The following is a 56376-nucleotide window of genomic DNA, read 5'->3' on the forward strand; positions in this document are numbered from 1 at the left end:
GCCCGAAACCGCACTTGGATTCGAACCCACGGTTCATACAGAGCGGGTTCGATATCGGAGCCGGCGCCAGCCGGCGGAGATGCCGTCCCGCAGGGGCGGCCCATCCCACCCCCTCCGCCACTCCAGAGCCGAATCAGCGGATGGATGAGACGACCGCTCGGGCGGCCCATCCAACCTCTTTTGAAAGAAACGATAACTTTTTCTCATCGCTGCTCGCAGACGGCGGCTGCTAGACTTCTGCAGGCGTGCTACGAGTCGAAAGCGACTGGAATGTCGGGCCCGTAACAGCGACCTTTCTCTATGGCCTGCTCATTATCAAAGGGAGCCCCTCATGTCCATGAGCAAGAGAGCCTTCGTAACCGCCGTCGTGGCTGTGCTGGCGTTTGGCGCCGGTTGCACGACGACCACCGGCAACGGCGCTGATCCGGCCGCCCGGCGGGCGGCCATCGATACCGGCGTCGACGGCGCGCTCGAGTCCCTGTTCCGGCAGGTGGAAGGCTCCCGGGACCTGGTATCCCAGGCCCGCGGGGTGCTGGTGTTTCCGGACGTGATCGAGGCCGGTTTCGTGATCGCCGCATCCCGCGGGGTCGGCGCCCTACGCGTGGACGGGAAGACGGTCGCCTACCATGCCACCACGAGCGGCTCCTGGGGCTTCCAGGCCGGCGCGCAGTCGACCGCGGTCTTCATGCTGTTCATGACCGACGAGGCCCTGGCCCGGTTCCAGAACAGCAGCGGCTGGACGGTAGGCGCAGATGCGTCGGTGACGATGATCTCGGTCGGTGCGAATGCGCAGGTCTCCACGGCCACCGCCCAGCAGCCCGTGATCGGCTTCGTGCTGTCGAACCGCGGCCTGATGGCCGGTATCTCGCTCAACGGGGCGCGCATTACCCGACTGGACCTGTAAGACACCGTACCTCGGCGGAGGTGTTGGCGGCAGCTCGGTAAGGCCGCCCGCCTCCGGCGCGACCGGTTCGAGCCGTTTCCGAACCTGCCGGCGTGACAAAGTCACCGACGGACCGGCCGTTCCTGTGCCAAGCTCTGGTTGCATCCACCCATCGCAGGAGAGGAATATGCAACGCAATGAAGGCACCATCGATCGCGCGCTGCGCATCATCGCCGGCCTCGGCATCCTGTCACTGGTCTTCGTCGGCCCGCAGACCGCGTGGGGCTGGATCGGCCTCGTGCCGCTGGTCACCGGGCTGGTCGGCGTCTGCCCCGTGTACTCTATTTTCGGCATCCGGACCTGTCCCACGCCCAGGAGCTGAGGCGGCCGGCACAGGATTATCGCCACGGCGCCGCGTCCTCGGGGGCGCGGCGCGGTGAACGGAACGCGGCAGACGATCCCGGCGGGAACGGTCCTGTTCAGGCCGGGCGATCCCTGCCCCGGCTTCGTCGTGCTGCACGAGGGGTCACTGCGGGTGACCTTGGCGGCGGCCAACGGCCGCGAGGTGGTGCTGTACCGCGTCAGCCCCGGCGATGTCTGCCTGCAGACGTTCGCCTGCCTGGTCGAGGGCCGAAAGTATTCCGCCCTGGGTGTCGCCGAATCGGAACTCTTGGCGGATATCCTCGAACCGGCGGAATTCCACGCCGTCATGGCCCGGGACGAGGCCTTCCGCCAGCGCGTGTTCGCCGCGGTGGCGCGGCGCTTCGCCGACTTCGAGCAACTGGTGGAAGACGTCGCGCTGACCGGCTTCGAGGCGCGCCTGGCCCGCGCCTTGCTGCGCCTCGCCGGGCCCGGCGCCGTCGTGCGGGCCACCCATGAACAGCTGGCGACCGAGACGGGTTCGGGGCGCGCCGTGGTGAGCCGGCAGCTGGCCGCCTTCGCCGCCGCCGGCCACGTGGCCCTGCAGCGGGGGCTGGTCACGCTGACGGACCGGGCGGCGCTGGCCCGCATCGCGGGCGAGCGCCAGCGCGTTGCCGGCAACCCGGACCGTCCGGCCGAACGCCGGCCATAGCCCCCTTCGGCGGGCGCCGGCCACTTCAGGATCAGGACCCGCTCGCCGTCCTCGCCCGCGAATGTCGCCCACAGCGCCCCAGCGGCGAGGTGGCCGCCGAGGGAGGTGCTGTAAGCCGCCGTCGAAGCGCAGGGACTGGCCGGCCAGCTCGAGCTTGCCGACGAGCTGGTTGCAGCCGGTGTCGCCGTGCGCGAGGTGTTCGACTGGCTGTTCGCCGGACGCCCGGAACGGCCCGTCATTCATCCTGTCAGGGGCGAACTGGTACCTGCGGCGCCGGACTCGCCACCCGGCATGAATAAGAGACCCTCTCGCTACAGGTAAACCCCGATGCCTGAATGCCCGGCGATGGCGCATAGTCACGCTGGAGGCTTATGCAGGTGACAACCCAGACCCCGGAACCAGCGCGCATGGCAGCTTCGCACCATGGTGATATCCGGACCCGGGCCGTTGTCCCGTTCGTACTGCTGACTTTCGGCATCACCTGGGGCCTCATGGCCCTGATGATCTTCCAGGGCGACCTGATGGAGTCGCTGTTCGGGGCGCTCGGCGTCACTCACCCGGCTTACATACTCGCCGTCTGGTCCCCCGCCGTGGTCGCTTTCACCCTGGTCCTGCTACACGCCGGCCCCGGCGGAGTGCGGCGTTTTCTCGGCCGGCTGTCGCCCCGCGGCGTGGCGCCGGCATGGTGGGCACTGGCCTTCCTCGCACTGCCGCTGGTGAAGATCTTCAGCGCCATCCTCAACGGCACGCCGTTCAGCCAGCTGCTCGTGCTCCAGCCCTTCGGCGAGGTACTCCTGGTCACCGCATTCATGCTGGTGCTGGGCCCGGTGGAGGAATTCGGCTGGCGCGGCCTGATGCTGCCCCTCGTGCAGCGGGTGATGGCGCCGGCCTGGGCCGGGCTCATCGTCGGTTTCGCCTGGGCGATCTGGCACATCCCCGCGTTCTACCTGGGCGGCACGCCGCATACCGCCTGGGCCCTGGCGCCGTTTGTCATCGGCGTCACGGCGGTAGGCGTGGTCATGGCGGTGGTCTACAACCGCACCCGCGGCAACCTGCTGCTGCCGATCGTGATCCACTGGCAGCTCAACGTGGCGTTCTGGCCGGAAGCACAGCCCTGGGAGAACTACCTCAACGTCGCGCTCGCCGTAGCGCTGGTCTGGGCGCACCGTGACGTCATGTTCAGCAGGCGGCGGGCGGAACACACTGTAGTCCCGGCGTGACCGGCGTGCGGGCGAGCGTGGTCAAGCAGTGTGGATGGCGCCGCCATGCAGCGCTGTTCATTCTCGGCATCCTGGCGGTGTTCGCCGCGCACGAGGCCGGTGCACGCCCGACGGTCGGCCTGGTGCTCAGCGGCGGCGGCGCGCGCGGCGGCGCGCATGTCGGCGTCATTCGCGTCCTGGAAGACCTGAACGTGCCGGTGGATTACATCGCCGGTACCAGCATGGGCGCCGTGGTGGGCGGACTCTATGCCGCCGGCCTCACTGCCGACGAACTCGAGGAAGTCGTCAGGACTTCCGACTGGAACCTGCTGCTCAGCGACCGCCCCCCACGTTCGCAACGGTCCTTCCGCCGCAAGTCCGACGACCTCAGCTTCCTGGTGGATTTCGACCTCGGGGTCGACAGCACGGGACTGTTGCTGCCCGGCGGGTTGGTGCAGGGCCAGAACATGGACCTTGCACTGCGCCGTCTCACCCTTCCGGTCATGGCCATCGAAGATTTCGATCAGCTCCCCATCCCCTTCCGGTCCGTGGCGACGGATATCGGCAACGGCGAGATGGTGGTGTTCGATTCCGGCGACCTGGTGACCGCGATGCACGCGAGCATGGCGGTCCCGGGCGTCTTCAAGCCCGAACGGGTCGATGGCCGGCTGCTGGTCGACGGCGGCATATCGAGCAACCTGCCGATCGAGATCATGCGCGACATGGGCGCCGACATCATCATTGCCGTGGACCTGGGTTTCCCTCTCCAGCCGCAAGAGAAACTCGGCTCCGCCCTGGCGATCACCAGCCAGATGCTCACCATACTCATCAACAGCCGGGCCCAGGACCAGCTTCGGTTCCTTGAAGAAGACGATATCCATATCGCACCGGATCTCGGCGCGCTCGGCAGCCAGGAGTTCGACCGGCTGGCGGAAGCCATGGAAATCGGTCGTCGCGATGCCGCCAGACATGCGCAGGCCCTGGCTCGTCTCTCCATCCCGGACGAGGCGTATCGCGCTTACCGCGAGGACATCTCGAGGCGCCGCGGGGCGCCGCCGGTCGTCGACGATGTCCGGGTGGTGAACGATTCCGGCCTGTCGCCCAAGGCCATCGAAGCGCGGTTGCAGCCGTTTACCGGCAAACCGCTGCAGCTCGACGCGCTGGAGCGCAACATCGCCGACATCTACGCACTGGACACCTTCGAGTCCGTGACCTACGACGTGCGCCAGGAAGACGGCCTCAACACGCTGGAGATCAAGAGCACGGCGAGACAGTGGGGACCCAACTACATCCGCTTCGGCATCAACCTCGAGGACGACTTCCAGGGCGGCAGCAACTACAACGTCGCGGCCCGCCTCACCATGACCGAAATCAACCCCCTCGGCGGGGAGTTCCGCACGGAACTGCAAATAGGCGAGTCGCCGCGCCTGTTCGGGGAACTCTTCCAGCCGCTGGACTACCGCTCGCGATGGTTCATCAACCCGAAGCTCGAGCTGCGCCGCACCAGCGAGGGGATTTTCGATGACGGCATCCAGCTGGCCCAGCTCAGCTCCAGCCAGGGCAGCGTGTCGCTGGAAGGTGGACGCCAGCTCGGGCACTGGGGTGAGTTCCGGGTTGGGCTGCTGCGCCTCCGCAGCGACCAGTCCCTCCTCATCGGGGAACCGGGGCTGGAGGGCGAAGAAGGCAATCTCGGGGCCTGGCTTGCGCAGTTGGCCTACGACACGATCGACCAGGTGGACATCCCGCTGCACGGTACGCTGGCAGCCGTGGCATGGAATGGCTCGCGCCGCAACATCGGCTCGGACGGCGACTTCGACGTCGGGAGTCTCTTTCTGCTGAAACCTATGACCTGGGGCCGTAACACGCTGCTGCACTGGTGGAACCTGGACGCCACGCTGCGTGACGACACGGCGGGGATACAGCCGTTCACGCTCGGGGGCCCCTTCAGCCTGTCCGGCTACGCGATCGGCGAACTGCGCGGCAAGCACCGCGGCATAGGCCGGCTGCTCTATTATCGCCGGCTCGGCCACGACCCCGTTTCAGGCCTCGATAACCAGTTCTACGTGGGGTTCTCGCTGGAAGCAGGTAATGCCTGGGAAAGTCGCGAGGCGATAACGCTCAGCAACACCCTCACCGCCGGCAGCCTGTTCGTCGTCCTGGACACGCTGGTCGGGCCCTTCTATCTCGGCTACGGCATAGGGGAGGACGACCGTCGTTCCGCTTTCCTGTACCTCGGGCAGACCTTCTGACGCCCGGTGCGGCGAGGGGTCATGGGCTGGCCTCGATGGCCAGGTCGGCCCGCGCATGATTCGCATGGCGCCCACTTTAGCGTCCGACGCTAGTGTCGAAATGATGCCCGACCCCGCAACGCGGGGCCGGGCACCAGGGGGACGCTGCCGGGGGAACAGCAGCGGTCAGGGGACTCAGGCCAGGTCGAAACGGTCCGCGTTCATGACCTTGGTCCAGGCCGCGACGAAGTCCTTGACGAACTTCTCCTGGTTGTCGTCCTGGGCGTAGACCTCGGCGTAAGCGCGCAGGATGGAGTTCGAGCCGAACACCAGGTCCACGCGGGTCGCCGTCCACTTCACCTCGCCGCTCTTGCGGTCGCGGATCTCGTAGAGGTTCTTGCCTGCCGGCTTCCACGTGTACGCCATGTCGGTGAGGTGGACGAAGAAGTCGTTCGTCAACGCGCCGACGCGGTCAGTGAACACGCCGTGCTTGCTGCCGCCGTGGTTGGCGCCCAGCACCCGCAGGCCGCCCAGCAGCACCGTCATCTCCGGGCCGGTCAGCCCCATCAGCTGCGTGCGGTCGAGCAGCAGCTCCTCGGGCGCCACGTCGTAGGCCGAGTCGAACCAGTTGCGGAAGCCGTCGGCGATCGGCTCGAGGACCCGGAAGGACTCCGCGTCGGTCGTCTCGTCGGTGGCGTCGCCGCGGCCGGGCGCGAAGGGCACGGCCACGTCGAAGCCGGCAGCCTTGATGGCCTGCTCGAGGCCCACGTTGCCGGCCAGCACGATCACGTCCGCGATGCTCGCCCCGGTCTCCGCCGCAATCGGCTCCAGCACGTCGAGCACCTTCTGCAGCCGCTCGGGCTCGTTGCCCTTCCAGTCCTTCTGCGGCGCGAGGCGGATGCGGGCACCGTTGGCCCCGCCGCGCATGTCCGAGCCGCGGTAGGTGCGGGCGCTGTCCCAGGCCGTCGCCACCAGTTCGGCGATCGAGAGCCCGCTGGCGGCGATCTTCGCCTTCACGGCGTCGATGTCGTAGTCGGTGCTCCCGGCGGGCACCGGGTCCTGCCACAGCAGGTCTTCCGCCGGCACCTCGGGGCCGATGTAGCGCGCCTTCGGGCCCATGTCCCGGTGGGTCAGCTTGAACCAGGCTCGCGCGAAGGTGTCCTTGAAATATTCCGGATCGTTGCGGAACCGCTCCATGATTTCGCGGTAAGCCGGATCCATCTTCATGGCCATGTCGGCGTCGGTCATGATCGGGTTATGGCGGACTGAAGGATCGCTGGCGTCGACCGGCTTGTCCTCTTCCTTGATGTCGACCGGCTCCCATTGCCAGTGCCCGGCGGGACTCTTCTTCAACTCCCACTCGTGGTCGAGCAGCATGTCGAAATAGCCCATGTCGAACTTCGTGGGCTCCTTGGTCCAGGCGCCCTCGATGCCGGAGGTGACGGCCTTGCTGGCGCGGCCGCCCATGTCCGGATTCATCCAGCCCAGGCCCTGGTTCTCCACCTCGGCCGCTTCGGGGGCGGGGCCGAGCTTGGCCTCGGAGCCGTTGCCGTGGGCCTTGCCGACGGTATGGCCGCCGGCGGTGAGCGCTGCGGTCTCCTCGTCGTTCATCGCCATGCGAGCGAATGTGACCCGCACGTCATGCGCCGACTTCAGCGGGTCCGGCTTGCCGTCGCGGCCTTCCGGGTTGACGTAGATCAGGCCCATGTGGACCGCGCCGAGCGGCTCTTCCAGGGACTCCGGGTCCTCTTCGTTGGCGTACCGGAGGACGCTCTCGGCCAGCCACTCTTTCTCCGAACCCCAGTAGACGTCCTGCTCGGGCTCCCAGATGTCCGCGCGGCCGAAGCCGAAGCCGAAGGTCTCGAGACCCATGGACTCGTAGGCCACGTTGCCGGCCAGGATCATCAGGTCCGCCCAGCTGAGCCTGTTGCCGTACTTCTTCTTGACCGGCCACAGCAGGCGGCGGGCCTTGTCGAGGTTGCCGTTGTCGGGCCAGGAGTTCAGCGGCGCGAAGCGCTGGTTGCCGGTGCCGCCGCCGCCGCGACCGTCGAACAGCCGGTAGGTGCCGGCGGCATGCCAGGCCATGCGGATCATCAGGCCGCCGTAGTGGCCCCAGTCGGCCGGCCACCAGTCCTGGCTGTCGGTCATCAGGGCCTCGAGGTCCTTCTTGACGGCGTCGAAGTCGAGCTTCTTGACCTCTTCGCGATAGTCGAAATCGGGCCCCATCGGGTTGGACTTGGTGTCGTGCTGGTGGAGGATGTCCAGGTTCAGCGCGTTGGGCCACCATTCCGTGTTGGATGTTCCGGCGGTGGTGTTGGCGCCGTGCATTACCGGGCACTTGGATTCGTTCGACATGGGGTTCCCCCTCCTTTGGACGGTTGGTGCACACCAGTCTAGGGATGGACAGGCCATTGGTCTAATGAATTAAAGCTATTGAGCCCATAGTTCCTGACTATCCCGCCGGGTTTCGCCTGCGAGCACCGTCTGAGGCAGACTACGCCCCTGGGCCCCGCCGGCCGGGGCGCCGTTTCCAGGGAGACTGATGCAGCTGCAGCAGGGGTTGATCCTCGCCATCCTCGTCGCCATGGTGACCCTGTTCCTGTGGGGCCGCTGGCGGCACGACATGGTGGCGCTGGGGGCCCTGCTGGCGTGCGTGCTGCTGGGCCTGGTGCCGGCCGCCGGGGCCTTCTCCGGTTTCGGCCATCCGGCGGTCATCACGGTCGCCTGCGTGCTGGTGCTGAGCCGGGCCCTGCAGGCTTCGGGGGCGGTGGACCTGGTGGTCGAGAAGTTCATGCCGTCGAATGCGGGCCCCCTGCTGACTATCGCCGCGCTGACCGGCATCGGCGCCCTGTTGTCGGGCTTCATGAACAACGTCGGCGCCCTGGCGCTGCTGATGCCGGTGGCGCTGCAGATCGCGGCCAGGCAGGAGCTAGCGCCCGGCCAGGTATTGATGCCGCTGGCCTTCGGCTCCATTCTCGGCGGCATGACGACCATGGTCGGCACTCCGCCCAACCTGATCGTCTCGGGCTTTCGCGCCGAAGCGACCGGCACCAGCTTCGCGATGTTCGATTTCACGCCGGTCGGCGCCGCGGTGGCGGCGGCCGGGGTCGTGCTGGTGATACTGCTGGGCCGGCTGCTGGTGCCCGTGCGGGAGCGCGGGGGCGTGGAGGAGTTCGAGACCGGCGCTTACATCACGGAAGCCAGGGTCAAGGAAGACAGCAAGGCAGCGGGGCAACGGCTCGCCGAGATCGAAGCCGCGCTCGAGGAGCACGGGGCCCAGGTGCTCAGCCTGGTGCGCAACGAGGTGCGGGTCAATGCGCCGCAAGGCAATCGTGTGGTCAAGGCCGATGACATCCTGGTGATCGAGGCAGACCCCGACGGGCTGGGCAGCGCCCTGTCGAGCCTGGGGCTCAAGCTGGAGGAAGACAAGCCGCGGCCCACGGGCGAACCGATCACGCCCGAGCAGGCCGCAGCAGCAGAGCAGGACGGGGACGGGGACGACGAGCCCCGCGACGAGGACAGCGTGCTGGTAGAAGTTGCGGTGCTGCCGGATTCGGCGCTGGTGGACCACTCGGCCAGCCGGCTGCGGCTGCGCACCCGCTACGGCATCAGCCTGCTGGCGGTATCGCGCCGCGGCCGTCGCTCGCTGGCGCGCCTGCGCACCATGAGCTTCAAGGCCGGCGACGTGCTGCTGCTGCATGGCCCCGAGGACGTCATCGTGGAGTTCGCCAACGAGACCGGCTGCGTGCCGCTCGCCGGTCGTTCGCTGCGGCTGCCGGACCGGCGCAAGATGCTGTTGTCGACCGGCATCCTGGTCCTGGCCGTGGGCGGGGCGGCGCTCGGGCTGCTGCCCGCGGCAATTTCTTTCGCCGCCGGGGTACTGGCGACCATGGCGCTGCGGACGCTGCCGCTGCGGCAGGTCTACGAATCCATCGACTGGCCGGTGATCGTGCTGCTCGGCGCGTTGATCCCGGTCGCGGCGGCGATGGAGACCACGGGCGCGGCGGACCTGGTGGCGCGGGGGCTGCTCGACGGGGTCGCCCAGGGGAACGCCGTGATCGCGCTCGTCGTCATGCTGGTCGTCAGCATGACGTTGTCCGACCTGATGAACAACGCGGCCACCGCCGCGATCATGTGCCCGATCGCCATCGGCGCGTCGGCGCAGCTCGGGGTCAACGCCGATCCTTTCCTGATGGCCGTGGCGGTCGGCGCCTCCTGCGCTTTCCTCACGCCGATCGGCCACCAGAACAACACGCTGATCCTCGGGCCCGGCGGCTTCCGCTTCGGCGACTACTGGCGCCTGGGCCTGCCGCTGGAGATCCTGGTGGTGCTGGTCGCGGTACCGATGCTGCTGTGGGTGTGGCCGCTGTGACGGAAGCGGCACGGTCATGAGGCTGGTCGCGATCCTGGTGCTCGCGCTGCTCCTGGGCACCTGCACCCAGCCGCTGAACCGGCTCGAGCAGGTCGAGCGCGAAGGCGTGCTGCGGGTCGTGACCCGCAATGCACCGACCACCTATTACATCGGCTCGGAGGGGCCGGTCGGCCCCGAGTACGACCTGGCGCGCGGCTTTGCCGAGTTCCTCGGCGTGGAGCTCGAGATCTACACCGTGGACAGCCTGTCGCAGGTGTTGCCCGAGGTGATCTCGGGCCGCGCCCACCTGGCCGCCGCGGGCCTCACCGTCACGCCGGCCCGCCAGCAGGAGGTGGCGTTCGGCCCGGTCTACCGGCGCGTCACCCAGCAGCTGGTCTACCGGCGCGGCAGCTGGCGCCCCCGCGAGCTGGACCAGGTGGTCGGGGGCCGGCTGGAAGTGGTCGCCGGCAGCAGCTATGTCGACACGCTCGAGGCGCTGCGGCTCACGCTGCCCGGGCTGACCTGGCTCGAGCATCCCACGGCCGAGACCCAGGAACTGCTGGCGCAGGTGGCCGACGGGGCCATCGACTACACCATCGCGGATTCGACCGCGGTGCTGGTGAACCGCTACTTTCACCCGGACATCCGCGTGGCGCTGGACCTCAGCGAGCCCCAGCCCATCGCCTGGGCCTTTCGCCGCGGCGACGACCGGAGCCTGATCGAGCGCGCCGAGGCGTTTTTCGCGGCGGCTTCCGCCGACGGGACGATCGCGGAGGTCATGGACCGTTACTATGGCCATACCGACCGTTTCGACTATGTCGGCACCCGCACCTTCCTGCGCCACGTCGAAGACCGGCTGCCCCGGTACCAGGCCTGGTTCCAGGAAGCTGCCGCCGAGCATGGTTTCGACTGGCGCCTGATCGCCGCGCTGGCCTACCAGGAATCGCACTGGAACCCGGCGGCGGTCTCTCCCACCGGCGTGCGGGGCCTGATGATGCTGACCCGTGACACCGCCGGGGCCATGGGCGTCGAGGACCGCAACGATCCCGAGCAGAGTATCCGCGGGGGCACAGCCTACCTGCGGCGGGTCATCGGCAAGATCCCGGAACGCATCCCGGAGCCGGACCGTACCTGGATGGCGCTCGCCGGCTACAACATCGGCTTCGGCCACCTCGAGGACGCCCGCCGCATCACCGAGGGCCGGGGGCTCGATCCCGACCGCTGGGCCCACGTGCGCGACAGCCTGCCGCTGCTGACCCAGGAGCGCTGGTACAAGGGCACCCGTTTCGGCTACGCGCGCGGCTGGGAGCCGGTGCGCTACGTCGACAATATCCGGCGCTATTACGAAATCCTGGGCTGGATCACCGCCGACCCCCGCGCCCCGCAGCTGGCCGGACGATCAGCGCCGGGCGCGGAAAAAACTACGGAGTAGGGCCGCGCTCGCGTCGGCGAGCACGCCGCCGGTCACCTCGACCTGGTGGTTCAGCCGGGGCGAGCGCAACAGGTCGAATACGCTGCCGGCTGCCCCGGCCCTGGGGTCGGCGGCGGCGTAGACCAGCCGCCTGACCCGCGCGTGCACCATGGCGCCGGCGCACATCGGGCAGGGCTCGAGGGTCACGTAGAGCGTGGTGCCGGGCAGCCGGTAATTGCCGATCACCTCGCCGGCGGCCCGCAGGGCGCGGATCTCGGCGTGGCCCGTGGGATCGCAGGTGGCGATGGGCCGGTTCCAGGCCTCGGCCAGCACCTCGCCGTCGGGCCCGACCAGCACGGCGCCGACCGGCACCTCGCCCTCCGCCTCGGCACAGGCGGCCAGCTCCAGCGCGCGGCGCATGCAGGTCTCGTCCAGGGCCGACGAGTCCGGGACGGGCGTCATTGCGGCCCGAGCACGCCGGCAAAGCGCACGCCCGAGAGCAGCGCCATGTCCCGTTGCCAGGTCGTCAGGTCGTCGCGGTCGAACTGGTTCAGGTGGTCATGACCGCAGGCGCGCGCCATCACCTGCATGAGTTCTACCGATGCCGTGAAGAAGTTGCACAACTGCTGCGCCGAGCGGTCGACGTCGATGCGCTTGCGCAGCTCCGGCTTCTGGGTGGCGACGCCGGAGGGGCAGTTGTTGGTGTGGCACATGCGCGCGGCCACGCAGCCCACTGCCTGGATGGCGGAGTTGGCCAGCGCGATGCCGTCGGCGCCGAGCGCCAGCGCCTTGACGAAATCCATCGGCACCCGCAGGCCGCCGGTGATGATCAGCGTCACCCGGCCGCTGGCCTTCTGCTTGTCCAGCAGCCGGCGCGCGCGCGCCAGCGCCGGGATGGTCGGCACGCTGATGTGGTCGCGGAACATCTCCGGGGCCGCGCCGGTGGCGCCGCCGCGGCCGTCGAGAATGATGTAGTCGGCGCCGACGTCGAGCGCGAACTGCACGTCGCGCTCGATGTGGTTGGCGCTGAGCTTGAAGCCGACCGGGATGCCGCCACTGATCTCCCGCACCCGGGCGGCAAACTTGCGGAAGTCCTTCTTCGAGGACAGGTCACGGAAGGTCGGCGGGGAGACGGCCGGGGTCCCGGGCTCGAGCCCGCGGACCTCGGCGATCTTGCCGATGTTCTTGCTCGCCGGCAGGTGGCCGCCCGTGCCCGTCTTGGCGCCCTGCCCGCCCTTGAAGTGGAAGGCCTGGACCTTTTCGAGCAGCTCCTCGCGATAGCCGAACATGGCGCTGGCCAGCTCGTAGAGGTAGCGCGAATTGGCCTGCTGCTCCTCCGGCAGCATGCCACCCTCGCCCGAGCAGATGCCGGTGCCGGCCAGCTCCGCGCCCTTGGCCAGCGCGAGCTTCGCTTCCTCCGACAGCGCGCCGAAGCTCATGTCCGAGACGAACAGCGGGATCTTCAGGTGCAGCGGCTTCTTCGCTTCCGGCCCGATCACCAGCTCGGTGCCGACCTCGACGTCCTCCTGCAACGGCTGCTCGGCCAGCTGGGCAACCAGGATCTGCAGGTCGTCCCAGTGGGGCAGCTCGTGCCGCGGCACGCCCATGGCGGTCATCGGCCCGTGGTGGCCGAAGGTCTTGAGACCGTCCCGCGCGAGCTCGTGGATGAATACCACCGTCGGCTCTTCCGGCGTCGGCTCCGCCCGCGGCGCGCTGTCGGTCGTCGCGCCCTCGGCGCCGGGGCCTTCCGCGCCGACGTCGTCGGCGGAGAACTTCTTATGCGTACCGTCGCAGAAAGGCTGGTTGCCCGTATGCTTGCAAACGCAGAGGTAGGCGTCGCCGGCTTCCTGGGCAACGAACTTCCTCGGCGTGAAGTCGGTGCCCCGGTGCGAACCGTCGCAGAAGGGCTGGTTATTCGAGCGGCCGCAGCGGCACCAGTAGTATTCCTTGCCTTTCTCGAGTGTGACCTTGGCCGGCTTGTTGTCGGCTACGACGGGTTTCGACATGGCAACACCTTGAGCTCCGTAACGCCCGGCCCTATTCCCACTCGATGGTCGCCGGCGGCTTGCCGGAGATGTCGTAGGTGACGCGGGAGATGCCGGGGATCTCGTTGATGATCCGCCGGCTGACGAGGTCCAGGAACTCGTAGGGCAGGTGGGCCCAGTGGGCAGTCATGAAGTCCACCGTCTCGACGGCGCGCAGCGCGACCACGTAGTCGTAGGTACGGCCGTCGCCCATCACGCCCACCGAGCGGACCGGCAGGAACACGGCGAAGGCCTGGCTGACCTTGTCGTACAGGTCGTGGTTGCGCAGCTCGGTGATGAAGATGTCGTCCGCCAGCCGCAGGAGGTCGGCGTATTCCTTCTTCACCTCGCCGAGGATGCGCACGCCGAGGCCGGGGCCGGGGAAGGGATGGCGGTACACCATGTCCCAGGGCAGGCCGAGCTCGAGGCCGATCTTGCGCACCTCGTCCTTGAACAGCTCGCGCAGCGGCTCGACCAGCTGCATGCGCATCCGCTCCGGCAGCCCGCCGACGTTGTGGTGCGACTTGATGACGTGGGCCTTGCCGGTCTTGGCGCCGGCCGACTCGATCACGTCGGGGTAGATCGTGCCCTGCGCCAGCCAGTCGATGTCCTTCAGCTGCTGGGCCTGTTCCTCGAACACCTCGATGAACAGCCGGCCGATGATCTTGCGCTTCTCCTCCGGGTCCTCGACCCCGGCGAGCGCGGCGAGGAACCGGTCCTCGGCGTCGACGCGGATGACGCGGATGCCCATGTGCCGGGCGAAGGTCGCCATCACCTGGTCGCCCTCGCCCTGGCGCAGCAGGCCGTGGTCCACGAACACGCAGGTCAGCTGGTCCCCGATCGCGCGGTGCAGTAGCGCGGCGACCACCGACGAGTCCACGCCACCCGACAGGCCGAGCAGCACCTTGGAGCCGCCGACCTGCGCGCGAACGCGGGCAATGGCGTCGTCCACGATGTTGCCGGCGTTCCAGTCGCTGGCGCAGCCGCAGATGTCATGCACGAAGCGCGACAGGATGCGGGCGCCCTGGCGGGTGTGCGTGACCTCGGGATGGAACTGCAGCCCGTAGAAACGGCGGCCGTCGTCGGCCATGCCCGCCAGCGGGGCGCTGTCGGTGCCGGCAATGGCGATGAAGCCGGGCGGCAGGGACTCGACCCGGTCGCCATGGCTCATCCAGACGTCGAGCAGCGGCGTGCCCTCGCTGTCCTCGTGGTCCTCGATGTCGTCCAGCAGGCTGGAGCCGCCCGTGACCTTGACGCGGGCGTAGCCGAACTCCCGGTGGGTGGAGCCCGCCACCTCGCCGCCGAGCTGGGCGGCCATGGTCTGCATCCCGTAACAGATGCCCAGCACCGGCACGCCCAGGTCGAACACCGTGTCGGAGGCGCGCGGCCCTTCGTCGATGGTCACCGACTCCGGGCCGCCGGAGAGGATGATGCCGGACGGGGCGAAGGCCCGGATGTCGTCGGCCGGGCAATCCCAGGCGCGGATCTCGCTGTAGACCCCGGCCTCGCGCACCCGGCGGGCGATCAGCTGCGTGTACTGCGAGCCGAAGTCGAGGATCAGGATCCGCTGGGCATGGATGTCGGTGGTCATGGCCGGGCTCGTCAGTCGACGCGATAGTTGGGAGATTCCTTGGTGATCGCCACGTCATGCACATGGCTCTCCCGCACGCCGGCATTGGTGATCCGCACGAACTTCGGCCGGCTGCGCATGTCTTCGATGGTCCGGCAGCCGGTGTAGCCCATGGCGGCGCGCAGGCCGCCGGCCAGCTGGTGCACGATCTGGATCAGGCTGCCCTTGTAGGGCACGCGGCCCTCGATGCCTTCCGGCACCAGCTTCTCCACCGAGTCGGTGGCGTCCTGGAAGTAACGGTCCTTGGAACCGTGGCGCTGCGACATGGCGCTGAGCGAGCCCATGCCGCGGTAGGCCTTGTAGGAGCGGCCCTGGTAGAGCTCGACCTCGCCGGGCGATTCCTCGGTGCCGGCGAACAGGCTGCCGACCATGATGCTGTGGGCGCCGGCCGCGATGGCCTTGGCGAAATCCCCGGAGTAGCGAATGCCGCCGTCGGCGATGAGCGGCACGCCCGTGCCCGCCAGCGCCGCCGCCACGTTCGCCACCGCGGTGACCTGGGGCACGCCGACGCCCGCCACGACGCGGGTGGTGCAGATGCTGCCGGGCCCGATCCCAACCTTCACGCCGTCGGCGCCGGCCTCCACCAGCGCCGTGGCGGCATCGGCCGTCACGATGTTGCCGCCGATCACCTGGATGTGCGGAAAGGCCTGCTTCACCAGGCGCACCCGGTCGATCACGCCGCGGGAGTGCCCGTGTGCCGTGTCCACCACGATGACGTCGACCCCGGCCGCGACCAGCGCCTCGATCCGCTCGTCGGTGTCGGCGCTGCCGCCCACCGCCGCGGCAACCCGCAGGGCCCCGCGCTCGTCCTTGCAGGCGTGCGGGAAATCGGTCGCCTTCTGGAAGTCCTTGGCGGTGATCATCCCGGTGAGGCGGTCGTCCTCGTCGACGATCAGCACTTTCTCGATGCGGTGCTTGTGCAGCAGCTGCAGGATCTCGTCCTTGGCCGAGCCGTCGCGCACCGTGACCAGCCGCTCGCGCGGCGTCATCACCTCGGACACCGGCAGGTCGAGCCGGGTCTCGAAGCGCAGGTCGCGGTTGGTGACGATACCGGCGATGCGGCCGCCGTCCACTACCGGCACGCCGGAAATGCCCTTGGCCCGCGTCAGTTCCATCACCTCGCGGATGGTCTTGTCGGGCGTGACGGTGATCGGGTCGTTGATGATGCCGCTCTCGTACTTCTTGACCCGGCGGACCTCACGCGCCTGCCCCTCGGCGGTCATGTTCTTGTGGATCACGCCGATGCCGCCTTCCTGGGCGAGCGCGATGGCCAGCCGGGCCTCGGTCACCGTATCCATGGCCGCCGACACGATCGGCAGCTGCAGCTGAATGTCACGGGTGAGGCGGGTCGCCAGGCTCACGTCCCGGGGCAGCACGTCCGAGTAGGCAGGCTCGAGCAGGACGTCGTCGAAGGTGAGGGCTTCCTGGATCAGGCGCATGATGGGTCCCTCGCGGCAGCAGGAGTGTAAACCCACCATTCTACGCGCCGACCCGACAGGGGTAAATCTCGGGGTATCATGCGCGCCATGAGCGGAGACCCTTTCGAACTGCCGGAACGCGACGTCTGGACAGTGTCGCGCCTCAACCGCGAGGTCCGGCTGCTGCTCGAGACCAGCCTGCCCGCGCTGTGGATCGAGGGCGAGGTGTCGAACCTGGCCCGCCCGGCCTCCGGCCACCTGTATTTCTCGCTCAAGGACGAGGCCGCGCAGGTGCGCTGCGTCATGTGGCGCTCGACCGCCCTCAAGCTCGCGGTCAGCCCGCGCAACGGCCTGCAACTCTTGCTGCGTGCCCGGCTGAGCGTCTACGAGCCCCGCGGCGAGTACCAGCTGGTCGTCGAGTACGCCGAGGAAGCCGGCGAAGGCGCCCTGCGCCGCCGCTTCGAGGCGCTCAAGGCCCGGCTGCGCGAGGAAGGCCTGTTCGACGAGGCCCAGAAGCGGCCGATCCCGCAACTCCCCCGCCGCATCGGGGTGGTGACCTCGCCCAGCGGCGCGGCGATCCGGGACATCCTGCACGTCCTCCAGCGCCGCTTCCCGGCCGTGCCGGTGATCGTCTACCCCACGCCGGTCCAGGGCGAGGGGTCGGCGGAGAAGATCGCGGCCGCCCTCGGGCGCGCCTCAAGCCGGGCCGAGTGCGACGTGCTGATCCTCGCCCGCGGCGGCGGCTCGCTGGAGGACCTCTGGAGCTTCAACGAGGAGGTCGTGGCCCGCGCCATCCGCGCCAGCGCCATCCCGGTCATCTCCGGCGTCGGCCACGAGGTGGATTTCACCATCGCCGATTTCGCCGCCGACCTGCGCGCCCCCACGCCCTCGGGCGCCGCCGAGCTCGCCGTGCCCGACTCGCTGGAGTGGCTGCGGCGGCTGAACAAGGACGCCGGCCGGCTGCGCAACGCGATGCAGCGCCGGCTCGACACCCTCGCCCAGCGGCTGGACTGGCAGCGTCGCCGGCTCGGGGTGTCGCATCCCGGCAACCGCCTGCGGCAGCACGCGCAGCGGCTCGCGGAGCTCGACACCCGCCTGCGCCGCGCAACCGCGGCGCTGGTGGACCACCGCCGCCGGCGCCTCGCCCATGCCCGCGCCGTGCTGGCGGCGCAATCGCCCGCGCGCCGGCTCGAGGCGGCCCGGGAGCGGACCGCGGGCCTGGAACGACGCCTGCGCTCAGCCGCCGGCTACCGCCTGCAGGCCCTGCGCGCCCGGCTGGACGCCGCCGGGCACGCGCTCCACACGGTCAGCCCGCTGGCGACCTTGGAGCGCGGCTATGCCATCGCCACCGACCCGCGCGACGGCAGCATCGTCCGCGACGCCGCTCAGCTGGGCCCCGGGGACCGGCTGGCACTCCGCCTGGCGCGTGGTCGACTCGAGGCGGAGGTCAAATCGACCCACGGGGACCCGGACTCAGGACCTGACTAGCAGCCCGACCGCTGCGCGCGGCGATGCAGGCCGGTTCGGAGACGCTGTGAATACATCCCTGTACGCTCGCTCGCACACGTCCCTGTGTGCGAGCGCCCCGAACCGGCCTGCATCACATCACGCAGCTTCGGTGGCAGCCGCCGAGCCGACCCGGCCCGGGCATCGACCGCAGCGGGAACGACTCGGAGTGGCGGCAGGGGCTCGCGCTGGTCCTCCGCGCGGCGCTCGCGCACAGGACGTGCGCGAGCGAGCCTACAGGGACGTATTTACGGCGTCCGCGCGGAGGACTGGCGCGAGTCCCTGCGGCCTGCATCGCAGCGCGCAGCGGTCGCCGGGGCACGGAGCGTCAGGCGCGGTCGAAGTACCGGGCGATCACCGGCCGGAAGCGGTCCATGTCCACCAGGAACGAGTCGTGGCCCTGCAGCGAGGGCAGCCCGACGAACTCGACCTCGCGGCCCGGCTGCTCCAGGCATTCTGCCAGCTGCTCCTGCTCGTGCAGCGGGAACAGGAAGTCGGTCTCGACGCCGACCACCAGCGCGCGCTCGATGCCGGGCTTGGAGAGCTCGGTGGCGATGCAGCCGCTGTGCTCCGCCACGTCGAACAGGTCCATCGCGCGCGAAAGATAGAGATAGCAGTTCGGGTCGAACTGGCCGATGAACTTGTTGGCGTGGTGCTCGAGGTAGGACTCGACCTCGAAATCGATGCCGAACTGGTCGCCCGACTCATGCTCGCCGGCGGCCCGCTCGCGGCCGAAGCGGTTGTCCCACTCCTCGGCCGAACGATAGGTGATCATGCCGAGCTTGCGCGCCAGGCGCATGCCCCGGAGCGGCGGCTGGTCGGGCGCGTAATCACCGCCGCGCCAGTCCGGGTCGGAGCGGATGATCTCGCGCTGCAGGGACCGCAGGGCAATGGCGAAGGCTGGCGCGCGCGCCGCCGAGGAGATCGCCACCAGCCCGCGGCTCAGCTCCGGGAACAGCACGCAGAAAGCCAGCGCCGTCATGCCGCCCAGCGACGGGCCGATCACCGTGTGCAGCTTGCTGATGCCGAGGTGGCGCACCACTTCCCTGCCCGCAGCGGCGATGTCCTCGACCGTCAGCACCGGGAAACTCAGCCGATAGGGCTCGCCCGTACGCGGGTCGATGGAGGCGGGGCCGGTGCTGCCGAAGCAGCTGCCCAGCGAGTTGACGCAGATCACGAAGTAGTGCCGCGTGTCGATCGGCCGGCCGAGGCCGACCATCTCTTCCCACCAGCCGGGCGAGGTGTCGGCCGGGGACGAGGCGGCGTGCGCCGAGGGCGAGAGGCCCGTGAACAGCAGCACGGCGTTCGAGGCGTCGGCGTTCAGCTCGCCCCAGGTCTCGTAGGCCACGTCCAGGCGCGGCAGCACGCCGCCCCGGTGCATCTGGAACGGCCGCTCGATGCGCACGAAGCGGCGCGCGCCGGTGGCCGAGCGCGCCTCGGTGGGCGTGAAGGCGGGGGGCTTGATGATCTTGCTGCCTGGTTCCATGCCGGACTCCTCAGCGGCCTTTCTTCACGTGGCGCAGCATGCGCTGGCGCTTGCGCTGCTGGCGCGGCGTCAGCGGGTTGCGGCGGCCGGCGTAGGGATTCTCGCCGGAGCGCAATTCGATCCGCACGGGCGTGCCCTGCAGGTGAAAAGCCTTGCGATAGACATTGGCAAGGTACCGCCGGTAGCTGTCCGGCAGCAACTCCGCCTGGCTGCCGTGGATCACGATCACCGGCGGGTTGCGGCCGCCCTGGTGGGCATAACGCAGCTTGATCCGGCGCCCGCGCGAGAGCGGCGGCTGGTGCGCCGTGATGGCGTCCTGCAGCACCCGCGTCAGCTCCGGCGTGGGCAGGTCGCGAATCGCGGCCGCGTAGCTCGAGTCCACCAGCGCGAACAGGTCGCCGACCCCGGTACCGTGCAGCGCAGAAATGAACTGAATCGGCGCGTAGTCGAGGAATGGCAGTTTCAGCTCCAGCTGGCGCCGCACGGTGTCGCGCTGGTCGGGCGACAGGCCGTCCCACTTGTTGACCGCGATGACCATCGCCCGGCCGCGCTCGGCCGCGAGGCCCAGCAGGCTGGCGTCCTGGTCGGTGACGCCCTCGCGCGCATCGAGCACGGCGATCACGACCGCCGCGGCGTCGATGGCGCCGAGGGTCTTGATGACGCTGAACTTCTCGACGGCCTCGGCGACCCGCGAACGGCGGCGCACGCCGGCCGTGTCGACCAGGAGATACCGGCGGCCGTCCCGCTCGAACGGGACCTCCACGGCATCGCGGGTAGTGCCGGGCTGGTCGAAAGCAACGAGCCGCTCCTGCCCGATCATCCGGTTGATCAGGGTCGACTTGCCGACATTGGGGCGGCCGATAACCGCCACCCGGACGCCTTCCTCGCGCGCGTCCGCCTCCTCCTCCGGCGGGAACGGCGCCAGGACTTCGTCCATCAGCGCCCGGACGTTGTCGCCGTGCGCTGAGGAGACGACCGCAGGCTCCCCCAGCCCGAGCCGATGGAACTCCGCGCCGATCACCTCGGGCGCCTGGCCCTCGGCCTTGTTCACCACCAGCGTGACGGCGCAGCCGCGGCGGCGCAGCAGGTCGGCGACCTGCTCGTCCGCCGCCGCCAGGCCTTCGCGGCCGTCCACCATGAACAGCACTACGTCGGCCTCGTCCAGCGCGCGCAGCGTCTGGCGGGCCATCAGGCCGTCGAGCTGGTCGGCGGCGCCGCTGAGGCCGCCGGTGTCGACGACGATGTAGGGCACCGGCCCGATGCGGCCGTAGCCGTACTGGCGGTCGCGGGTCAGCCCGGGCAGGTCGGCGACCAGCGCATCCCGGGTCCGGGTGAGGAAGTTGAACAGCGTGGACTTGCCGACGTTCGGCCTGCCCACCAGCGCGACGACGGGAAGCATGGGACCGGAGGCCTCAGCCCCGCGGCTCCGTGCGCAGCGCGTACACGCGGTCTTCTTCGTCCTGCGCGATCAGCAGCTCGCCGCCGCTGACCGGCGCAGTGATGAAGGACGCGTCCCCGGCGCGGTGGCGCGCCTGCAGGCGGCCGCTGATCGGGTCCAGCCAGTGCAGCCAGCCCTCGAAGTCGCCCACGACCACGCTCTGGCCGTGCGGCGTCGGCGCCGTGAGCCGGCGCAGCCGCAGCGCGTCCTGGCGCCACAGCTCCCCCCCGCTGGCGCGGCTCATGCCGACCACTTCGCTCTCGTCGGTCGTAACGTAGAGGCTGGTCCAGTCCACGCCCAGCCCCTTGTGGCTGGACATCTCGTTGGCCCACAGCAGCTGGCCGGTCTCCAGCGACAGGCTGACCACGCGGCCCTGGTAGCCGACGGCAAACACGTCCGGCGGGACGATCTGGGGCGTCGCGTCGACGTCCGCCAGCCGCTCGATTTCCGTGCGCCCGCGCCCGATCGCGATGGTCTGCTCCCAGCGCTGCTCGCCGTCGCGCAGGTCGTAAGCCGCGACGCGGCCGTTGTCGAAACCGCTGACGACCAGCCCGCCACCGGTGGCGGGTGCTCCCGTGCCGCGCAGGGTCAGGCGCGGCGGGCGCTGCTCGGCCGCCCAGATCTCCTCGCCGGTGTCCGGCGCCAGCGCCCGCAGGTACCCGTCCACGCTGCGCACGACGACCGCCTGCGCCGTCACCGCCGGGCTGGCCAGCACCTCGCCCGACAACTGCGCCTGCCAGCGGACCGAACCGTCGCCGGCGTCGAGCGCGATGACCATGCCGTCGCTGCCGCCGACCGCCACCAGCCCGAAACCGGCGGCCGGGCCGGCAGCCAGCGCGACGTCGGTCTCGGTCGTCCAGAGCCGGTCGCCGCTTTCGAGATCGAGGGCGTGCACGCGGCCGTCGCGCCCGGCGACGTACACCCGGCCGCCTTCCACGGCCGGCCGCAAGGCCAGGCCCAGGCGCTCGGCGCCCGACCCGGCGCGGAATTCCCACGCCTCGCGGACCTCCAGGGTCGCCTCGAACTCGACCAGCTCCGCCGGCGGCTCGATCGGCTCGTCGTCCCCGCCGAAGATGCCGCAGCCGCCCAAGGACAGCAGCGCGAGACAGCCCAGCGCAATGCCGGGACGCAGCGTCACGAAGTCTCGCTCCCCTCGGCCGCAGCGGGGCCGAGCGACTGCAGCTTGAGCTGCACCAGCGCCTCGTCGATCACGCCGGGATGTTCCGCCGCGTCGGCCAGGGCAGCCTCGTATGCTGCGCGCGCGCCCGCCGTGTCGCCCTGGCGGGCGAGCACGTCGCCCTCGATCTCGCGCAGGGCGGCGGCAAATACGCCGGGCTGCCCCCCGCGCGCCACCTCGAGCGCCCGCTCGAGTTCGCCGGCCGCCAGCAGCGCCCGCGCCATGCGCAGGCGCGCGACCAGCCGCAGCTGGGGGTCATCGGCTTCGTCCAGCACCTGCTGGAGCTGGTCGACGGCCGGACCGAACTCGCCGGCCCGGGCCAGCACGCCGGCCAGCGCCAGGCGCGCATGCTGCACGTAGGGCGAACCCGAGTGGCCCGACTCGAGCTGCTCCAGCCCGAGGCGCACCTCGTCGGCCCGCTCTTCCATGGCGGCCTCGGAGACGACCGAGTAGATCGCCGCCGCCTGCTCGGCCCGCTGCAGCTGGTAGCCCTGCCACCAGTTCCAGCCGGCCAGGGCCAGCAGCCCGCCGCCGACGCCGACGATGATCCAGGCGCCGTTCTCCTTCCACCACTGGCGGATCCGGTCGACCTGTTCGCGTTCACTCAAAAACTCGTCCACTTCTTTCTCCGTCGCCGGTCTGCACCCGGCGCTGCCCTGCGATTCTTCAGCCGCGCCCGGGCGCGACCCCTTGCGCCAGGCGCTCCACCAGCACCCCGCGCGTAACTACTTCCTGCTCCGCTGCACTCCGCAGCGGCTTGACCACGATGCCGTCGGCGGCGAGCTCCTCGGCGCCGAGGATCAGCGCCAGCTCGGCGCCGCTCCGGTCCGCCTTCTTCATCGCCGACTTGAGCGAACCGCCGCCGCAATGGACCTGCAGGCGCAGCCCCGGCACCCGGTCGCGCAGCGCCTCGGCGAGAGCGAGCGCATGCGGTTCCGTCCCCAGCGGCACGAGATAGGCATGCGGCGCGGCCGGTGGCGGTGCCAGCCCGGCCACCAGCTCGACCAGCCGCTCCATGCCGAGCGCCCAGCCGATCGCCGGCGTCGGCCGGCCGCCGAGCTGTTCCACCAGGGTGTCGTAGCGCCCGCCGCTGCACACCGCCGCCTGGGCGCCGAGCCGGTCCGTCAGCCACTCGAAGACCGTGCGGCTGTAATAGTCCAGTCCCCGCACCAGCCGCGGGTTGACGCGATAGGCGACGCCCGCCGCCTCCAGCGCCGCCCGGAGCTGCGCGTAGTGCTCGGCGGACTCGCTGTCGAGATGGTCCGTGATCACGGGGGCGCCCGCCACCACGGCCTGCATCTGGGGGTTCTTGCTGTCGAGGATGCGCAGCGGGTTCTGGCCGAGGCGGCGCAGGCTGTCCTCGTCCAAGGCGGCCCGATGGTCATTGAAATATTCGACCAGCAGCTCGCGGTAGGCGCGGCGCGACTCGGTGGTCCCGAGCGAGTTCAGCTCCAGCTGCAGGCCTTCCAGGCCCAGGACGCGCCACAGGCGCGCCGACATCAGGATCAGCTCGGCGTCGATGTCCGGCCCGGCGAAGCCGAGCGCCTCGGCGCCGATCTGGTGAAACTGTCGGTAGCGCCCCTTCTGCGGCCGCTCGTAGCGGAACATCGGGCCCGCGTACCACAGGCGCTGCTGCTGGTTGTGGATCAGCCCATTGCTGATGGCCGCGCGCACGCAGCTCGCGGTCGCTTCCGGCCGCAGGCTGAGGTGGTCGCCGTTACGGTCGGTGAAGCTGTACATTTCCTTCTCGACGATGTCGGTGACTTCGCCGATGGAGCGGCTGAAAAGTTCGGTACGCTCGACCAGGGGCACCCGCAGCTCGCGGTAGCCGTAGGCGGCGAAGACGGCGCGCGCGGCCGCCTCCACCCACTGCCAGGTGGCGGTGCTCTCGGGCAGGATGTCGTTCATGCCCCGGATGGGCTGGACGGCCTTGCTCATGCCCGGATCACGCTTCAGCCGGTGCCGCCGCCGACGGTCAGCCGCGCGGTGCCGTTGCGCGTCGCGGCCTGCCGCACGGCCACCGGCTCGTCGTCTACCGTCAGGCGCACGCCCTCCGCGTTGCCGAGGAACACCGCCAGGGGCGGCACGCCGCTCAATCGCGCCACATCGCCCGCGCGATACAGGCGGTAAGCCAGGCGCTGCTCCCGGGCGTCGGTGACCTCGACCCAGCAGTCCTCGGTGAACTCGAAGCGGAGCTGCGCCATGACCGGCAGCTCGAGCGCCGGCGCCGGCCGCGCCGGCGTCTCGGCCAGGGCTTCCGGCCGCACCGGCGCCTCTGCCACGGCTGCCGGAAGGACAGGTGCCTGAGCCACGGCTCCGGGGAGGGCTGCCCCGGTCGCTGCCGGCGGCTCGTCCGCCGGGCTTTCCGCCGGCGTCGCGACCACGAGTTCCGTCGTCTCCGCGGCGCTCACCGGCGGCGCCTGCTCGGCCTCTGCCAGGCCCTGGGGCAGCCCGGCCGGCTCCTCCGCCAGCGGGAGGGGCGCCGGCTCCCCGGCCGGGCGCACGGTCCACCACGCCAGGGCCATCACCGCGGCGACCATCACCGCGCCGGTCGCCGGCCCGGCCCATCCCGGCATACCGGTCCGCGGCAAGCGCCCGGGCGGCAGCGCCGGCAGGATTTCCGCCGGGTGCCTGGCGCCTGACGCCGTGGCATAAGCGTCGACCAGCTCGTCCGCAGGCAGGTTGAGCACGGCTGCAGCGCGGCGCAGGAAACCGCGGACGAACACCTCGCCGCCGAAACCCTCGTACGCGTCGGCCTCCAGCGCCTGCAGGCGCAGGAGCGGCAGGCACATCTCGCCCGCGAGCCGCTCCTGGTTCCAGCCCGCCCGTTCCCGGGCCGCGCGCAGGCGCTGCCCCGCGGTTTCAGGCGCCGTCGCGGCGTGCTCCTGGTGGCTTGCGTTGTCTTCGTTCATCGCTCGAGCCTCCCGGCCTCGGCCGAATCGGGAAAGTCCTGCAACAGGCGGCGCGTATACGCCGCGGCCGCCTGGTGGTCGCCGGCCGCCAGCTCGATGCGGCGGCCCAGTTCCAGGCTGTAGGGGGTCGCCGCCCTGAGCGACTCGTAGCGCTGCAGGAAGGCCCGCGCGTTCAGCGTCTCCCCCTGGGAGAGGCTGAGGTCGGCCAGTTGCAGCAGGGCTTCGGCGTGGTTCCTGTTCACCTCGAGGGCGCGGCGCAGGAACTGCTCCGCCAGCTCGGGGTCAGGGATGCCGCGGGCGCAGACACCGGCGTTGGTCCAGGCAATCTCGGGCGTGCGGTAAAAGGCGTTCTGCGCGGCACGCCGGAAATACTCGATCCCCTCGGCACGCTCGCCGCGGCGACACAGGAAGCCGCCGTAATTGTTGACAATGCTGGGATCGTCGGGCGCCAGCTGGGTGGCGCGGCGCAGGTGCTGGCCGGCCCGGCCCAGGTCGCCGACCCGCTCGTAGAGGATGCCCAGGGCGGCCTGCGCGTCGGCGAAGGAAGGATCCTGCTCGGCAGCCCGCTCCAGCTTCTCCCGCGCCTCCTGCAGGTCGCCGCGCTGCAGGTAACTGATCCCGAGCTGCACGTTGAAACGCGCGGCGTCGTGGTCGGAAACCTTGGAGTTGTCCGTGGTGGCGCAGGCGGCCAGCACCGCCATGGCAGCCACCAGCCCGACTCTCGCCAGCCGCTTGTCCATCAGGAAGCCCTCGCTGTCACGCTCGCCAGTTTCGACCCCAGCCGATACCGCATGCGGTCGTTGACCTGGCCGGCCAGCTGCCCGCAGGCCGCGTCGATCTCGTCGCCGCGGGTCCGGCGAATCGTCGTCCGGATGCCCTTGCGCAGCAGGAAGTCGCGGCAGCGCTCGACCACGGCGTCCGGCGAGCGCCGGAATTCCGTGCCCGGGAAGGGATTGAAGGGGATGAGGTTCACCTTGCCCGGGCGGTGCGACAGCAGCTTCGCCAGCCGGCGCATGTCCGCCTCCCGGTCGTTGACCCCGTCGAGCAACACGTATTCGAACGTGATATGGCGGCCGGCGCGCCGCTCGGCATAACGCCAGCAGGCCTCCAGCAGCTCTTCGATCGGATGGCGCCGGTTGATCGGCACCAGCTCGTCGCGCAGCGCGTCGTCCGCCGCGTGCAGCGAAACAGCCAGGGCCACGTTGCACTCCTCGCCCAGCCGCTCCATCTGCGGCACCAGGCCCGAGGTGCTGACGGTGACCCGCCGCCGCGACAGGGCGAAGCCGTAGTCGTCCAGCAGCACCTGGATCGCCGGCACCACGTGGCGGTAATTCGCCAGCGGTTCGCCCATGCCCATGAACACCACGTTGGTAACGATGCGGTCGGCGTCCGGCTGGTAGCCGAGCTCCCGGTTGGCCAGCCACACCTGCCCGACGATGTCCGCCGTGGCGAGGTTGCGGTTGAAGCCCTGCTTGCCCGTCGCGCAGAAAGCGCAGTCCATGGCGCAGCCGACCTGGCTGGAGATGCACAGCGTGCCGCGGGCGGGCTCGGGGATGAACACCGTCTCGATCGCCTGCCCGCCGTCCATCGACAGCATCCACTTGCGGGTGTCGTCCGCGGCATGGTGCATGGAGCGGATGACGGGCGGGCGGATTTCGGCGATCTCCGCCAGCTGCTCGCGCAGCGCCTTGGAGATGTCGGTCATCAGCGCGAAGTCGTCGATGCCGAAGCGGTACATCCAGCTCATGAGCTGGCGCGCGCGGAAGGGTTTCTCGCCGAGGCCGACGAAAAACTCTTCCAGTCCCGTGCGGGACAGTCCCAGCAGGTTGATGCGCGCGTCAGTCATGGTGGTCCGGCGCGCCTCAGCGGGTGCGCGGGCAGATGTCCGTGCCGGCGAAGAAGAAGGCGATCTCCTGGCGCGCCGTGTCCGGACCGTCGGACCCGTGCACCACGTTCTCCTCGATGCTGTCGGCGAAGTCGGCGCGGATCGTGCCGGCCTCGGCCTTCTTCGGATCGGTCGCGCCCATGATCTCGCGGTGCTTGAGGATGGCGTTCTCGCCTTCCAGCACGCTGACCATCACCGGCCCGGAGGTCATGTAGGCGACCAGGTCGTTATAGAACGGCCGCTCGCGGTGCACCGCATAGAAGGCGCCGGCATCGGCCGGGGACAGGTGCTTCATGCGCGCGGCCACGATCTGCAGGCCGCCGGCCTCGAAGCGGCGATAGACCTCGCCAACCAGGTTTTTCTCTACGCCGTCGGGCTTGATGATGGAAAGAGTGCGTTCGATCGCCATGGGGTTCCCTTGCTTTGAGTCTTGATTCCGGCTGAAAGTCGTTGCAAAACCGCGTCCTGCGGCCGCAACCTCATGCCCGCGTCAGGTGCAGGCGCAACGGAATATCTTAAGCCCCGGAACCCGGGCGCACAATCAGACGCTGAAGCTCTCGCCGCAGCCGCATTCGCCCTTGACGTTCGGATTGCGGAAACGGAAGGCCTCGTTGAGGCCCTGCTTGACGAAATCGACCTCGGTGCCGTCGATCAGGCGCAGGTGCTGGGGATCGACGTAGACCCGCACCTGCTGGTCCTCGAACACCACGTCGCCCTCGCGGGTATCGTCGGCGTAGTCGACCACGTAGGCCCAACCCGAGCAGCCGGTGCGCTTGACGCCCAGGCGGATGCCCAGGCCGCTGCCGCGGCGTGCCAGGTGGTCCTTGACCCGGGTGGCGGCGGATTCGGTCAGGGTGATTGCCATCGGTTCTCGCTCCTCCTCTCGTCTTGCCCGGCCGCCGGGCGGCCGCGACCCCGATTATGCCTCGGGGCCGGCGCCCATGCAGGCGCGGTAGGCGTCCTCGACCACCAGCAGGCTGCCGAGCTTGTGCGCCGGGGCTTCCAGCCGGCGGGCCAGCGCGCGCGGATCGATCCAGTCCAGCTCGGTCGTGCGGCGCCCCTCCGCGTGCTCGGCGACCCACGACGCGGCCGCGATCACGTGCGGGCAGCCATAGGCACGGAACCGGCATTCCAGGATCCTGCCCTGGCGCACGCGCGCCTCGAATTCGACCCGTGTACCCCGGGCAATGTTCCCGGCCGCGCCGGTCCGGCGCTCGGACGGAGCCGCCAGGACCCGGCCGTGGCCCGGGGCGCGCTCGAAGCGCTGGCGCACCTCGGCGGAATAATCGAGCTGGTCGGCGTTCATATCGCGGCCTCCTTGGTTTCGCAGCTGCCGGGCCCCAGCGCCCGCAGCCGCTGCACCTGGGTTCGCACGATCGCCGCCGCCCGATCCACGTCCTCGGCCGTGGTGAAGCGGCCGACGCTGAAACGGAGCGAACTCTGGGCCAGCTGGTCGTCGCGACCCAGGGCCCGCAGCACGTAGGACGCCTCGCGGCTGGCCGAAGTGCAGGCCGAACCACTCGAGACCGCCAGCTCGCGCAGCGCGAACAGCAGGCTTTCCCCTTCCACGCCCTCGAAACAGACGTTCAGGATCCCTGCCACGCGCCGCTCCGGGTCGCCGTTCAGGTGCACTCCGCCCAGCCCGGCGATCCCGTCCCACAGCCGCCGGCGCAGGCCGGCCAGCCGCTCGGCCTCCCTGGCGTGCTCCGCGGCCGCGATCCGGCAGGCCTCGGCCATGCCGACGATCTGGTGCGTCGCCAGGGTGCCCGAGCGCAGGCCCCACTCGTGGCCGCCGCCGTGGATCTGGGGCTCCAGCCGGCTCTTGGGGCAGCCGCGCAGGTACAGGGCGCCGATCCCCTTGGGACCGTAGACCTTGTGCCCGGAGAGCGACAGCAGGTCGGCCTGGACCTCGTCGACCCGGACCGGCAGCTTGCCGGCGGCCTGCGCGGCGTCGACGTGGAACAGCACGCCGCGCTCACGGCACAGGCTGCCGATGGCGGCCACGTCGTTGATCGTGCCGATCTCGTTGTTCACGAACATCACGGACACCAGCACGGTGTCGGGCCGCAGCACGGGCTCGATCTCGGCCACGCCCACCACGCCGCCCGGGCCGGGGGTCACGTAGCTCACCTGCCAGCCCTCTTTCTCGAGCTGGCGGCAGGTATCCAGCACCGCCTTGTGCTCGGTGCGGCTGGTGACGATGTGGCGGCCCCGGTCGGCATGGAAGCGGGCCGCGCCCTTGATCGCGAGGTTGTTCGACTCGGTGGCGCCGGAGGTCCAGATGATCTCGGGCGGCAGGGCGCCGAGCATCGAGGCCACCTCGCGGCGCGCGGCCTCCACCCGGTTGCGGGCCTCGCGGCCGGGCGCGTGGGAGCTGGAGGCGGGGTTGGCGAAGCAGCCGTCCGGACCGAGGCATCCGACCATGCGCTCGATCACGCGCGGATCGACCGGCGTGGTGGCGGCGTAATCCAGGTAGATGGCCTTGGCAGTCTGGTTCATCGCGGCTCCAGTGCGCTCAGGATCCCCCTCAGGATGCGGACTTCGTTCTCCTCCGGCAAGGCCCGGTTGAACAGGCGGCGCAGCCGCAGCATGAGGTGGCGCGGGTTCGCCGGGTTCAGAAAGCCGGCCGCCACCAGGGTGCGCTCGAGATGCTCGTAGAAACGTTCGAGCTCCTCGGCCGCGGCCAGGGGGTCGCTTCGGTCCTGCTCCGGCGCGTCCTCCTCGAGGGCCGCAAGCCGCAGCTCATACGCCACCACCTGCACCGCCATGGCGAGGTTCAGCGAGCTGTAGTCCGGGTTGGTCGGAATGTGCAGGAGGGCGTGGCAGCGCGCCAGCTCGTCGTTCGTCAGGCCGCTGCTCTCGCGCCCGAACACCACCGCCGCCTCGCCGGCGGCGCTCTCGGCGAGCAGCCGCGGGGCGGCTTCGCGCGGCGTCATGACCGGCCACTGCAGGGCCCGCAGCCGCGCACTGGCGCCGAGCACGAAACGGCAGCCCGCCAGGGCCTCGTCCAGCGTCGCGCACACCTGCGCGGCCTCCAGCACCTGGTCGGCGCCGGCGGCACGGGCGGTGGCCTGGGGGCTGGGAAACTCCAGCGGCGCCACCAGGCTCAGCCGCTCCAGGCCCATGGTGCGCATGGCGCGCGCGGCGGCGCCGATGTTGCCGGGATGCGTGGTGCCCACCAGCACGACGCGGACGGGGATCCTCATATGCAAAAGGCCTGCAGGAAATGAAGCGAATTGCTATTCTAACCGGCTGTTGGCGGAGAGTATCCAATGCACCCCCTGTTGAACATCGGCGTCCGCGCCGCGCGCCGCGCCGGTGACCTGATCGTCCGGCACATCAACCAGCTCGACGCCATCAAGGTCGACACCAAGGGGCGCAACGACTTCGTCAGCGAAGTCGACCGCATGGCGGAAGACGACATCATCCAGACCGTGCGCCGCAGCTACCCGGACCATGCCTTCCTGGCGGAGGAAAGCGGCGCCAGCGGCGATGCCGAGTTCGTCTGGATCATCGACCCGCTGGACGGCACCACCAACTTCCTGCACGGCTTCCCGGTGTTCGCGGTGTCCATCGCCGTGATGCAGCGCGGGCGGCTGGAGCACGGCGTGATCTACGACCCGATGCGGCAGGAGCTGTTCACCTGCAGCCGCGGGGCGGGCGCCACCGTCGACGGGCGCAAGATGCGGGTCAGCGACACCCGCAACCTGGCCGCCGCGCTGATCGGCACCGGCTTCCCCTACAAGGACGACCCGGAGTCGCTCGGACCGTACATGGCGATGCTCAAGGACGTAATCTGCCAGACCGCCGGGGCCCGCCGCCCGGGCGCTGCGGCGCTGGATCTCGCCTACGTCGCCGCCGGCCGGCTCGACGGTTTCTGGGAGATCGGCCTGAATATCTGGGATATCGCCGCCGGCGCCCTGATGATCCAGGAATGCGGCGGCATCGTCACCGACCTCGGGGGCCGGGACGGCTGGCAGCAGAGCGGCAATATCGTCGCCGGCAACCCGCGCATCCACGATGCCCTGCTGAAGCTGATCGAACCGCACCTGACGGCGGGACTGCGGCGCTGAACCCGCCGGCGCCCGTCCGGCTGCCCGCAAGACCTGTCCGCAGCCAGCCCATGCCAGGGCCCTCCTCGCTTGGAATTCTTATGCCGCTCGAAGGGCCCTGGCATGTCCTGGCCGCTGCACCGGTGCCAGCGCAACGGCCGTGGCGCACACCGACGCCGTCACCGACAGGCACGCGGATAGTCGGGGCCGGCCGTATGCCGCGGCCGGGTTGCAGCGGCTCGGCCGGGCCCGGGCTGATCAGCCCGCGTCGTCGCGCGCCTCCGGCGCGAAGTAGAGCAGCCGCCAGCCCGACTCCGGCTTGAACGGCTGCTCCTCGGAGAACAGCTGGAACAGGCCGTCGCCGTTCACCCCGCCGATGAGAACCCAGTCTTCGCCCTGCTCGCCCAGCCGCTCGCGCATGTCGTCGAGGCGGTAGGTCTCCGTCAGGCGGGTGGTCTGCATGGTCCAGCCCCGGTCGAGGCGCTCATGCAGGGTATTGAAGTCCTCGCCGTCGTCGAAGGCCGTGTGGCCGCGCTGCTGCAGCGCCATGCGCTTCGACTCCTGGCGCGATTCCTGGTGCGTGGCGAGCTGGAAGGTCCGGTGCCGGCCGAACGTCCCGCCGCGCGCCTTGCACACCAGGGCGTTGTAGAAGTCGTTGCCGGTGGCGGCCAGCAGGTAGCTGAGGTGCTGCAGGTCCAGTTCTTCCTCGGCGTGCTCCGACAGGATCTCGCCGTAGTAGGTGCGGATATCGTCCATGCGCAGGGGTTTGAGGTGCGACCAGGCGCCGTCGGCCACCAGCACGCTGATCTCGAGCTTCTTCAGGGCGAGCGCCAGCGCGTGCGTCCACGGCGTGGCGCCGACGATGAGCAGCCCGTTGGCGCGCTTGGCCGACAGCTTCAGCTTCCGGGTGACGGGTCCCAGCGAGAGGCCGTGGGCCAGCGCCGTGACCACGATCACCAGGAACACCAGCGGCAGGAGCCGCTCGGCGTCCGGGTACCCGCTCGCCGCCAGCGACGGCCCGAAAATACTGGCCGCTGCCGCGGCGACGATGCCGCGCGGCGCGATCCAGGCCAGCAGCAGCTTGTCTTCGCGGCGCATCGGCGCACCGATGGTCGCCAGGCCGATGGTCAGCGGCCGCACCAGGAACAGGACGGCCGCCACGAACAGGCCGAGGCGCCAGTCCAGCACCCCGAGCTGGCTGAGCTCGAGCTGCGCCGGGATGACGATGAACAGGACCGAGAGCAGGATGACGCTCAGGTTCTCCTTGAAGTGACGCAGCGCCTCGCGCTCGACCAGCTGCATATTGCCGATCACCACGCCCATGATGGTGACGCTGAGGAGGCCGGCTTCGTGCTGCACGAAGTTGGTGGCGCTGTAGGCGGCGAGCACCAGCACCATGAGCACGGGCGGCTTGAGGTGCTCCGGCACCAGCCCCCGCCGGAACAGCTGCCCGACCACCCAGCCGCCGGCGCCGCCGGTCAGCCCGGCCGCGAGGATCGCCGTGCCGAGGCTGAGCAGGGTCTCGCTGAACTCGCCCCCGGCCACCGTGAGGTACTGGTAGGTCAGCACCGCCAGCAACACCCCGACGGGATCGTTGGCGATGCCCTCCCAGCGGAGCAGCGAGGCCGATTCCTTGTTCAGCCGGGCCTGCCGGATCAGCGGCCCGATGACGGTCGGCCCGGTGACCACCAGGATCGCGCCCAGCACCCACGCCACGGGCCAGCTGAGGCCGGCGACGTAATGCGCCGCCGCCGCCCCCAGCGCCCAGGCCAGCGGCGGCCCGGCCAGCGTGAGCCGGCCGATGCCGTGGCCCACGCGCCGGAGCTCGCCGAGCTTCAGCTCCATGGCGCCCTCGAACAGGATGATGGCCACGCCGAGCCCGATGAGCTCGTTGACCTCCTCCGTGCTCATGGCCAGCTCGATCACGCCGGTGACCGGGCCGAGCACGAACCCGGCCGTGATGAGGATGACGATGCTCGGCAGTTTCAGGCGCCAGGCCAGCCACTGGCTCGCCAGCCCGACGAGAAGAATGAACAGCAGCAGGGTGGCGCCATGCATGGGCGCTGTGCCGCTAGGGCATCACGCCGGACTCTTCGTCCTTGTCCGGCTGGGGCGGCAACAGGTCGCTCGGCGTCACCTTCAGCGCCAGCGCCGTTTCGCTGGCGATGTAGATGGAGGAGTAGGTGCCGATCAGCACGCCCACGATGAGCGCGACCGAGAAACCGGCGATGGCCTCGCCGCCCAGCACGTACAGCGCCACCAGCACCAGCAGTGTCGTCACGCCCGTCATGATGGTGCGCGACAGGGTCTGGTTCAGGGAGGCGTTGACCACCTCCTCGGTGCTCTTGCGCCGCATCTTCAGCAGGTTTTCGCGAATGCGGTCGAAAATGACGATGGTGTCGTTGAGCGAGTAACCGATCACCGCCAGCACCGCCGCCAGCACGGCGAGATCGAAGGACATCTGCACCACTGAGAAGAAACCCAGCGTGATGATGACGTCGTGCACCAGGGCCGCCACCGCGCCGACGGAGAACTTCCACTGGAAGCGGAAGGACACGTAGGCCAGGATCATCAGCAGCGCGAACAGGGTGGCCATGCCGCCCGCCTCGGCAAGCTCCCGGCCGACCTGGGCGCTGACGAACTCGCCGCGGCGCAGCTCGGCGCCGGCATCCACGGTGCGCAGGATCCGCATGATGTTGTCGCGGGTCGCCGCCAGGTCGTCGCTCTCGCTCGCCAGCAGCTGGATCGCCACCTCGCGCGAGCTGCCGAAGTGCTGCACGATGCTGCGCTCGATCCCTGCCGCCTCCAGCGCGGTGCGGATCGGCTCGAGCTCGACCGTGTCGGGGAAGCCGGCCTCGACCACCACGCCGCCGCGGAACTCGATGCCGAAGTTGAGGCCCCGGGTCGCGAGCGACGCGATGGAGATCACGATCAGGGTGAGCGAGATGGCATAGGCGATCTTGCGCACCTTGAAGAAGTCGATCTGCGACTCGATCTTGAAGAAGTCCATGGCGGCCGTCTCCTCAGATGGGCAGCGACTGGATACGGCGGCCGCCGTACAGCGCATTGATCACGGCGCGCGTCCCGACGATGGCCGTGAACATGGAAGTGATGATGCCGAGGGACAGCGTGACGGCGAAGCCGCGAATCGGGCCGGTGCCGAAGGTGAACAGCACGACGGCCGCGATCAGGGTCGTGATGTTGGCGTCGGCAATGGACGAGAAGGCCTTCTCGTAGCCGGCGTGGATCGCCGCCTGGGGCGAATTGCCGTTGCGCAACTCCTCGCGGATGCGCTCGAAGATCAGCACGTTGGCATCCACCGCCATGCCGACCGTCAGCACGATGCCGGCGATGCCCGGCAGCGTCAGGGACGCCTGCAGCATGGACAGCAACGCGATCACCAGGACCAGGTTGGCCAGCAGCGCCAGGTTCGCGACCAGGCCGAACACCCGGTAGTACAGGACCATGAACACCACCACGGCGAGGAAGCCGATCACCACCGCCTGCAGCCCGCGCTCGATGTTCTGCTGGCCCAGGCTCGGGCCGATGGTGCGCTCCTCGACCTTGAAGATCGGCGCCGCCAGCGAGCCGGCGCGGAGCAGCAGCGCGAGGTCGCGCGCCTCCAGCGGATCGAGGCCGGTGATCATGAAGCGGTTGGAAAACACGCCGCGGATCGTCGCCACGCTGATCACGCGTTCCTCGGTGCGGGTCACCTCGCGCGTCTCGCCGTCACGCTCCACCAGCTCGCGCTTCTGCTCGATGAACACCACCGCCATCCGCTTGTTCAGGTTGGCGCGGGTGGCCTCGCCCATGCGGCGGGCGCCGCGGGCGTCGAGGTTCACGAACACGGCCGGCTGGCCCTCGTCGAAGCCCGCCGAGGCGTCGGTGAGCTGGTCGCCGGTGGCGATCACCTCGCGCTGGAGCAGCACCGGCTGGCCGAAGCGGTCGCGATACAGCGAGGAACCGATCGGCGCGCGCCCGCGCTCGGCCGCCTCGAAAGCGTTGTTGGCCTCGTCGACCAGGCGGAATTCCAGCGTCGCGGTGGCGCCCAGCACGCGCTCGGCCTGGGCGGGGTCCTGGACGCCCGGGAGCTGCACCACGATGCGGTCGGCGCCCTGGCGCTGCACCACCGGCTCGGCCACGCCGAGCTCGTTGACGCGGTTGCGCAACGTGACGGTGTTCTGCTCGATGGCGAAATCCTGCCGCTGCTGGATTTGCTCCTCGGTCATCCGGTAGACCAGCAGGTAGTCGCCGCCGGCCTCCCGCCGGGTGATGTCCAGCTCGGGATTGGTCTCGAAAATGATCTCCGCCGCCGCCTCGCGGTCGGCCTCGCTGGCCAGCACCACCCGCACGGCATCGCCATCGCGCTGCACCGTCTTGTAGCGGACGCCGGCCTCGCGGAGCATGGTGCGGAAGTCGGTCTCGTAACGGTCCAGCGCCTGGCTGATGGCGGCCTCCATGTCGACTTCGTACATGAAGTGCACCCCGCCGCGCAGGTCGAGGCCGAGACTCATCGGCTGCAGCCCGAGGTTGCGCAGGAAGGCGGGCGTCCGGGGCGCCAGCGTCAGGGCCACCACGAAAGTCTCGCCCAGCTGTTCCCGCAGCAGGTCAACGGAGCGCAGCTGCTCTTCGACCGTCGGGAACCGGACCGTGACCCGCCCCTCCTCGAGGTAGGCGGGCGTATGGCTGATCTCCCGGGCGTCGAGGATGCCTGTGACGCGCTGCAGCGCCGTCTCGTCCAGCGGCTGGCCGATCTCGGCGGACACCTGCACCGCGGGCGCATCGCCGTAGATGTTCGGCAGGGCGAATATCAGCCCGGTCACGATGACCGCGACGACGAGCAGGTTCTTCCAGAGCGGAAAACGGTTGAGGACCACGGGCGTATCCTGGCAGGAGGCTGATCAGACGGACTTGAACGTGCCCTTGGGCAGCACTGCGACCACGGTCTGGCGCTGGATCCGCAGCACCACGCCGTCGGCGACCTCGACCTTGAGGAACTGCTCGCCCGCCTCCTCGACGCGGCCCAGGATGCCGCCGCCGGTGACGACCTCGTCGCCCACCTTCAGCTCGGAAACCATCTTGCGGTGTTCCTTGGCGCGCTTGGTCTGCGGCCGGATCAGCAGGAAGTAGAAGATGACGAAAATGAAAATCAGCGGCAGCAGGCTGACGAACATGTCCGGCTGCTGGGCGCCCGCGGCTTGCGCATAAGCGTTGGAGATGAAGAAGTCCATCGGTCTGGGTCCCTGGGTTGCGCCCCTCCGTGGGGGCAGGGGTAAAACAGCTGGCTATTATGCCACGAAGCGCCCGGCGTGCCTCATTCCGGCCGGTCCCGGAGGGCATAGAAGCCGGTCCGCCAGGCGGCGAACCCGCCGGCTTCGACGGCCGCGCGCATCTGGGCCATCAGGTCCAGGTAGTAATAGAGATTGTGGATGGTGTTGAGACGGGCGCCGAGAATCTCGTTGCAGCGCTCCAGGTGCCGCAGGTAGGCGCGGCTGTAGTTGCGGCAGGTGTAGCAGGGGCACTCCGGGTCCAGCGGCCCGGTGTCGTCGCGGTGGCGGGCGTTGCGGATCCGCACCGTGCCGTGGCGGGTGAACAGGTAACCGTTGCGGGCGTGCCGCGTGGGCATGACGCAGTCGAACATGTCGATCCCCCGGGCCACCGACTCCACCAGGTCCTCCGGTGTGCCGACCCCCATGAGGTAGCGGGGCCGGTCGGCCGGCAGCTGCGGCCCGACGCCGTCGAGCACCGCCTCCCGCTCCGCCGCCGGCTCGCCGACGGACAGCCCGCCCAGCGCATAGCCGTCGAAGCCGATCTCCACCAGGCCCGCCAGCGATTCCCGCCGCAGCGCGTCGTACATGCCGCCCTGGACGATGCCGAACAGCGCGGCGGGATTGTCTTCGTGCGCCGCGCGGCAGCGGGCCGCCCAGCGCAGCGACAACTCCATCGAGGCCCGCGCCTCGGCTTCCGTCGCCGGATAGGGCGTGCATTCGTCGAAGGCCATGACGATGTCGGCGCCGAGCGCGCGCTGGATTGCCATCGAGCGCTCCGGCCCGAGGAACACCGGGGCGCCGTCCACCGGCGAAGCGAACCGCACGCCCTCCTCGCTGATCTTGCGCAGCTCGGCCAGGCTCCAGACCTGGAAGCCGCCGGAGTCCGTCAGGATCGGGCGCGACCAGTGCATGAACTCGTGCAGTCCGCCGTGGGCCCGGACGATGTCCTCGCCCGGGCGCAGCATCAGGTGGAAAGTGTTGCCGAGAATGATCTCCGCGCCCAGGCCCTCCAGCTCCTCCGGGGTCATCGACTTGACCGTGCCGTAGGTGCCCACGGGCATGAAGGCCGGCGTCTCGATCGTGCCGCGGACGAACTCGAGCCGCCCGCGGCGGGCCCGACCATCGGTGGCCAGCAGCGCGAACTTCATGCGCCGGGCTCGCGCGCGCCGGGCTCGCGCGCGTCCGGGGCGGGCGTGATGAACATGGCGTCGCCGTAGCTGAAGAAGCGGTAGCGCGCCGCCACGGCGTGGCGATAGGCGCCGAGGACGGCCTCCCGGCCGCCGAAGGCGCAGACCAGCATCAGCAGCGACGACTCGGGCAGGTGGAAGTTGGTCACCAGGGCGTCGATGGCGCGGAAGCGGTAGCCCGGCAGGATGAACAACTCGGTCTCGCCCTGGTAGGGCGCGACGGTCCCGTCCCGCGCCGCCGTCTCCAGGCTGCGCACCACCGTGGTGCCCACGGCCACCACCCGCCCGCCGGCGCCCCGCGTCACGGCGATCGCCTCGCAGGCGGCCTCGCCCACTTCGATCCATTCCGCATGCAGGCGATGCTCCCGCGGATCTTCCGCCCGGACCGGCTGGAAAGTGCCGGCACCGACATGGAGCGTGATGCTGGCGGTCTTGATGCCGCCCTCGGCAAGGCGCTCCAGCATGGCCTGGTCGAAATGCAGCCCCGCGGTGGGCGCGGCCACCGCCCCGGGCGCGCGGCCGTAGACGGTCTGGTAGCGGTCCCGGTCCAGCACCTCGTCGGCGCGGCGAATGTAGGGCGGCAGCGGCACGTGGCCCGCCCGCTCGAGCCAGGGCAGGACCGGCTGGTCGAAACGCAGCTGGTACATGTCGCCGCCCGGCCCGGTCCGGCCCGTCACCGTCGCCGTCGCCTCGCCCTCGAACAGCAGGCGGGTGCCCGGCGCCGGCGGCTTGCTGACCCGCAGCTGGCCCACCAGCCCGCGTTCGCCTGCCAGTCGCTCGACCAGCAGTTCGAGGCGGCCGCCGCTCTCCTTGCGGCCGAAGGCCCGCGCCGGGATTACCCGGGTGTCGTTCAGCACCAGCAGGTCGCCGGGGCGCAGCAGCCCCGGCAGGTCGCGGAACATGGCGTCATGCCAGGTCCCGGCCGCGCCGTCGACGACCAGCAGGCGGCTGGCCGCGCGCTCGGGCAGCGGCGCCTGGGCGATCAATTCCTCCGGCAGGTCGTAAGCGAAATCGCGGCGATGCATCGGGACGCTCCTCGGGGCGGGGAGTGTCCCCTGTTCGGCGGGGGCCGTAAAGACCATGGGGCCGGTCCTGGGGACAGTCCCCAGGACCGGCCCCGCCGGCCGCCGCCTATTCGGGGATGTCGGCCTCGAGCTGCTGCCGGCGGCCCTTGCGCACCACGGTCATCACCAGCCGCTCACCGGGCTCGTAGGAGCGCAGGATGCGCACCACGTGGCGGGGATCAGCCGGCGTGCGCCCCGCGATGTCGAGGATCACGTCGCCGTCCTGCAGGCCCAGGGTGTCGTCGCTGGGCGCGCGCACCACCAGTACACCCGCCTCGGTTTCGAAATACTCGCCCAGCCCCGGCGTCAGTTCCACCAGCTCCATGTCGCCCCAACGATCAGCCAGGAAACGCGTCACGAAGGCCTGGCCGCCGGGCGGCAGCGAGCGGTGCAACTCTTCCATGTCGAAGTCGAACTCGAAGCCTTCGCCTCGCGGGCGCGCCTCGACCTCCGCCGTGAGCACCTCGCCGTCGCGGCGATGCTCGATTTTCAGCTGCCCCCCGGGCTCGGTCGCGGCCAGGTGATCCAGCAGCTTCCTGGTCGGTGGGGTGTCGCCGCTCCAGTCGAGCGGCTTGCCGTCGATGGACAGCAGCACGTCGCCACTACGGATACCGGCCGCGTCGGCCGCCGAGCCCGGCGTCACGCCCAGCACCCGGACGCCCTCCTCGCGATCCTCCGGCGTCCCGACCGGGGCGATATTGATACCCAGCAACACCGGCGCGGGGCGGCGGACGCCCTCGAGCTCCGAACGGATCATGACGCCGGCATCGCCCATGGCGCCCACCGTCAGCTCCGCGATCTCGCGCGCCGCCGCCTCGAGCCGGGCCCGCGCCTCCTCCAGCCGCGCCTCCGCCTGGGCCCGTTCCGCCGCAGCGCGGGCCCGCTCGGCTTCGGCCGCCGCCTGCGGGTCTTCCTGCGCTACGGCAGCACCGGCGGCCAGCAGCAACATCGCCAGGGTCGCGAACAAGGTTTTCAAGGGTCGCTGTCTCATCTGCTCTTCCTTCCGCGTGTTATTGATCGATGCTCGGCCGGGGCGACTCAGTAGCCGTCCTGCAGTTCTGCGTAGCGGACCTGCATCAGGGTGTTCATCAGGTCCACGCGCCGCGCCCAGAGGTCGCGCTCGCTGGCCGTGTCCAGCGCCGGCTCGCTCAGCATCAGGTCCACTTCCCCGATGCTCCGCTGCAGCTCGTCGATGGTGTAGGCGGTGCTCGTCCGGGTGACGCGCGGCGCGGCCGGAAGGGCGCGCAAGGCCGCCTCCAGCTGCTGCGAGGTCGCGACCAGCTCGGCCTGGCTCGCCCCCCGCACCGAGCTGGCCGGGGCCGGGGTCGCCGCCACGAGGTCGGTCGTCGTGCCGGGCGCGGGCTGGTCGTCTGCCGGCCCGCCCAGGTTCAGGATCAGGGCCAGTCCGAGGGCGAAGCCGGCCGCCAGCCCGCCCGCCATGGGCCACCAGCTGGTTCCCCGGGCGGTGGCCGGCAGGGCGTCCACGGCGATCGTCGCCCACAGGTCGCGCGGCGGCTCCAGCGGCGGCAACTCGCGCAGGCCGGCGCGAACCCCCAGCGTTTCGGTCAGGGACTGCTGGCATTCCCGGCAGCCCGCCACGTGGTCCTGCACCTCGGCAGGAACGGCCTCGCCGTCCCGCAGGCTCAGCAGCTGTTCGGTTGTTGCGTGCATGCCTCTACCTCGTCGGTGTCCTGGCCCAGCACCGCGCGCAACTGCTCGTGGGCGCGCGACAGCCGGGACTTCGAAAAACTACGGGTCTTGCCCATCATCCGGGCGATCTCCTCGTGGCTGTAACCTTCCACGTCGTACAGCCACACCACGGCCCGCGTGGTCGGCGGGAGCGTCGCCAGGGCGCGCTCGAGGCGTTGCTGGTCCCCCAGCCGGCCGGCCACGTCCTCGTGGCTCGCCCGGCCCGCCATGCCCTCGCCGTCCTCGTCCAACAGGCCGAGGCCGTCGAGGCTGCGGGACTTGCGATGCCACGCGCTGCGCAACAGCGCCAGGCACTTGTTGGTGGCGATGCGCTTTACCCAGCCCCCGAAGGCCGCGTCCTCGCGAAAGCTCCGGAGATGGCGGATCACTTCGATGCTGGTTTCCTGGAGCACCTCGTCCGCCAGCGCGGCATCGCCCAGCAGCCGCGTCGCCAGGGTATACACCGGGCGCCCATAGCTGCGGTACAGCACCTCGTGGGCCTTCATGTCGCCCCGGCGCGCCCGGCGCAGCATGGCCGGATCAGGGTTGCAGTCGGCGAATCCCGCCACGTTCAGTCCCCTTGTCTGTCCCTTGCCCTGTAGATGCGGCAGCCCCGCGCAGGGTCGCAGTGTCGCGCGCCGCGGCGCGAATGGTAAGCTTCGCGCTCGCGCGCCCCGCCGGGCCGCGCCCCGCACCTCGCCCGGGTGGCGGAACTGGTAGACGCAGCGGACTCAAAATCCGCCGATGGTGACATCGTGCGAGTTCGACTCTCGCCCCGGGCACCAGCTCCTCGCTGATCGACCCCTGCCGCCAGCGCAAGTTGTGCGCTGCGAAAACTACTTATTTTCCCTCCTGCCGCGTGCCTGTATCTTTCTTAATGAGAATGGTTCTTATTTCGGTTTCCCCGTATTCGACAGGAGCAAAGTGATGACCAGCGCGGCGACCCACTCACCAGGCAAGATTCCGTTGCACCCGGGCCGCAGGGCCCCGGCCCGCTGGGCCGCCGTTGCCGGATCAGCAATCCTGCTGCTGGCGGGCGCCGCCGGCCAGGCGCATGCCGCCGAGGGGGATTCCCTGGCCACCCGCGCCACCCTGACCGGGGACTGGGGCGGGCTGCGCTCGGAATGGGCGGTCAGCGGGGTCGAGATCGGCATCGAGCATTACGGCGACGTGTTCGCCGTCGTCGAGGGCGGCGCCGAAGAAGAGACCTACTACGCCGGGCTGCTGGAAGTCGGCATCGACTTCGACCTCGAGGCACTGCTGGGCTGGCCGGCCACGCGCGCCTTCGTGCTGGGCATCGGCACTTTCGGGCGTGATCCCGCCGACGGCGCCGGTTCCGTGCACGCGCCGAGCAACCTTGCCAATATTCCCACCGGCAAGGTGCTGGAAGCGTGGCTGGAGCGTGACTTCATGGACGGGCGGCTCGCAGTGCTGGGCGGCCTGTACGGGGTCGACAGCGAATTCGACGTCAAGGAAACCGCGGGCGTCTTCATGAACGGCGGTTTCGGTACCGGCCTGGACCTGTCCGAGACCGGCCTCAACGGGCCCTGCGTATATCCCACCACCTGCCTGGGGGTCCGGGCCCGCTACCAGCCGGACGAGGCACGCTATTTCCAGTTCGCCGTGCTCGACGGCGTGGCCGGTGATCCGGACCAGCCGCATGGCACGCAGATCAGTCTCAACAGCGACGACGGCCTGCTCGTCCTCGGCGAGGCCGGGTTCCAGCGCGGCGCCGGCGAAGGCCGGTTCCTGCGGGCCGCCGTCGGCGCCTGGGCGTATACCACCGATTTCGAAGAACTGCTGCCGCCGGCGCCGGGCGCCACGCCCGGCGAGCAGAGCGGGACCCAGGGCTTCTATGCATTGCTGGAAGGCGACCTGTACCGGGAGCCCGGCCAGACCATGGAGGGCCTGAGCGGCTTCCTGCGCATCGGCATCGCCGACGAGACCGTCAACCCGATCGGCAGCTATGCGGGAGCCGGACTGGTCTACACCGGCCTGTTCCCGAATCGCGCCGAGGACCTGCTGGGACTGGGCGTGTCCGCCGCCTTCAACGGCGACGACTTCAAGGACGCCCAGGCCCAGGCCGGCGCCCCGGTCGAAGACGCCGAAGTCGCGGTCGAACTGACCTACTGGATGCCGCTGCTGCCTTGGTTCAGCCTGCAGCTCAATGCACAGTACATCAGCAATCCTTCCACCGATCCGGCGCTGGACGACGCTCTGCTGCTCGGCCTGCGTTACCAGCTTACGTTCTGAGGTGCCCGCCATGACATTCCCCATTCCCTCCACCGCATTCAAACTCGCCGCCCTGCCGGCCCTCGCCCTGGCGCTCGCCGGCTGCCCCGCGGGCTCCGGTCCGACCAGCGACCCCGGCCCGCAGCAGGCGGCGCTGGAATGCCCGCAACCGCGCGACACGCAGCGCGCGCCCGACACCTACCAGGCCATGACCAACCCGCTCGCGCCCAGCGCGGAAAACCTGGCGCAGGGCCGGGCCCTGTACGAGGCGGATCGTCCCGGCGGCTCCTGCGCCAGCTGCCACGGGACCGCCGGCGACGGGCGCGGCCCGGTGGGCGCCGGCCTCGTCCCGCCGCCGCGCGACTTCACCTGCGCCCCGACCATGACGAGCCTCTCGGATGGGCAGTTGTTCTGGATTGTCGAGCACGGGTCCGGCGCCTTCCACGAGCCCAAGCGCCTGGGGGTGCAGCAGCCGGACCGGCCGGGACGCCGCGCCAACCCGACCGCGATGACCAGCTACCGGCAGCAGCTCTCGGACGCCGAGATCTGGCAGCTGGTGCTCTACATGCGGAGCTTCCTCGACACGCCTGCCGAGCAGGCGCCATGACCTTCGCCCCGGCCGCGGCGGCGGCAAGGAGAACCGACATGACCACCCTCAATGAACTGCTGGTCGGCGAGCGCGCCCGGATCGTCGGCTTCGACGGCGCCTCCCCGTCTTACCGGCGCAAGCTGCTGTCGCTCGGCCTGACTCCGGGCGCCGTCGTGCACGTCGCCCGCGTGGCGCCGCTGGGCGACCCGATGGAGGTCCGCGTGCGCGGCTTCTCCATGTCGCTGCGCAAGACGGAAGCGGCCGCATTGCTCGTGGAGAAAGTGTGATGAAGACGAACTTCACCCTCGGCCTGGTAGGCAACCCCAACTCCGGCAAGACCACCCTCTTCAACGCCCTGACCGGCGCCCGGCAGAAGGTCGGCAACTGGCCCGGCGTCACCGTGGAACGCAAGACGGGCGAGTTCGCTTTCAACGGCCAGCCGTTCACGGTCGTGGACCTGCCCGGCACCTACTCCCTCGACGTCGTGGACCATGAGATCTCGCTCGATGAGCAGATCGCGCGCGACTTCGTGCAGGGCGAAGAAGTCGACCTGATGATCAACGTGGTCGACGCCTCGAACCTCGAGCGCAACCTGTATCTCAGCACCCAGCTGGCCGAGATCGGCGTGCCGTTGCTGGTGGTGCTGAACATGGTGGACGTGGCGGAGACCGCCGGGCTCGACATCGACCCGGCGCGCCTGGCCGCCCTGCTCGGGTGCCCGGTGGCCTGCGTCGTCTCGTCGACCGGCAAGGGCATTCCCGAGCTGAAACAGCTGATCCTGGAGCTGGCCGAGGCGCCGCCCCGCTCGGCCCTGGCGGTGCCCTACCCCGCCCCGGTCGAGCAGGCCCTGGCGCGCCTCGGGGCACGGCTCGACAGCGACGAGACCGCCGCGACCGCGCCGCGCTGGCGCGCGATCCAGCTGCTCGAAGGGGATCCGAAAGCCCTCGAGCGCGCCGGGCCCGAGCTGGCGGCGGCCGCGGCCGGGATGCGCGACGAGCTGGCGGACGACCTGGACATCATGATCGCGGACGGGCGCTACGGCTTTGCCAACCGCGCGGTGAGCGAGGCTGTGAAGGTGACCGGGCGCAGCAGCGCGAACGTGACCGAGCGCCTCGACCGCGTGGTGCTGAACCGCGTGCTCGGCATCCCCATCTTCCTGCTGCTGATGTACCTGGTCTTCATGCTGACCATCAACATCGGCAGCGCCTTCATCGACTTTTTCGACCAGTTCGTCGGCACGATTGCGATCGACGGCCTGGCGGCCATGCTGGGCGCGGCGGGATCGCCGGACTGGCTGACCGTGCTGCTGGCCGACGGCATCGGCGGCGGCCTGCAGGTGGTGGCCACCTTCATCCCGGTCATCGCCTTCCTGTACTTCTTCATCTCCATCCTGGAGGACTCGGGCTACATGGCGCGGGCCGCCTTCGTCATGGACCGGCTGATGGGCTGGATCGGACTCCCGGGCAAGAGCTTCGTGCCGCTGATCGTGGGCTTCGGCTGTAACGTGCCGTCCATCATGGCCACCCGCACCCTGGAACAGCGGCGCGACCGGCTGCTCACCATCGCCATGGCGCCGTTCATGTCCTGTGGCGCCCGGCTGCCGGTGTACGTGCTGTTCGGCGCCGCGTTCTTCCCGCATGGCGCGCAGAACGTGGTGTTCGCGCTGTACCTGATCGGCATGATCGCGGCGGTGGCCACCGGACTGGCGCTGAAGAACACCCTGCTGCAGGGGCAGTCCGCGCCCTACATCATGGAACTGCCCCGCTATCACATGCCGACGCTGCGCGGCCTGATGATCCACACCTGGGATCGCCTGAAGAGCTTCATCGTGCGGGCCGGCCGGGTGATCGTGCCCATGGTGCTGGTGCTGAACGTGCTCAACTCCATCGGCACGGACGGCAGCTTCGGCAACGAGGACAGCGACCGCTCCGTGCTGGCCGAGGTCGGGCGGACCATCACGCCGGCTTTCTCCCCCATGGGTCTCACCGAAGACAACTGGCCCGCCGCGGTCGGCATCTTCACCGGCATCCTGGCCAAGGAAGCCGTCGTGGGCACCCTGGACGCGGCCTACACGGCCCTGGGCGCCGCGGACACGGGTGCTGTGACCGGCGAGGAAGAGGCCTTCGACCTGTTCGGCGGCCTGGCTGCAGCCTTGGCCACGATCCCGGCCAACCTGGTCGATGCGCTGGGCGGCTGGGCCGATCCCCTCGGCCTCGGCGTCGGCGATCTCAGCGATCTCGAGAGCGTCGCCGCGGAGCAGGAAGTGGCCAGCGCCACCTTCGGCGCCATGGCCCTGCGCTTCGACGGCACCGCCGGCGCCTTCGCCTACCTGCTGTTCATCCTGCTCTACTTCCCCTGCACGGCCGCCATCGCGGCGGTCTACCAGGAGTCGGGCGCGCGCTGGGCGGGCTTCGTCGGGTTCTGGACCACGGGCATGGCTTACGGCCTCGCGACCATCTACTACCAGGCCGCGATTTTCTACCGCGATCCCTCCCATGCCACGGCCTGGATCGCCGGAGTGATCGCTGCCATGACCGCCACCGTGCTCGTGCTGCGACACATGGGACGCCAGTCGCTCGGCGCCCCGGTGCGGGTCGGCGAGAGCCGCTGAGGAGCTGCCGATGTTATTGTCTCGACTGACCGATTACCTGGCGCACCGTGGTCGCGCCAGCCTGCGGGAAATCGCGCTCGGGGTCGAAGCCGACCCCGGCGCCCTGCGGGGCATGCTCAGCCTGCTGGAACGCAAGGGATGCGTCCGCAGGCTGGGCGCCGACCAGCGCTGCTCGGAGTGCACGCGCTGCCCGGCGGGTACCACCGAAGTCTACGAGTGGTGCGGCAGCGCGCTGCAGTGAGGCCCGGTGGCAGCGCCGGCGCGCGGGAGGCAGAATAGCGCCACCCTCTAGACCGGGACGGCGATGAAATACTGCACCGAGTGCGGCGGCTCCCTCGAGTTCCGCATCCCCGCCGGCGATGGCCTGCCGCGCCACGTCTGTACGGCCTGCGGCAAGGTCCACTACGTCAACCCGCTCGTGGTGGTCGGCTGCGTCCCCGAGCACGGCGAGCGCATCCTGCTTTGCAAGCGCGCGATCGAGCCGCGCTATGGCTACTGGACCATCCCCGCGGGCTTCATGGAGATCGGCGAGAGCCTGGCCGAGGGCGCCATGCGCGAAACCCTCGAGGAAGCCCGGGCGCGGGTGGACATCCACGACCTGTTCGCCGTGGTGGACGTGGTCCACGCGAAGCAGGTGCACCTCATGTACCGGGCCACGCTGCTGGACGGCGAGCACGCCGCGGGGGACGAGAGCCTCGAGACGCAGCTGTTCCTGCCCGAAGAGATCCCCTGGGACGATATCGCCTTCCTGTCGGTGCGTTTCGCGCTGGAAAAGTTCCTCGAGGACCGCGCCGCCGGCCTACGCCGGCTGCACACCACGGTCATCGACCGCAATCGTCCCGCTTGAGCCCGCCGGGGATGCCTGTGGCACAATAAGGCGCTGATCGCGCCCGCCCGGGCGCCGGCCGCCAGATACCCGGAGACACGCTCGCCATGACCTTTGTCGTCACCGAGAACTGCATCAAGTGCAAGTACATGGACTGCGTCGAGGTCTGCCCCGTGGACTGCTTCCACGAGGGCCCCAATTTCCTCGTCATCGATCCCGAGGAGTGCATCGACTGCACCCTGTGCGAGCCCGAGTGCCCGGCCGAGGCGATCTTTTCCGAGGAAGACCTCCCGTCGAGCCAGGTGCACTTCATCGAGCTCAACAAGGAACTCTCGGCGCAGTGGCCGGTGATCACCGAAAAGGGCGACCCCCCGGCCGATGCCGAGGAGTGGGACGGCAAGCCCGACAAGCTCCAGCACCTGGAGCGCTAGGTCCTGGGGACAGTCCCCATGGGGACTGTCCCCAGGACCGGTCCCTAGTTCGCGTCCAGCCAGGCCGCCAGCCGGTCCGCGGGCACGTAACCACGCGCCACGCCCTTATCGGTCAGGATCGCCGGCGTCCCGCTGATACCCAGCTCCCGCCCGATGTCGTAGTGCTCCTGCACCGGCGTGTCGGGACAGCTCTTCGCCTTGATGTCCTCGCCCGCCTTGGCACGGGTGAGCGCGTCCTGCCGGTCCGGCGAGCACCAGACGGTGTCCGCCTTGTTCCAGCCGGGCGAGCCCTGGCCGCCGAGCGGGTAGAACATGTAGCGCACCTCGATCCCCTGCGCGTGATAGGACTCGAGCTCGCGGTGCAGGCGGCGGCAGTAAGTGCAATCGATGTCGGTCAGCACGGTGATGGTGTGGCGGACTTCGCCCTCGGGCGTAAACACCACCATGCGCGACGCGTCCAGGCGGTCGCTCACCCTGGCAAGCTGCTGGGCAGTCCACTCGTTGCGCCGGTCATCGGTGAGGTTGCGGTCCGTCATCATGTCGATGAGGTCGCCGCGGACCATGTAGCGGCCGTCCTCGCTCAGGTAGACCACCTGGCCGGCCAGCGCGACTTCCCACAGGCCCGCGACAGGCGTCGGGCTGATGTTCTCGGCTTCCACGCCGGGAAACATGGAGGCCAGCCGCTCCTCGGTGGACGCATCCTCGGCAACGGCCGAGGGCAACAGGGCGGCGAGCGCGATAGTGGCGATGAAAGAGGACATGCAGGCTCCGGGCTTGGCGTGGCGGTGGCAGACTCTGACCGGCGCGGGCCGGCAAAGTTTCGGCGCCGACGGTCGGCGCGCGCATATTCTAGCCGGAGAAGTCGGCAGCAGTTAGCCCGCCCGGCGGCACTCAGCCGCGGGGATGGTGGCGCGCGTGGAGCTCGCGCAGGCGCTCACGCGCGACGTGGGTATAGATCTGGGTGGTGGAGAGGTCGCTGTGGCCGAGCAGCATCTGCACGACCCGCAGGTCGGCGCCGTGGTTCAGGAGATGGGTCGCGAACGCGTGCCGCAGCACGTGCGGCGACAGCGCCCGGTCGATGCCGGCGCGCTGCGTATAGCGCTTGATGATGTGCCAGAAGGCCTGGCGGGTCATCCGGTCGCCGCGGCGCGTCGGGAACAGGTAATCGGTCTGCTTCTCCAGCAGGATCTCGCCCCGGGGCCCGGCGATGAACTGCTGCAGCCACTCGAGCGACTCCTCGCCGAGCGGGATCAACCGCTCGCGCCCGCCCTTCCCGACGATGCGCACCACGCCCTGGTTCAGGTTGACGTGACCGAGCTTGAGGTTCACCAGCTCGGTGACCCGCAGGCCGGTGGCGTAAAGCACTTCGAGCATGGTGCGATCGCGGTGGCCGAGCGCATCGGCCGTGTCCGGCGCGTTGAGCAGCGCCTCCACCTCGTCCTCGGTCAGGGACTTGGGCAGGGGACGGCCGATCTTCGGCATCGAGATCTCGGCGGTCGGGTCGGTGCCGGCGCCCTGCTCGCGCAAGCGCCAGCGGAAGAAGCGCCGGAAGCTGGACAGCTGGCGGGCCGAGGACCGCGGCCGGGCGCCGGCCTCGACCCGGTCGGCGATGAAGCCGAGGATGTCGCCGCGCTCGGCCTCCGCCAGCGGCCGCCCGCGCGCCGCCAGCCAGCGCGCCAGGGCCAGCAGGTCGGTGCGGTAGGCGGTCAGGGTGTTCTTGGACAGGCCACGCTCCATCCAGGCGGCATCGAGAAAGCGATCGATCGCCTGCTCGGACGCCTCCAGGTGACGCTGGCCCGCCTGTGCCCCGTCACGCCCCGCGCTGTTATTCGCCGAAGATGCCATGCCGTCCACTGTTCAGCCCTGAATTGCCCAACCAGGCAAATTCACAAGCCCGATTCTCAACCCCGGTCGCAGGACCGGATGCGACCGTAGTCACAGAATCACGGACGGTTAACATAATTTGAGCCGCATCACATAATGCGATGCCGGCGATCCGGGGGGCGGCCCGGCGACCTAGTTGTTGGCGGCGCGGAGCTCGGCGAGCTGGATGCGGTCCTCGACGAAGCGCTGCCACTCGCGCGCCTGGCTCCGCGTGTTGGCATCGAACTCCTGCGCACGCTGGAAGGCGTTGCGCGATTCACGCAGTTGGCCCAGCTCCATGGCGGCGATGCCGATCATCAGCCAGGCCCCGCCCGGGTTCTTGACGTTGCCGAGCTCGAGCGCGGCCCGCGCGGAGTCGACCGTCTGCTGCCATTCGTTCTGTTCCATCATCAGCCGCGCCTTCTGCATCAGCAGGTCGCCCTCGCCCGTCATCGGGGCCAGGCGGTCGATGACGTTGCCGGCCCGCTGGTACTCGCGGGCGGCCGTCCAGGCACTGAGCAGGAGGCGGAGATTGGGCTCGCTGGCCTCGATCTGGCCGGACTCCATGCCCCTGGTCAGGATCTGGGCGCCCTGGAACGGCAGCTCGTTGTACATGCTCATGCGCGCCACGGTCAGGAGCTTGGCCTCCTCCGTGATCAGCCCGCCGTTGTAGGCCGCCATCAGCGCGGCCAGGGCGTCCATGTCCTGCTGCAGTTCCTGGTGCGCGCCGGACAGCATCTCCCAGTACTTCAGTTTGTCGGGCCAGCGGGCCACCATGGTCTTCAGGATTCCCACGGCCGACCGGTAGTCCTTGAGCTCGAAATGGATCGCCAGCGCCAGCTGGTACCAGCTCTCCTTGGACTCGGCCCCGGCCTGCTCGATGGCCCCGGTCACCCACGGCAGGGCGTCGCGGTAGCGCTGCATCTGGGCGTAGTTCTGCCCCATCATGATGCGGTCTTCCGGCGTCGGCTCGGGCTGGAACTTCAGGTACTGCCGCATCATGTCGATCGAACGCTGCCACTCCTCGCGGGAGGCGTACAGCTGCGCCAGGGACTTCATCATGCTGAAGTGGGCCTTGTTCGGCAGCGCATCGAGCTCGACCGCGCGCTCGAAGCGCTTGATGGCGTCATCGACCCGGTCCTGGGAGATCAGGACGAAGCCGTAGATCTGCTCGCCCATGGCGCGCTCGTAGTCGTTGAGCGGCCCGTCCAGGTACTGCTGCACCGCCTTCAGGAGCTCCTGGTACTTGCTGTCGGCATAGAGCTGGGTCATCGCTTCGTAGCGGCGGTAAGCCCGCTCGCCGAACAGCACACTTGGCTCCTCGCGCTCGATCTCCGGCCTTGGCTCTTCCTGCGCAGCCACCGGCGCCGGGGCCAGCGCGGATCCCAGCACCAGGACCATGGCGATCAGCAGGGACGGGACGAATACCGGGCGGGGATTCTTCATCGGCGCTTAATCCTGGTTCAGGTTGAACTCGATGGTCTGCTCGGCTTCGCGGGACACCGCCTGGCCGTCGACGATGCGCGGCCGGAACTTCCAGCGCAGGATCGCCCGGGTGGCTTCACGGTTGAACACCCGGGGCGGTTCGGCCGCGATCACCTGGGGATCCATCACCGAACCGTCCGGCATGATGGTGAACCGGACCCGCACCCAGCCCTCGATGCCGCGCAGCAGCGCATCCCGGGGGTAGGTGGGCTCGATCCGCACGATCGGGATGATGTCGCCGTCACCCACGTTGTCGCCGGTCTGCCAGCCCGCGGCCACCACCGGCCCGCCGGTGAAGCCGACGGAGATGTCCGGCGTCTCGATGTCCAGCACCTGCTTCACCTGCTGCTGCGGCGCCTGCGTCTGCAGCTGGGGCGGCGGTGGCGGCTTGTCCGGCGGCGGCGGCTTCTTCGGCACCTGGCGCTCGCGGGTCTGCACGATGTCGTCGGCCTTGACCCGGACGAACTCGATCACCCGGCCGGTGTCGGGCGGTCGCTCGAACCCGCCGCGGCCACCGATCAGGGCATGCATCAGCAGGAACAGCAGGAGGGCGACGAAGACCCCGGCGGCGATGGACAGCAGGAACCGCATCATTGACCTCCCGACTGCGCCGCCACGGAAATATTCAGGATCCCGCCGAGGCGCACCTGGTCCATCAGATCGATCAGGATGCCGGTTTCGGAGCGCTCGTCGGCGATGATCACGACCGTGCTCTCCGGACTCTCGTTGCGGGCCTGCTCGATGCGCTGGCGCACGGACTCCAGCTCGACCACGCGCTTGTCCATCCAGATCTGGCCGGTGGCGGAAATCGCGATCAGGATGTTGCCGCGGTCCTGGCGGGCCGCCGTGAGCGCTTCCGGCCGCTGCGGGTCGATGCCGGTTTCGCGGATGAAGGAAGTGGTCACGATGAAGAAGATCAGCATGATGAAGACGATGTCCAACATCGGCGTGATGTTGATCTCCGTCTCTTCTTCGCGTGCCGCGTGCCGTTTCGCCATGACTTAGTGGACCCCGGTCTGTGGCTAAAGTTTCGCCGCGCCTAGCGCGCCATCGCAGCGATCGATACCGACTTGGCGCCCGCCATCCGGGCCTGGTCGATGACCCGCACCATCAGCCCCGAGTCGGCGGCGCGGTCGGCGATCACGACCACGGCGGTGTCGGCGCCCTTGGTGGCCAGCTCCCCCTCGACATTGGCGCGCACCGCGCGAATGTCCACCGGCCGGTTGTTGACCTGGATCTGGCCGGTTCGCTCGATGCGGATGGCGATCACCTCGGAGATCTTCTTTTCTTCCTGCGGCTCGTTGGACGGCCGGTTCAGTTCGATGCCGATCTCCTTCACGAAGGAAGTCGTCACGATGAAGAAGATCAGCATGATGAAGACGATGTCCAACATCGGCGTGATGTTGATCTCGGCCTCGTCCTCGGCTTTGGCGATACGGCGTCTCATGCCTGTTCAGTCCTCAGTGTCGCACCAGCAGGCCTTCCAGCCGCTCGGTGGAGATGCTCGCCTTCTTTTCCAGCCACGCGGCGAAGTACAGGCCCGACAGCGCCGCCACCAGCCCCGCCATCGTCGGGATGGTCGCCTTGGACACGCCGCCGGCCATCAGGCGGGCGTTGCCGGTGCCGGCGAAGGCCATCACGTCGAACACCGCGATCATGCCGGTGACGGTGCCGAGCAGGCCGAGCAGCGGCAGGACCGCCATCAGCGTCTTGATCAGCAGCAGGTACCGCCGGCTGTCGATGTTGACCTCCGAGATCAGGTAATTCCTGACCTGGTTCGCCGCCCAGGACGTCGTGTCGCGGCGGGCGTCCCACTCCTGGCGGACCCGCTCGACCTGCTTGGGCAGCACGAAATAGAAATACCAGATGCGCTCGATGATGAACGTCCACATCAGGATCGTGACGACGAGGATGCCGTAGAGGACATCCCCGCCGGTCTCGAAAAAGTCCCGGATCGATATGAACGCATCGAGGAAGGGGTTCATCTGCCGCCTTCCGCCTGCTTGGCGATGATGCCGGCGCTCTGCTCTTCCAGCACCTCGATCAGCGCCTTGCTGCGGCTGGCCACCACGCTGTGCAGCAGCACCAGCGGGATGGCGACCGTCAGGCCGAGCACCGTGGTCACGAGCGCCTGCGAGATGCCGCCCGCCATCAGCTTCGGATCGCCGGTGCCGAACAGGGTGATTGCCTGGAACGTGACGATCATGCCGGTCACGGTGCCGAGCAGGCCGAGCAGCGGCGCGACCGCGGCAATGACCTTGATGGCGCCCTGCCAGGTCTCGAGCTTGGGCACTTCCTTCAGGATGGCCTCGTCGAGCTTCAGCTCGAGCGTCTCGGTGTCGGCGTCCCGGTTGTCGTCATAGACCTTGAGGATCCGGCCCAGCGGGTTCTTCTCGTTCGGCTGGTCCACCGACTTGAGCTGGCCGCGGATGCGGGTCCCGGCAGCCCCGAGATAGAGCCAGCGGGCCAGCGCGATCAGCAGGCCGACGATGCCGAGGGCGATGATCACGTAGCCCACCAGGCCGCCCTGGTCGATGCGCTCGCCCAGGCTGGGTTCCTGGATCAGCAGCGCCAGCAGCGAGCCGCGGCCCGGGTCGACGGGCGCCGCCACCGTGGTGTTCGGGCTTGCGGTAAAGACGTCTTCCGCCATCCTGCGGTAGCGGGCCTGCGGCTGGCGGGCCAGCTCCAGGATGGTGTTGGTCTCGGGCAGGTAGTTGAAGAAGCGGTCGCCGGAGACCAGGTTGAACACGCCGATCCGGACCAGCTCCTCATCGGACTGGGTGCCGTCCGGACGCGTCACGACCGAGTTGAAGCGGGAGATGTTGCCGCTGCGGATCATTTCCTCCATCAGCAGGGCACGGAGGTTGTTGAGCTCCTCCATGGACGGCACGCCGCGCACCTGCGCCAGGCGCTCGGCCAGTTCCTCCCGGCCGTTGTCCTGGGCCGTGACCAGCGAGCTGCGGATCAGCCCGACGGTGTCGCCGGACACCTGGCGCACGACGCCGAACAGCTCGCCGAAGTTGCCGAGCTGCAGGCGCAGGGTCTCGTTGAGCTCCGCCAGCTGGAGCTCATTGGCGTTGAACTGCTCCGTCAGCGCGTCGCTGCGCTGCTCTGCCGCGGCCAGCTCCTGCCGGGCCTGCTCCAGCAGCTGGGCCTGCTCGTTGCGGTTCTGGACGAAGCGCTGCTCCCGCTCCTTGTTCTCCGCGCTCAGCTCGGAGCGCGACTTGCGGACTTCCTGCAGCAGCTGGTCGAGCGAGTCGACGGCCAGGGCCTGGGGAGCAGCCAGCGAGGCCGCCAGCGCGGCCGTGACGATGATCAGCTTTTTCATTGCACCTGCTCCGTCTCGGGCGCGGGGATCGGGAGGCGCAACAGGTTCGGCGCCGCCTGCTGGCGGGCGATCCGGAGGCCTTCCACCACGTCGTTGCGGAATTCCTCGGCGACCTCCCACTCACGCGTGTTCTTGTTCCAGAAGCCGGTCTCGGCGCGATCCGGCGTCTGGTAGGCGAGCAGGATGCGGCCGACCCGCAGGAAGTCCACCTTGCGGTCGCCCAGCTGGCCGTCATAGGCCTCGGTGGTGCGGCCGAAGTCCGCCTCGATCTGGTAGGCGTTCATGATCTGGCGGTACTTCTCGGACACCGTGACGTCCGACTGTTCCATGATGTCCCGCAGCATCTGCACCCGGTTGCGGCGCTCGGTCAGCTGGAAGGGCATGTCGAGCTCGATGAAGCGCTCGAGGTCGTCGATCATCTGGTACATCAGCGGGATGATGTCCTGCTGGACCTCCTGGAAGCTCTCCAGCTGGCGCTGGATGTCGAGCTTTTCCTCTTCCTGGTCGTTCACCAGCGACTGGAGGTTCTCATTATAAATACGCACCCGGTCGAGCCGCTGGATGGTGACGCGGTACTCGCCGAGGAGTTCGGTCGTTTCGTCCGCGAGCTGGGCGATGCGGGCCTGGGAGCGGGCGGCATCCTGGACGCCGGCCTTCTGCTCCGAGAGCGCGGTGTTCAGGGTGCGTTCCTGCGCGACCGCGAGGCCGAGCGGCAGTACCGCCATGAGCGCCAGGGCGACATACGCGCCGGGGCGCCTTCTCCTGTGTTGATCCATGAGAACCTCTTCACAATGACAGAGACAGGTACGGGATGCGGCCGCGAGCATCCCCGCGGAGAGCACGGAAAACTAGCAGAATCACTCCCTGATGAAAAGCTTGCGCAGCCCCCCCGGCCGCGCGCCTACATATTACGTCGATATTGCCCGCCAACGGCATACAGGGCCCGGCTGATGCGGCCGAGCGAGCAATGCTTGACCGTCTCCATCAGCCCCTCGAACACGTTGCCGCCACTGGCCGCAGCCCGCGCCAGGCGCTCCAGCGCGCCGGCGCCGGCCTCGCCCGAAGCGGCATTGAAAGCGCGGGTGGCGGCGACCTGGGCCGCTTTCTCTTCCTCGCTGGAGCGGATCAGCTGGCCCTCTTCCACCGGGGCGTCGTCCTGGCCCTCCGGCCCGAGGAAGGTGTTGACCCCGACGATCGGCAGACTGCCGTCGTGTTTCTTGTGCTCGTAATACAGGCTCTCTTCCTGGATCCGGCCGCGCTGGTACATCGACTCCATGGCCCCGAGCACCCCGCCGCGCTCGGTGATGCGCTCGAACTCCGCGTAGACCGCCTCCTCCACCTGGTCGGTCAGGTAGTCGATGACGTAGGAGCCCTGCCACGGGTTCTGGTTCCGGTTCAGGCCCAGCTCCCGGTTGATAATGAGCTGGATCGCCACCGCGCGCCGCACCGAGGCCTCGGTCGGCGTGGTGAGCGCCTCGTCGAAGGCGTTGGTGTGCAGGCTGTTGCAGTTGTCGAACAGGGCGTAGAGGGCCTGCAGCGTGGTCCGGATGTCGTTGAAGTGCATCTCCTGCGCGTGCAGGCTCCGGCCCGAGGTCTGGATGTGGTACTTCAGCATCTGGCTGCGGGCTGAGCCGCCGTAGAGCCGTTTCATCGCCCGGGCCCAGATTCGCCGGGCTACGCGGCCGATGACGGCGTATTCCGGATCCATGCCGTTCGAGAAGAAAAACGACAAGTTCGGTGCAAAATCGTCGATTTTCATGCCTCTTGCGAGGTAGTACTCGACGATCGTGAAGCCGTTGGCCAGCGTGAAGGCCAGCTGCGTGACCGGGTTCGCGCCCGCCTCGGCGATGTGGTAGCCGCTGATCGAGACCGAGTAGAAATTCCGGATCTTGTGGTCGGTGAAGTACTGCTGGACGTCGCCCATCATGCGCAGGGCGAACTCGGTGGAAAAGATGCAGGTGTTCTGGGCCTGGTCTTCCTTGAGGATGTCGGCCTGCACCGTGCCGCGTACCCGGGCGAGCGTCTCCTCCCGGATCCGGCCGTAGGTTTCGGCGTCCACGACCTGGTCCCCGGACACCCCCAGCAGGCCCAGGCCGGAGCCGTCGTGGCCGGCCGGCAGTTCGCTACGATAGACCGGCCGCTCGCGGCCCGCCAGCAGGTCGGCGATGCGCCGCTCCGCCGCCGCCCAGCCGCCGGTCGCGCGCAGGTGCTTCTCCACCTGCTGGTCGATGGCGGTGTTCATGAACATCGCCAGGATCATCGGCGCGGGGCCGTTGATGGTCATCGAGACCGAGGTGCTCGGGTCGCACAGGTCGAAGCCCGCGTAGAGGCGCTTCATGTCGTCCAGCGTCGCGATGGACACGCCCGAGTTGCCGATGCGGCCGTAGATGTCGGGGCGCTCGTCCGGATCCTCGCCGTAGAGCGTGACCGAGTCGAAGGCGGTCGACAGCCGGGTCGCGGCGTGGCCGGCGGCCAGGTAGTGGAAACGGCGGTTGGTCCGCTCGGGCATGCCCTCGCCGGCGAACATGCGGATCGGGTCCTCCGCCTCGCGGCGGTAGGGATACACGCCGCCGGTATAGGGATAGGCCCCCGGGAGATTCTCCCGGCGCAGGAAACGCAGCTGCTGGCCCCAGTCCTCGTATTGCGGCGGGGCCAGCTTGGGCAGCATCAGCCGGCTGAGGGACTCGGTGTAGTTCTGGCCCTTCAACTCCCGGTCACGCACCCGGTAGCTGTATTCCCCGGCCTCCACGGCCGCACGCCGGGCCGGCCACTCGCGCAGGGCCGCCAGGGATTCCGCAGCCAGCGCCCCCAGGGCCTCGTTATACCGCCGGCGCAGGGTCGCGAGGGCGCCGTCGCCGGCCGCGGCCTCGTCCGGGTAAGGCTCCAGGGCCGCGGGGCGCTCCGGGTCGATCCCCTCGAGCGCGCGCCAGCAGGCCCAGGCGGTGCCGGCCGACTGGGCCTCGGCCTCGGCCTCGTCGTTGGCCCGGCGGCCGTCGTCAGCGATCTCGGCCAGGTAGCGGACCCGGCGCGGCGGGATCAGGGCCCCGTGGTCGGACGCCGCCGGCAGCTCGGGCGGGGTCCAGTCCGCCTCGTCGAGGCCGCAGCGTTCCACCAGGGCCGCGCACAGCG

The 56376-nt window shown here is 69.5% G+C and carries 53 protein-coding genes and 1 tRNA gene (1 of these 54 only partly in view); 17 read left to right on the forward strand and 37 right to left on the reverse strand.

All coding sequences use genetic code 11. The annotated features are described in order from the left end of the window. Positions 1-337: 337 nt before the first annotated feature. From G6N75_RS10260 to G6N75_RS10280, 5 genes are all read left to right on the forward strand, one after another. Positions 338-904 (forward strand): YSC84-related protein, encoded by a 567-nt coding sequence (locus G6N75_RS10260; RefSeq protein WP_165348264.1) that lies wholly within the window; start codon positions 338-340, stop codon positions 902-904. 166 nt (positions 905-1070) lie between these two features. Next, on the forward strand, positions 1071-1265 hold the full coding sequence (locus tag G6N75_RS10265; protein WP_165348265.1) for a DUF2892 domain-containing protein: 195 nt from the start codon (positions 1071-1073) through the stop codon (positions 1263-1265). A gap of 54 nt (positions 1266-1319) precedes the next feature. After that, positions 1320-1955, forward strand: a complete 636-nt coding sequence (locus tag G6N75_RS15575; protein WP_165348266.1) for a Crp/Fnr family transcriptional regulator — start codon at positions 1320-1322, stop codon at positions 1953-1955. 407 nt (positions 1956-2362) lie between these two features. Then, positions 2363-3175 carry a type II CAAX endopeptidase family protein gene (locus G6N75_RS10275; protein WP_165348267.1) on the forward strand — a complete coding sequence of 271 codons (813 nt, stop codon included), beginning with the start codon at positions 2363-2365 and terminating at the stop codon, positions 3173-3175. Further along, a complete protein-coding gene (locus tag G6N75_RS10280; RefSeq protein WP_165348268.1) occupies positions 3172-5403 on the forward strand; it encodes a patatin-like phospholipase family protein in 2232 nt (743 codons plus the stop codon). The genes G6N75_RS10275 and G6N75_RS10280 overlap by 4 nt, the downstream gene beginning before the upstream one ends. A gap of 174 nt (positions 5404-5577) precedes the next feature. On the opposite strand, the gene katG is transcribed toward G6N75_RS10280, so the two are convergent. Then, a complete protein-coding gene (katG, locus tag G6N75_RS10285; RefSeq protein WP_165348269.1) occupies positions 5578-7737 on the reverse strand; it encodes a catalase/peroxidase HPI in 2160 nt (719 codons plus the stop codon). A 187-nt stretch (positions 7738-7924) separates the two neighbouring features. Here katG and G6N75_RS10290 point away from each other — a divergent pair, with 187 nt between their 5' ends. Then, entirely contained in the window at positions 7925-9754 is a 1830-nt protein-coding gene (locus G6N75_RS10290; RefSeq protein WP_165348270.1) for an SLC13 family permease, read from the forward strand. A 16-nt stretch (positions 9755-9770) separates the two neighbouring features. Beyond that, positions 9771-11165 carry a membrane-bound lytic murein transglycosylase MltF gene (gene mltF, locus G6N75_RS10295; protein ID WP_165348271.1) on the forward strand — a complete coding sequence of 465 codons (1395 nt, stop codon included), beginning with the start codon at positions 9771-9773 and terminating at the stop codon, positions 11163-11165. Here mltF and tadA read toward each other — a convergent pair. Genes tadA through guaB form a run of 4 tightly spaced genes read right to left on the reverse strand, consistent with a single transcriptional unit; the run spans position 11133 to position 16237 of the window. Beyond that, positions 11133-11606 (reverse strand): tRNA adenosine(34) deaminase TadA, encoded by a 474-nt coding sequence (gene tadA / locus G6N75_RS10300; protein ID WP_165348272.1) that lies wholly within the window; start codon positions 11604-11606, stop codon positions 11133-11135. The genes mltF and tadA overlap by 33 nt on opposite strands. Further along, positions 11603-13150 (reverse strand): glutamate synthase-related protein, encoded by a 1548-nt coding sequence (locus G6N75_RS10305; protein ID WP_165348273.1) that lies wholly within the window; start codon positions 13148-13150, stop codon positions 11603-11605. Before G6N75_RS10305 ends, tadA begins: the two co-directional genes overlap by 4 nt. A 31-nt stretch (positions 13151-13181) precedes the next feature. Continuing rightward, on the reverse strand, positions 13182-14759 hold the full coding sequence (gene guaA, locus G6N75_RS10310; RefSeq protein WP_165348274.1) for a glutamine-hydrolyzing GMP synthase: 1578 nt from the start codon (positions 14757-14759) through the stop codon (positions 13182-13184). A gap of 11 nt (positions 14760-14770) precedes the next feature. Then, a complete protein-coding gene (gene guaB, locus G6N75_RS10315) occupies positions 14771-16237 on the reverse strand; it encodes an IMP dehydrogenase (protein WP_165348275.1) in 1467 nt (488 codons plus the stop codon). An 87-nt stretch (positions 16238-16324) separates the two neighbouring features. Here guaB and xseA point away from each other — a divergent pair, with 87 nt between their 5' ends. Next, positions 16325-17704: an exodeoxyribonuclease VII large subunit gene (gene xseA / locus G6N75_RS10320; protein WP_165348276.1), complete on the forward strand. Its 1380-nt coding sequence runs from the start codon at positions 16325-16327 to the stop codon at positions 17702-17704. Positions 17705-18050: 346 nt separating this feature from the next. Here the strand turns inward: xseA and G6N75_RS10325 are convergent, their stop codons facing one another. From G6N75_RS10325 to trmJ, 13 genes are all read right to left on the reverse strand, one after another. Next, a complete protein-coding gene (locus G6N75_RS10325; RefSeq protein WP_165348277.1) occupies positions 18051-19208 on the reverse strand; it encodes a homoserine O-acetyltransferase in 1158 nt (385 codons plus the stop codon). Between the two features lie 10 nt (positions 19209-19218). After that, positions 19219-20607, reverse strand: coding sequence for a ribosome biogenesis GTPase Der (gene der / locus G6N75_RS10330; RefSeq protein WP_165348278.1), 1389 nt, complete (start codon positions 20605-20607; stop codon positions 19219-19221). A gap of 13 nt (positions 20608-20620) precedes the next feature. Continuing rightward, a complete protein-coding gene (gene bamB / locus G6N75_RS10335; RefSeq protein ID WP_165348279.1) occupies positions 20621-21784 on the reverse strand; it encodes an outer membrane protein assembly factor BamB in 1164 nt (387 codons plus the stop codon). Further along, the gene (locus G6N75_RS10340; RefSeq protein ID WP_165348280.1) at positions 21781-22443 is read right to left on the reverse strand and encodes a tetratricopeptide repeat protein; all 663 of its coding nucleotides are present in this window, start codon (positions 22441-22443) and stop codon (positions 21781-21783) included. Before G6N75_RS10340 ends, bamB begins: the two co-directional genes overlap by 4 nt. Positions 22444-22489: 46 nt before the next feature. Then, positions 22490-23761, reverse strand: a complete 1272-nt coding sequence (gene hisS, locus G6N75_RS10345; protein ID WP_165348281.1) for a histidine--tRNA ligase — start codon at positions 23759-23761, stop codon at positions 22490-22492. Positions 23762-23775: 14 nt separating this feature from the next. Further along, entirely contained in the window at positions 23776-24735 is a 960-nt protein-coding gene (locus tag G6N75_RS10350) for a RodZ domain-containing protein (RefSeq protein WP_165348282.1), read from the reverse strand. Then, on the reverse strand, positions 24732-25475 hold the full coding sequence (gene pilW, locus G6N75_RS10355) for a type IV pilus biogenesis/stability protein PilW (protein ID WP_165348283.1): 744 nt from the start codon (positions 25473-25475) through the stop codon (positions 24732-24734). The genes G6N75_RS10350 and pilW overlap by 4 nt, the downstream gene beginning before the upstream one ends. Continuing rightward, the gene (gene rlmN, locus G6N75_RS10360) at positions 25475-26581 is read right to left on the reverse strand and encodes a 23S rRNA (adenine(2503)-C(2))-methyltransferase RlmN (RefSeq protein WP_165348284.1); all 1107 of its coding nucleotides are present in this window, start codon (positions 26579-26581) and stop codon (positions 25475-25477) included. The genes pilW and rlmN overlap by 1 nt, the downstream gene beginning before the upstream one ends. Positions 26582-26597: 16 nt before the next feature. Beyond that, the gene (gene ndk / locus G6N75_RS10365; RefSeq protein ID WP_165348285.1) at positions 26598-27029 is read right to left on the reverse strand and encodes a nucleoside-diphosphate kinase; all 432 of its coding nucleotides are present in this window, start codon (positions 27027-27029) and stop codon (positions 26598-26600) included. A gap of 132 nt (positions 27030-27161) precedes the next feature. Beyond that, a complete protein-coding gene (gene iscA / locus G6N75_RS10370; protein ID WP_165348286.1) occupies positions 27162-27485 on the reverse strand; it encodes an iron-sulfur cluster assembly protein IscA in 324 nt (107 codons plus the stop codon). Between the two features lie 54 nt (positions 27486-27539). Continuing rightward, entirely contained in the window at positions 27540-27926 is a 387-nt protein-coding gene (locus G6N75_RS10375; protein WP_165348287.1) for an iron-sulfur cluster assembly scaffold protein, read from the reverse strand. Continuing rightward, positions 27923-29119 carry an IscS subfamily cysteine desulfurase gene (locus G6N75_RS10380; RefSeq protein WP_165348288.1) on the reverse strand — a complete coding sequence of 399 codons (1197 nt, stop codon included), beginning with the start codon at positions 29117-29119 and terminating at the stop codon, positions 27923-27925. The genes G6N75_RS10375 and G6N75_RS10380 overlap by 4 nt, the downstream gene beginning before the upstream one ends. Continuing rightward, positions 29116-29826: a tRNA (cytosine(32)/uridine(32)-2'-O)-methyltransferase TrmJ gene (trmJ, locus tag G6N75_RS10385; RefSeq protein ID WP_165348289.1), complete on the reverse strand. Its 711-nt coding sequence runs from the start codon at positions 29824-29826 to the stop codon at positions 29116-29118. Before trmJ ends, G6N75_RS10380 begins: the two co-directional genes overlap by 4 nt. 66 nt (positions 29827-29892) lie before the next feature. Here trmJ and G6N75_RS10390 point away from each other — a divergent pair, with 66 nt between their 5' ends. Continuing rightward, entirely contained in the window at positions 29893-30693 is an 801-nt protein-coding gene (locus tag G6N75_RS10390; RefSeq protein WP_165348290.1) for an inositol monophosphatase family protein, read from the forward strand. A 237-nt stretch (positions 30694-30930) separates the two neighbouring features. Here the strand turns inward: G6N75_RS10390 and G6N75_RS10395 are convergent, their stop codons facing one another. The 9 genes from G6N75_RS10395 to G6N75_RS10435 form a co-directional block, all read right to left on the reverse strand. Continuing rightward, positions 30931-32730 carry a sodium:proton antiporter gene (locus tag G6N75_RS10395; RefSeq protein WP_165348291.1) on the reverse strand — a complete coding sequence of 600 codons (1800 nt, stop codon included), beginning with the start codon at positions 32728-32730 and terminating at the stop codon, positions 30931-30933. 13 nt (positions 32731-32743) lie between these two features. Then, complete coding sequence (gene secF / locus G6N75_RS10400; RefSeq protein WP_165348292.1) at positions 32744-33682, reverse strand: protein translocase subunit SecF; 939 nt, start codon at positions 33680-33682, stop codon at positions 32744-32746. Between the two features lie 13 nt (positions 33683-33695). Next, positions 33696-35549 carry a protein translocase subunit SecD gene (gene secD, locus G6N75_RS10405; RefSeq protein ID WP_165348293.1) on the reverse strand — a complete coding sequence of 618 codons (1854 nt, stop codon included), beginning with the start codon at positions 35547-35549 and terminating at the stop codon, positions 33696-33698. 24 nt (positions 35550-35573) lie between these two features. Beyond that, positions 35574-35903, reverse strand: coding sequence for a preprotein translocase subunit YajC (gene yajC / locus G6N75_RS10410; RefSeq protein ID WP_165348294.1), 330 nt, complete (start codon positions 35901-35903; stop codon positions 35574-35576). Positions 35904-35986: 83 nt separating this feature from the next. Continuing rightward, on the reverse strand, positions 35987-37090 hold the full coding sequence (gene tgt, locus G6N75_RS10415; protein WP_165348295.1) for a tRNA guanosine(34) transglycosylase Tgt: 1104 nt from the start codon (positions 37088-37090) through the stop codon (positions 35987-35989). Continuing rightward, complete coding sequence (gene queA, locus G6N75_RS10420) at positions 37087-38154, reverse strand: tRNA preQ1(34) S-adenosylmethionine ribosyltransferase-isomerase QueA (RefSeq protein ID WP_165348296.1); 1068 nt, start codon at positions 38152-38154, stop codon at positions 37087-37089. The genes tgt and queA overlap by 4 nt, the downstream gene beginning before the upstream one ends. Positions 38155-38260: 106 nt before the next feature. Further along, positions 38261-39184: a PDZ domain-containing protein gene (locus G6N75_RS10425; protein WP_206203072.1), complete on the reverse strand. Its 924-nt coding sequence runs from the start codon at positions 39182-39184 to the stop codon at positions 38261-38263. A 47-nt stretch (positions 39185-39231) separates the two neighbouring features. Then, the gene (locus G6N75_RS10430) at positions 39232-39864 is read right to left on the reverse strand and encodes a hypothetical protein (RefSeq protein WP_165348298.1); all 633 of its coding nucleotides are present in this window, start codon (positions 39862-39864) and stop codon (positions 39232-39234) included. Beyond that, complete coding sequence (locus tag G6N75_RS10435) at positions 39837-40451, reverse strand: RNA polymerase sigma factor (protein ID WP_165348299.1); 615 nt, start codon at positions 40449-40451, stop codon at positions 39837-39839. Before G6N75_RS10435 ends, G6N75_RS10430 begins: the two co-directional genes overlap by 28 nt. 129 nt (positions 40452-40580) lie before the next feature. On the opposite strand from G6N75_RS10435, the gene G6N75_RS10440 reads away from it, so the two are divergent. The 8 genes from G6N75_RS10440 to fdxA all read left to right on the forward strand — a co-directional run bounded on the left by G6N75_RS10440 (position 40581) and on the right by fdxA (position 46571). Continuing rightward, positions 40581-40667: transfer RNA gene (locus G6N75_RS10440), tRNA-Leu, on the forward strand. A 142-nt stretch (positions 40668-40809) separates the two neighbouring features. After that, positions 40810-42135 carry a carbohydrate porin gene (locus G6N75_RS10445; RefSeq protein WP_165348300.1) on the forward strand — a complete coding sequence of 442 codons (1326 nt, stop codon included), beginning with the start codon at positions 40810-40812 and terminating at the stop codon, positions 42133-42135. 10 nt (positions 42136-42145) lie between these two features. Continuing rightward, a complete protein-coding gene (locus G6N75_RS10450) occupies positions 42146-42721 on the forward strand; it encodes a cytochrome c (protein WP_165348301.1) in 576 nt (191 codons plus the stop codon). A gap of 38 nt (positions 42722-42759) precedes the next feature. Beyond that, a complete protein-coding gene (locus tag G6N75_RS10455) occupies positions 42760-42990 on the forward strand; it encodes a FeoA family protein (protein WP_165348302.1) in 231 nt (76 codons plus the stop codon). Continuing rightward, positions 42990-45314 carry a Fe(2+) transporter permease subunit FeoB gene (gene feoB, locus G6N75_RS10460; RefSeq protein ID WP_165348303.1) on the forward strand — a complete coding sequence of 775 codons (2325 nt, stop codon included), beginning with the start codon at positions 42990-42992 and terminating at the stop codon, positions 45312-45314. Before G6N75_RS10455 ends, feoB begins: the two co-directional genes overlap by 1 nt. A 10-nt stretch (positions 45315-45324) precedes the next feature. Beyond that, positions 45325-45555 carry a FeoC-like transcriptional regulator gene (locus G6N75_RS10465; protein ID WP_165348304.1) on the forward strand — a complete coding sequence of 77 codons (231 nt, stop codon included), beginning with the start codon at positions 45325-45327 and terminating at the stop codon, positions 45553-45555. A gap of 63 nt (positions 45556-45618) precedes the next feature. Continuing rightward, positions 45619-46161, forward strand: a complete 543-nt coding sequence (locus G6N75_RS10470) for an NUDIX hydrolase (RefSeq protein WP_165348305.1) — start codon at positions 45619-45621, stop codon at positions 46159-46161. Between the two features lie 86 nt (positions 46162-46247). Continuing rightward, positions 46248-46571 (forward strand): ferredoxin FdxA, encoded by a 324-nt coding sequence (gene fdxA / locus G6N75_RS10475; protein WP_165348306.1) that lies wholly within the window; start codon positions 46248-46250, stop codon positions 46569-46571. A 44-nt stretch (positions 46572-46615) separates the two neighbouring features. Here the strand turns inward: fdxA and G6N75_RS10480 are convergent, their stop codons facing one another. From G6N75_RS10480 to G6N75_RS10525, 10 genes are all read right to left on the reverse strand, one after another. After that, entirely contained in the window at positions 46616-47332 is a 717-nt protein-coding gene (locus G6N75_RS10480; RefSeq protein WP_165348307.1) for a DsbC family protein, read from the reverse strand. A gap of 130 nt (positions 47333-47462) precedes the next feature. Continuing rightward, a complete protein-coding gene (gene xerD / locus G6N75_RS10485) occupies positions 47463-48416 on the reverse strand; it encodes a site-specific tyrosine recombinase XerD (RefSeq protein WP_165348308.1) in 954 nt (317 codons plus the stop codon). Between the two features lie 171 nt (positions 48417-48587). Further along, entirely contained in the window at positions 48588-49880 is a 1293-nt protein-coding gene (locus tag G6N75_RS10490) for a hypothetical protein (RefSeq protein WP_165348309.1), read from the reverse strand. A 6-nt stretch (positions 49881-49886) separates the two neighbouring features. Then, positions 49887-50510, reverse strand: a complete 624-nt coding sequence (locus G6N75_RS10495; RefSeq protein ID WP_165348310.1) for an energy transducer TonB — start codon at positions 50508-50510, stop codon at positions 49887-49889. After that, entirely contained in the window at positions 50510-50917 is a 408-nt protein-coding gene (locus G6N75_RS10500) for a biopolymer transporter ExbD (RefSeq protein WP_165348311.1), read from the reverse strand. The genes G6N75_RS10495 and G6N75_RS10500 overlap by 1 nt, the downstream gene beginning before the upstream one ends. Positions 50918-50958: 41 nt before the next feature. Then, positions 50959-51366, reverse strand: a complete 408-nt coding sequence (locus tag G6N75_RS10505; RefSeq protein WP_165348312.1) for a biopolymer transporter ExbD — start codon at positions 51364-51366, stop codon at positions 50959-50961. A 13-nt stretch (positions 51367-51379) separates the two neighbouring features. Continuing rightward, complete coding sequence (locus G6N75_RS10510; protein WP_165348313.1) at positions 51380-51904, reverse strand: MotA/TolQ/ExbB proton channel family protein; 525 nt, start codon at positions 51902-51904, stop codon at positions 51380-51382. Next, positions 51901-53247 (reverse strand): MotA/TolQ/ExbB proton channel family protein, encoded by a 1347-nt coding sequence (locus G6N75_RS15330; protein ID WP_165348314.1) that lies wholly within the window; start codon positions 53245-53247, stop codon positions 51901-51903. Before G6N75_RS15330 ends, G6N75_RS10510 begins: the two co-directional genes overlap by 4 nt. Further along, positions 53244-54023, reverse strand: a complete 780-nt coding sequence (locus G6N75_RS10520) for a DUF3450 domain-containing protein (RefSeq protein WP_165348315.1) — start codon at positions 54021-54023, stop codon at positions 53244-53246. Before G6N75_RS10520 ends, G6N75_RS15330 begins: the two co-directional genes overlap by 4 nt. Positions 54024-54148: 125 nt before the next feature. Continuing rightward, a protein-coding gene (locus G6N75_RS10525) for a methylmalonyl-CoA mutase family protein (protein ID WP_165348316.1) crosses the window boundary here: on the reverse strand, positions 54149-56376 show its 3' portion. Its footprint extends 1204 nt past the window's final position; the window shows 2228 of its 3432 coding nt (coding positions 1205-3432); its start codon lies beyond the right edge, outside the window; its stop codon occupies positions 54149-54151.

It is taken from the genome of Thioalkalivibrio sp. XN8 (assembly GCF_011058255.1).
GTDB lineage: Bacteria > Pseudomonadota > Gammaproteobacteria > Steroidobacterales > XN24 > XN24.

Coding starts and splice junctions, on each gene's coding strand:
- G6N75_RS10260 (WP_165348264.1), top strand. CDS start 338: ATGAGCAAGAGAGCCTTCGTAACCGCCGTCGTGGCTGTGCTGGCGTTT.
- G6N75_RS10265 (WP_165348265.1), top strand. CDS start 1,071: ATGCAACGCAATGAAGGCACCATCGATCGCGCGCTGCGCATCATCGCC.
- G6N75_RS10275 (WP_165348267.1), top strand. CDS start 2,363: ATGGCAGCTTCGCACCATGGTGATATCCGGACCCGGGCCGTTGTCCCG.
- katG (WP_165348269.1), bottom strand. CDS start 7,737: ATGTCGAACGAATCCAAGTGCCCGGTAATGCACGGCGCCAACACCACC.
- G6N75_RS10290 (WP_165348270.1), top strand. CDS start 7,925: ATGCAGCTGCAGCAGGGGTTGATCCTCGCCATCCTCGTCGCCATGGTG.
- mltF (WP_165348271.1), top strand. CDS start 9,771: ATGAGGCTGGTCGCGATCCTGGTGCTCGCGCTGCTCCTGGGCACCTGC.
- tadA (WP_165348272.1), bottom strand. CDS start 11,606: ATGACGCCCGTCCCGGACTCGTCGGCCCTGGACGAGACCTGCATGCGC.
- G6N75_RS10305 (WP_165348273.1), bottom strand. CDS start 13,150: ATGTCGAAACCCGTCGTAGCCGACAACAAGCCGGCCAAGGTCACACTC.
- guaA (WP_165348274.1), bottom strand. CDS start 14,759: ATGACCACCGACATCCATGCCCAGCGGATCCTGATCCTCGACTTCGGC.
- guaB (WP_165348275.1), bottom strand. CDS start 16,237: ATGCGCCTGATCCAGGAAGCCCTCACCTTCGACGACGTCCTGCTCGAG.
- xseA (WP_165348276.1), top strand. CDS start 16,325: ATGAGCGGAGACCCTTTCGAACTGCCGGAACGCGACGTCTGGACAGTG.
- G6N75_RS10325 (WP_165348277.1), bottom strand. CDS start 19,208: ATGGAACCAGGCAGCAAGATCATCAAGCCCCCCGCCTTCACGCCCACC.
- der (WP_165348278.1), bottom strand. CDS start 20,607: ATGCTTCCCGTCGTCGCGCTGGTGGGCAGGCCGAACGTCGGCAAGTCC.
- hisS (WP_165348281.1), bottom strand. CDS start 23,761: ATGAGCAAGGCCGTCCAGCCCATCCGGGGCATGAACGACATCCTGCCC.
- G6N75_RS10350 (WP_165348282.1), bottom strand. CDS start 24,735: ATGAACGAAGACAACGCAAGCCACCAGGAGCACGCCGCGACGGCGCCT.
- pilW (WP_165348283.1), bottom strand. CDS start 25,475: ATGGACAAGCGGCTGGCGAGAGTCGGGCTGGTGGCTGCCATGGCGGTG.
- rlmN (WP_165348284.1), bottom strand. CDS start 26,581: ATGACTGACGCGCGCATCAACCTGCTGGGACTGTCCCGCACGGGACTG.
- ndk (WP_165348285.1), bottom strand. CDS start 27,029: ATGGCGATCGAACGCACTCTTTCCATCATCAAGCCCGACGGCGTAGAG.
- iscA (WP_165348286.1), bottom strand. CDS start 27,485: ATGGCAATCACCCTGACCGAATCCGCCGCCACCCGGGTCAAGGACCAC.
- G6N75_RS10375 (WP_165348287.1), bottom strand. CDS start 27,926: ATGAACGCCGACCAGCTCGATTATTCCGCCGAGGTGCGCCAGCGCTTC.
- G6N75_RS10380 (WP_165348288.1), bottom strand. CDS start 29,119: ATGAACCAGACTGCCAAGGCCATCTACCTGGATTACGCCGCCACCACG.
- trmJ (WP_165348289.1), bottom strand. CDS start 29,826: ATGAGGATCCCCGTCCGCGTCGTGCTGGTGGGCACCACGCATCCCGGC.
- G6N75_RS10390 (WP_165348290.1), top strand. CDS start 29,893: ATGCACCCCCTGTTGAACATCGGCGTCCGCGCCGCGCGCCGCGCCGGT.
- G6N75_RS10395 (WP_165348291.1), bottom strand. CDS start 32,730: ATGCATGGCGCCACCCTGCTGCTGTTCATTCTTCTCGTCGGGCTGGCG.
- secF (WP_165348292.1), bottom strand. CDS start 33,682: ATGGACTTCTTCAAGATCGAGTCGCAGATCGACTTCTTCAAGGTGCGC.
- yajC (WP_165348294.1), bottom strand. CDS start 35,903: ATGGACTTCTTCATCTCCAACGCTTATGCGCAAGCCGCGGGCGCCCAG.
- tgt (WP_165348295.1), bottom strand. CDS start 37,090: ATGAAGTTCGCGCTGCTGGCCACCGATGGTCGGGCCCGCCGCGGGCGG.
- queA (WP_165348296.1), bottom strand. CDS start 38,154: ATGCATCGCCGCGATTTCGCTTACGACCTGCCGGAGGAATTGATCGCC.
- G6N75_RS10425 (WP_206203072.1), bottom strand. CDS start 39,184: ATGAGACAGCGACCCTTGAAAACCTTGTTCGCGACCCTGGCGATGTTG.
- G6N75_RS10430 (WP_165348298.1), bottom strand. CDS start 39,864: ATGCACGCAACAACCGAACAGCTGCTGAGCCTGCGGGACGGCGAGGCC.
- G6N75_RS10445 (WP_165348300.1), top strand. CDS start 40,810: ATGACCAGCGCGGCGACCCACTCACCAGGCAAGATTCCGTTGCACCCG.
- G6N75_RS10450 (WP_165348301.1), top strand. CDS start 42,146: ATGACATTCCCCATTCCCTCCACCGCATTCAAACTCGCCGCCCTGCCG.
- G6N75_RS10455 (WP_165348302.1), top strand. CDS start 42,760: ATGACCACCCTCAATGAACTGCTGGTCGGCGAGCGCGCCCGGATCGTC.
- feoB (WP_165348303.1), top strand. CDS start 42,990: ATGAAGACGAACTTCACCCTCGGCCTGGTAGGCAACCCCAACTCCGGC.
- G6N75_RS10465 (WP_165348304.1), top strand. CDS start 45,325: ATGTTATTGTCTCGACTGACCGATTACCTGGCGCACCGTGGTCGCGCC.
- G6N75_RS10470 (WP_165348305.1), top strand. CDS start 45,619: ATGAAATACTGCACCGAGTGCGGCGGCTCCCTCGAGTTCCGCATCCCC.
- fdxA (WP_165348306.1), top strand. CDS start 46,248: ATGACCTTTGTCGTCACCGAGAACTGCATCAAGTGCAAGTACATGGAC.
- G6N75_RS10480 (WP_165348307.1), bottom strand. CDS start 47,332: ATGTCCTCTTTCATCGCCACTATCGCGCTCGCCGCCCTGTTGCCCTCG.
- xerD (WP_165348308.1), bottom strand. CDS start 48,416: ATGGCATCTTCGGCGAATAACAGCGCGGGGCGTGACGGGGCACAGGCG.
- G6N75_RS10490 (WP_165348309.1), bottom strand. CDS start 49,880: ATGAAGAATCCCCGCCCGGTATTCGTCCCGTCCCTGCTGATCGCCATG.
- G6N75_RS10495 (WP_165348310.1), bottom strand. CDS start 50,510: ATGCGGTTCCTGCTGTCCATCGCCGCCGGGGTCTTCGTCGCCCTCCTG.
- G6N75_RS10500 (WP_165348311.1), bottom strand. CDS start 50,917: ATGGCGAAACGGCACGCGGCACGCGAAGAAGAGACGGAGATCAACATC.
- G6N75_RS10505 (WP_165348312.1), bottom strand. CDS start 51,366: ATGAGACGCCGTATCGCCAAAGCCGAGGACGAGGCCGAGATCAACATC.
- G6N75_RS10510 (WP_165348313.1), bottom strand. CDS start 51,904: ATGAACCCCTTCCTCGATGCGTTCATATCGATCCGGGACTTTTTCGAG.
- G6N75_RS15330 (WP_165348314.1), bottom strand. CDS start 53,247: ATGAAAAAGCTGATCATCGTCACGGCCGCGCTGGCGGCCTCGCTGGCT.
- G6N75_RS10520 (WP_165348315.1), bottom strand. CDS start 54,023: ATGGATCAACACAGGAGAAGGCGCCCCGGCGCGTATGTCGCCCTGGCG.